The organism is Psychrobium sp. 1_MG-2023 (genome assembly GCF_030689115.1).
GTDB lineage: Bacteria > Pseudomonadota > Gammaproteobacteria > Enterobacterales > Psychrobiaceae > Psychrobium.
Map to the genome: position 1 here is coordinate 1 of NZ_JAUYVJ010000036.1, position 40736 is coordinate 40736.

A 40736-nucleotide genomic window follows, 5' to 3' on the forward strand; every position below is an offset into this window, starting at 1 on the left:
TGGAGCGACTTACGAGGTTCGAACTCGTGACCTCGACCTTGGCAAGGTCGCGCTCTACCAGCTGAGCTAAAGTCGCACTTTGTATTTACTTATCGGTTAACTCCGTTGAACTACATTTTTTGTGGTTCGTTGTTGTCATCCGATGCAGCGCATTCTAATGATTTATTAAAAGGAGTCAACAATGTTTTTTAACTTTTTGTTTCACTTGACCAAATAACCTACGAAAAGAACAACTTTAGTTCAATGTGAGTTAAATTCAATCAGATTTCTTGGTCTTGCTCCTTAATACTTGCACTCGCAGCCCATAAATAGCTAATCATTGATGAAATAGTTAATGCGGTTGCTATGTACAATAAACCAAAACCAATATTAATGACGGTTTCATTATAGCGTGATAGAAGTGCAATTATTGCGAGCATCTGTGCAGCCGTTTTAATTTTCCCCCAAATAGACACAGCAACAATACCTCGCTTGCCTAATTCAGCCATCCACTCTCTGAGCGCACTGATAATGATTTCTCGAGAGATCATTACAATCGCAGGGACGGTTACCCAAACGGATTGATAATCATGACTTAGCAGTACTAGTGCACCACATACCATCACCTTATCAGCTACAGGGTCAAGGAAAGCACCAAATTTAGTACTCTGGTTGAGTTTTCTAGCTAAATAACCATCTAATATGTCTGTACCAGCGGCAAACCAGAAGATAAATGCGGCGATTAAATATCGATGCTCAGTCGGTGCGAAGAAAGAAGCAAGAAAAACAGGGATTAATACGACCCGTAATAAGGTCAATAGATTTGGAATAGTTAACGGCATTACAATATTTAACTTGATGAATGTGCCCTTATGTTGCCCTAAAGACACGAGTAATACAAACACCTAACCACATCAAATTAATAACTGCTTATAAAACACCCACTAGTGATTTAAGCTATCAAAAATAATTGCGGCAAGTTCGGCACTAACCCCCGGCACTTTCGCAATTTCTTCGCGACTGGCTTTTTTAAGCTCTTGCATCCCACCTAAATATTTAATTAAGGCTTGGCGACGTTTCGGGCCAACACCAGGAATACTTTCTAGCGTCGAGGTATTTTTAACTTTAGCACGACGCGCACGATGTCCTGTAATCGCAAAACGATGCGACTCATCACGAATATGTTGAATCAAGTGAAGAGCAGCATTATCATTTTCTAAATCGATGATCTCACGCGTGCTCCCCACAATCAGCGTCTCTAAACCTGGCTTACGCCCTTCCCCTTTAGCGACACCAAGTAGCAAAGGTATTTTAGGCAAATGCTCTTGATATTGGGCTATCACCTCTTCGGCTTCGGTGAGTTGCCCTTTACCACCATCAATAAAGAGTACATCTGGAATCAACTGCGCATCGTTAGCCTTTGCAAATCGGCGTGACAATGCTTGACGCATCGCGGCATAATCATCACCGGGGGTAATGCCTTCAATATTAAACTTACGATATTGTGCTTTTGCTGGTCCTTCACGATCAAACACTACACACGAAGCCACCGTTTGTTGGCCAGAGGTATGAGAAATATCAAAACACTCCATCCGAGTGATTTTTTTATCACTATCTAATGCTTGCTCTAGCGCTGTAATACGTTGTAACTGAGTGCCCTTTTGTGCCAGCTTGCTTTCTAAGCCAATACGCGCATTACGCTGCGCCATATCAACTAACTTAGCACGCTCGCCTCGCGTATTGTGATGAAGCTGTACTTTATAGCCCGCTTCACTCGACAGGGCTTCGCCAATGCCTTGTTGATCAAGGGTGTCACAATTATGTAGAACTTGTCTTGGAATTTGACGACCTGCGCTACTATTTAAATAGAACTGTAAGATAAAGGCACTGTATAGTTCTGCACTCTCCGTACCTTTAGGGATTTTAGGGTAATAACTCCGTGACCCCAACACCTTACCATTACGAATAAACAATAAATGAAAACAGGCAATGCCGTGTTCATAATTAAAGCCAACCACATCGACATCCGTTTGATCGGAGTTAATCCACTGCTGCTCTTGTACTTTGCGCAGTGCCGTTAATTGATCGCGATAACGCGCTGCGGCTTCAAAGTTAAGCGCATGACTCGCCGCTTCCATCTTCTCCACCAGCTGTCCCAAGACCTTTTGACTATCACCAGCTAAAAAGAGCCCAGCTAGCTTCACTTCATTGGCATAGTCTTCATCGCTCACTTTGCCTGCAACACATGGCGCTAAGCAACGTTTGAGTTGATACTGTAAGCAGGGGCGTGAACGATTGCGATAATAAGCATCTTCACATTGGCGGATAGGAAAGATTTTTTGCATGAGATGCAGGCTTTCACGTACCGCACCGCTGTTAGGGTATGGGCCAAAATATTTACCTTTGGCTTTTTTGGCACCGCGATGGCTGGTAATACGAGGGTGACGATGTTCAGAGATAAAAATAAACGGATAAGACTTATCATCACGAAGCAACACATTATATTTAGGCATGTGATGCTTGATAAGGTCATTTTCTAAAATAAGGGCTTCGGTTTCAGTGTTTGTAACAATCACCTTGATATTGACAATTTTACTGACTAAAACCCGAGTTTTTCCGTTAGTAATATTAGAACGGAAATAGCTAGCAAGGCGCTTTTTTAAATTTTTCGCCTTGCCAACATAGATGACGACATCATTGACGTCGAGCATTTGATATACACCAGCTGCGGTGGTGACATTTTTTAAAAATGCAGCAGAATCAAATAACAGAGCAGTAAACGCCTACAGCTTTTCAGTATCTAAGAAACCGTGTCGAATAGCTAAATGGGTTAATTCAACATCACCACTCACTTCTAACTTACTAAACAAACGGTATCGATACGAGTTTACTGTTTTAGGGCTTAGACTGAGTTGCTCTGAGATGTCATTAACCTTTTGCCCGGTGGTGATCATCATCATGATCTGCAACTCACGGTCAGAAAGTGCTTGGAATGGATTATCTTCAGCAGGTCTAAACTGGCTTAACGCCATCTGTTGAGCAATCTCAGGAGATAAATAACGTTGGCCCGTTTTTACTTGGCGAATCGCATTAATCATTTCATTCGGTGCAGCACCTTTGGTTAAGTAACCCGCCGCACCCGCTTGCATAACTTTAGTAGGGTAAGGCTCTTCGCTGTGAATGCTGATAACAATAATTTTAATATCTGGGTTTAGACGTAAAATACGACGTGTTGCTTCTATTCCACCGATCCCTGGCATATTCATATCCATTAAGACAATATCCGTATCGTTATTGCGACACCATTGTACTGCCGTTTCTCCAGAATCAGCTTCGCCAACGACCTTCATGCCACGAACATCCTCAAGCAAACGCTTGATCCCAGTTCGTACAAGTTCATGATCATCAACTAAAAAAACATTAATCACTTCGCTCTCCTCATATCGCAATCATGTTAAACAACGATAAAAGATTTTTCTAAAATAAGTGGGTAATATTACAATGCTTTCACTAGCAAGTGAAAGTCTTATTTTAACATATTGAATTTATGAATATTTTTTGCACTTGTTGTGCTTCTCTTTTTCTTACTTCCCCATCAAAAGCATTCCGCACAACGATTTGACAAAAAAGAAAAAATATCAGAAAAAATATGACGCATTAATGATGTTGTTCTACACTTAAAATTAATCAATAAAAAACAAACAAAGTCCTAACAACCATAAACTTAGGCTCTCTGGATATAATAATAATCACGGTATTGAATCGTAGGATAATTATCTTAAAGATAAAATAATAACAACCTACTTTGTAGTTTTTCCAAGGAAATATATAGCAGCGTATTACTGGCACGAGAGACTCTTGCTCTAACTGTTGTCGTTTAACGTAAATATATTCAGAGGATCAATTATGTTAGCCCATCGAAACTCCACACTTTACCTTTTCAGCCTGTTGGTTTATTGGGCAGCGTTACCAACCATTGCTGTAACCCCTTCTGACGTTGATAGCAACAATACAGCCAAACGAGCACAGCAGAAGTCTATTGAATATTACCAAACAAAAATCAGCCAACTTGAGTTGCAAGGCGGTGCTTATAGTAATGAGTTAGGTCAAGAAGTATTAAGCCTCGGTACTGCTTACCAAACGATCAACCAACACGAACTTGCCGTAAAACAATTTGAACGTGCACTTCACTTAAATCGAGTTGATGAAGGTTTATATTCTAAAAATCAATTGCCTATTTTAAAAAAGCTTATCACTAGCTTAAAAGCACAAAAGCGCTGGAAACTAGTGAATAATTGGTATCACTACCAATATTGGCTACACACGCTCAACTATAACGTTGACGACGATAAAATGCTTAAAAACATGATGGATTTTGCGAATTGGAATCTAAAGTCATATTCGCAAGGCTATAGTGATATGCCTATCGACCACCTGATCACCGCATACAAAACACTCGAAAAACTGACAGAGTTAATCAGTACAAAATACGGAGAAACGCATATTGAAAATATCGGGGCACTTCATGGACTAATGATAGCCAACTACTTTGTGGCAATTAGTTCTGAGACTAGAGCGATTCAAACTGGCCAAGAGAATCAACCTATGATTGGTCCTTCAACGATTGGAGTGCTAAAAAGAAAGAGCTTTAGAGTGGGCAAAGAAATTGTAAACAAAGAAATTAAGATTCTAACTAATCAACCAGTTAAAGATCACTTACGCATTGTCAATGCGATGCTCAAACTTGCTGATTGGGAATTAATGTATGGTAAAACTCAATCCGCAACAAAGGATTATCACATCGCTTACCAATATGCTAAGGAACACGATACCAATAATAATTTCCGTCAACAGCTCTTTTCAAAGCCCATTGCGTTACCAAATTTCCCACAATTAACATTAAATAGCAGTGAGCACCTGCCGCAACAAAGCACATCTACTCACCAACAATATGTCCATGCCTCATTTAATGTCACCCCTAATGGACGCGCAAGAGCCATTAAAGTGCTTAGTGCTAAGCCAAAAAGTACCAGCTCTATTCGGGCTAAAGCGGTTAAATTTCTTCGAGCTTCACGTTTTCGCCCACGGATCAATAATGGACTATTAGCGGCTACAGAACACACTAAATTACATATTTTTGTCGATTAACGTCGGGGACTCTTTATGAATACGTCAACGAAAATTGCACTAGCGTTAACATTGCTTGCATTAATTAGTTGTAAAACTACGCAGCAATCATCGCCGCCAACACCGCAGCAGACCCCTCCTACTCCACCTTCACAAAGTGCGAGTAGCCCAAGTCAGCCCTCGTCAGCTCAATCTCAAAGCAACTCAACAGCGACCAATAAGAGGAAACAGCAGCGTCAATCACAAAGTGCGGCAGCCTCACAACAGCAACAAAGCCAGCAAGCAGCAACAACTGACACGAGCCAACAAACTGCTACATCCGGGCAGCACTCACCGCAAAGTAGTGAGCAAGCTAGCACACAAGAAAATGACGGCCAAGAACAAGCCTCTGATAACTCGAATGAAGCTAACGGCAGTGAATCGGCAGAACAAACTGAAGTGATGGAAAGTGGTAGCGGCGAGAGCACGCCATCTGATGAAATAGACTTTTCAGAAGAAGAGCAAACTAACGCAGCAGCCAGTTCAACAAATAATAATGCAAGCCAATCATCAAGTGCCACGGCCAATGACAATGCAAATGCAAATGCAACAATGAGTCAACAGTCTAGCTCTTCTGTGGCTAGTAACGAAAACTCAGCGACTCAAATACCAACCGCGGCAGCAATTCAGACTACAGCTGAGCGGGCAGCACAACTTGAAGAACAGCTCGCGCGTTCGATGGGCGACTATGACGCGATGATTTTAAAAGAGCGTGAATATATCGAAGGCAAAGGGAATGAGCAAGGGAGTGAAGCTGAAGTCGAAGTCGCTGATATAGGGTCACTCTACGACGATGTACTCAATGGTCAGTCTGAAAGCAAAGCTCCTGTAGCCCAGAAAAATGGTGTTGGAAATCAAACAATGCCAGCAGGTTCTGGCAACGCTAATGTCCCAGGGAAATCTAAACAGCAACAAACGTATACACCCCCTGCTGACATTCCGACAGGTGTTGATGATGATGTAGTCGCTCGCCAGATCCGTGAAGCGGCATTAAAAGAGCCTGATCCTGCACTGCGTGAAAAGTTGTGGCAAGAATATAGAAAATACAAAAAGAATCAGTAAGTCAAATAACTGCGTGAGGTTGAGTAACAAAAGTTACTTAAGATCTAAACATAATGATAAGAGAGTTCATGATGAGATATTTACTATACTCCTTCATTTTATTGACGTTAGCCCTTAACATCGGGTGTAGTACAGTTGATGTTCGCTCTGCCGCTGTCGTTGAGCTAACGCGTGAGGCAAGTGACATTCCAGAGGCAGAACTATTAGATATTGGGATCAGAGTATTCAATGGCGGTTTAGCCGACCTTGATCAGTCTGATGAAGATACTATTGTTTTTCCTGAAATACGCTTAGCGGAAGCAAGTTACTTTCCACAACTTTTAATGCAAACTTTGCAAGACAGCAGTGCATGGGGAGCTGTACGCGTTATTCCGTCTCAGCACCAATTTGTTGATGTGGTTGTCGACGGTACAATCATTGAGTCGGACGGCGAAACACTCACTCTAGCCATTAGTGTCAATGATGCCCAAGGTAAACAATGGTTCAAAAAAACCTATACTCACCGTACCAGTAGTTATTCCTATAAAGATAAAGCACAACGTCACAGTGATCCTTTTCGAACAATCTATAATCAAATCGCTAATGATTTAAATAATCACCGCCAAAGCCTTACCTCAGCAGAATTAGTCAACCTGCGTAAAATTACTCAACTAAAGTTTGCGCAGTCCCTTGCACCGATTATTTACCAACAGCATTTAGGTAAAAATGCTCAAGGTCATTACACCGTAAAACGTCTCCCAGCAGAAAACGACCCTATGCTAGCCCGAGTCCAGCAAATAAAAGATCGTGACAATTTATTCATCGATACATTGCAGCAATATTATGAAAGTTATGCCAAAGAAATGAGTAAACCTTACCAACAATGGCGTAGTGAGAGTTATCGAGAAGTTATTGCAGTAAATAAATTAAAACAACGGGCATCACAAGAGAAAGTACTCGGAATAGCCACCATTATCGCAGGTATCTTAGGGGTTCGAAGCTCAGATGCTTCAGCTCGTGCAGCCAGTACACTAGCGGTATCAGGTGGTGCATACGTTATAAAGAGTGGCTATGATCGTGACTCTGACGCTCAAATACATATTGATACGTTACAAGAGCTTGGAGACTCCCTTGAAGCCAGTATTGCCCCGAGTGTGATTGAACTTGAAGATCGAACCGTCACCTTGACTGGCACCGTATCTAATCAATATCAACAATGGCGTGAGATTTTACAACAAATCTATCAACTTGATACGGGAATAGTCACACCTAACCAAGTCTTGCCAAATGAATGAACGTAACGGTGAATTAGCTATTTTTCCTGTAATAAGGAGGAAGTAATGAACGATTCAGAGACAACGAACCAAAGTCAGAGTGCGTCTAATCAACAGACGCCGGTGAGCTTTGCTTTTGATGAGCAAAAACAACCGCTAAGTTTGTTAACCCTACAATGGTTAAAACGCTCTTATTTGCTCCTCGTCGCCCTGTTGTGTTTACTTTTAGCCTTATACTGGGTGTTATTTTATTTACCAACCAGTGACCTGATCCCAGCCCAACAAGCAATTCACACTCAGCCTAGTCAACCAACTGGTGCCCTACCAGCAAAACGCATCGAACAGTCACCATGGCAAGACGCCCAACAAGCAAAACTTCGTCGTCAAGCCCAAGACATTCTATCGGTGATTTTAACCCAGCAAACCAAGCTTGAAGCCATGGGGGTGACAAAATGGGCCAATCTTGAGTATCTTGAAGCAATCAATAAGGCGCACGCTGGCGATGAGCACTACCAACAACAGCAATTTTCTATCGCAATTGATACCTACCAACAGGTATTAACCCTATTTACAGCAATTGAAGCAAGCAGCGACGAACACTTTACACGTTACTTAGCCGCTGGTGAACAAGCACTAGCGCAAAACAACGCCTCACTAGCTAAACAGAAGTTAACTGTCGCTTTACAAATCAATCCGAACCATCAGGCAGCCACACAAGCTTATGATCGATCGCTAGTACTCGATCAAGTCAATACATTAATCAACCAAGGAAAAGTATTAGTCTCTGAACAAAAACTTATTGAAGCTAAGACTCAATTTTCCAAGGCAATCGCTCTAGATTCTCACTCTCAGGCAGCTCGTGAACAACTACAATCCACTGACCTTGCGATAACTCAGCGCGATTTCTCAGCTGAGATGTCAAAAGGTTACAAACAAATGCATCAACACCGCTACCACACCGCGATAAAACACTTTAAACAAGCAAAGCAACTGTATGCAACTTCGGCAAACGGTGTGGAACAACGTACAATGGCACAACAAGCGATAACGCAAAGTAGCAACCTACTAACACAAGGGCGTATCGACACCTTTATTGCGCAAGCTAAAGTACTGGAGCAACAAGAAGCTTGGCAACTAGTTATTGAACAGTATCAACAAGCGCTGAGCCTTGATAGTAGCTTGATCACAGCTAAAGTTGGTCAACTGAGTGCACAAGCGAGGCTTCAACAGCAGAAACAGCTAAACCAAATCATCAATAAACCATTACGCCTCAACAACGAACGTATCTACCAACAATCCTTGAGCCACTATCAACAAGCACTGAAGACCCTACAGCCTGGCCCCAAACTAGCGGAACAACTAGTCCAAGTAAAATACACACTGACACAAGCTAAAACACCTGTATCAGTGAAGATTGACTCTGATAATTACACCGATGTCACATTATATAAAGTCGGTAATTTAGGGAATTTTTCGACAAAAACACTCACGTTAACACCGGGGCTTTACACAATCGTCGGCTCGCGTGATGGCTTCCAAGATGTCAGGCACCAATTTTCAATCAACGCTAACGAAAAAAACAAAACCATCTTAGTTCAATGCGATAAAAGGGTGACTAACGGATGAATAGCCTAGATGAACACCGCGCACAAGGTGGCGTGACAACCATTACACCACAACCTTTTGCTCCAGCCGCTACTGAGCAAGCCGATCAACACTTTCGTCATAAACCAGTTGTCTACTTCATTGCTAGCTTACTGTTTTTTGGAATTGCATCATTATGGTATTTATTTAGTGCAAAATCCGTTGTGATAAAAACTTACCCACTAACCAGCGATATCACAATCACAGGAACGCCCCACCTTGCCCTAGCGGATCATTTATTAATGCTTCCTGGTCAGTACCATTTAAATGCAACATCACCACTTCATTTCCCACTAACGCAAACCTTTGATGTAACAGATGAACAAAACCAGCAGTTGAGCTTTAATTTCACCAAGTTACCGGGACATTTGAAATTACAGCTAACTCAAGATATCACCCCAACAGTTAAAGTTGATGGAGAGCGTGTTACATTAAACAAGACAACTATCAATGATATCAGCGCAGGAAAACACCGTCTTCATATCTCTTCACCGCGTTATTTTCCACTAGAGACTGACATAAATATAGCAGGCAAACAACAAACCCAAACATTAGCCGTCAGCTTAACACCCGCTTGGGCAAATATTAGCGTCAACTCCAGTCCTATCGGTGCTAAGGTATTTTCCGGCCAACAGCTACTTGGGATCACGCCGCTCAGCACGCAGCTCCTTAATGGAGAACATACCCTAACGATTGAAAAGCAAGGCTATCAATCAACCCAGCGGCTCATTACTGTTGTTGCGGGACAAGATCATGCACTAGCACACATTCCACTCTTTAAACTCGAGGGACAGTTAATCATCAACACTCAGCCACAAGGTGTTAGTGTTACTTATGGAGATAAATACCTAGGGGTCACTCCGTTAAATATTGCTGTGTTACCGAATCAAACACAATCGTTATTATTGTTTAAAGAAGGTTTTAAGCAACAGTCTCATCAATTAAGTGTTGCTTCAGGTACCACATTAACGCAACAGTTCAAACTGAAGCCACTAATAGGCAAAGTCAAATTCTCTGTGACACCTGCTGACGCCACGTTATATGTGGCAGGAAAACTCATGGGGTTAGCTAACCAAACACTTCCGTTAACAGCAAAGAAGCAACATATTACTATCAAGCGGGATGGTTATGTGGATCACAACACAACACTCGTGCCTAACCCACAACGCCAACAAGTTTTCTCTATTTCATTAATGACTCTTGAACAAAGTCGTTGGCAAAATATCCAATCGATAATCACCACAGCCTCTGGCTCAGCACTCAAACTATTTAAAATTAACGAGAGTTTTACTATGGGTGCTTCTCGCCGAGAACAAGGCCGACGCGCCAATGAAACACAACGCACAGTGATCCTAAATCGCGCTTTTTACCTTGGCCTAAAGGAAGTAACCAATAAAGAGTATCAACAATTCAAGCGCCAACACTCGTCAGGTCACGTCAAGGGGAATAGCCTAAACGGCCCAATGCAGCCTGTTGTTAACGTCACGTGGCTCCAAGCTGCACAATATTGCAATTGGTTATCACAACAAGAAAATCTACCACTGGTTTATCACATAGAACAAGAGAAGTTAGTGCGTATAAATAAAGTTGCTACAGGCTATCGATTACCAACAGAAGCCGAGTGGGCATGGGCTGCACGTTTACAACAAGGAAAAATGATCAAATACCCTTGGGGTCAATCATTACCGCCTAAGCAAAATTCTGGTAACTATGCCGATATCTCAGGCGCACCAATTTTGGGATCCATTCAGGCTCGTTATAAAGACGGTTATATCGTCTCAGCCCCTGTCGGTCGTTTTGCAGCAAACCACCACGGCTTATTCGATCTTGGAGGGAATGTCGCAGAATGGGTGAACGATTATTATCAAACCACCTTCATAACCAAAGAGACCAATCCTATGGGGCCTATCACAGGCAGTCATCATGTGATTCGAGGGGCTAGTTGGGCTCACGGGACACGTACTCAATTAAGATTATCGTTTAGAGATTACGATAACCGCCCTCGCAATGATGTTGGCTTTAGAGTCGCACGCTATGCGCAATAAACAAAAAGGAGCAAAGCAATGAATAGATTAATGATATCAGCGGCTCTCATTTCACTGTCATTGATAAGTGTTGCTGACGCTTTTAATAATCAAAAAAAACAGTTGTTAGAGCCCTCTGCTAAAACACAAAGTTTTAGCTTGGCCGCAACCACGGACACCGAAAAGGCCACAGATAAAGTTAAGGTTACAGGCACTAATACAAAAAAAACGACCAAAGCAAATAACGCCGCTAAAAAAGCAACGACATTTAAACCCAGTGAAACCATTTCTGAGGATTTGTCAGTTTCGTTTCCCGTGGATATTTAAGGGCGATAGCGTTTAAAAATAAACAATCAGCAGTACAAGAGCAGTTATTCATCGAGTTACTTTGATAAGGAAACACTCCAATGAAAAAAGGCACAGGTTCTGAATTTATATTTCAATTATTCTCATTGTTGCTATCGATAATTATCGTCCATGCAGTCTATGTCACGGTCATTCGTCCCAACGCACAAGCCATCAGCCAACAACAGCAAATGGCCCATCAAACGAATCAGTCGAGTCAAACAGAACGTTCCATCTATGTTGTCTTAAAAGATTTCGAACAAGAAACCTGTTTTGTGTTAATGCTTTGGGCACTCCTCATCATGGCTTACAAAGCACGTATTACCCAACAAGAACGCTATATGTTGAATCAATCGATGCTTAATGTGCAACCTGGTGTGAGTATACTGCCCCAAGATGCACGGGAGTTGTGCCGTCCGTTACAAAACTTACCTCAAAATCAACGAGAAATGTTAGCACCACGCACTTTACTCATTGCACTTCAACGCTTTAATGCCACAGCCAATGTTGACGCAGTGGCCAGTGCCGTTAAAAACAATTGTGATAGCGAAACCGACAAGCTCGATAGTGAGCTAGCAATGGTGCGCTACATTGTGTGGGCTATCCCTTCAATTGGCTTTATTGGTACCGTTCGCGGTATCGGTGAGGCCTTAGGTCTTGCTCATGAGGCGGTACAGGGAAATATCATTGGAGTTACCAACAGCCTAGGCACAGCGTTTAATTCAACCTTTATCGCTCTGGTGATTAGCATCGTGATTATGTTTTTCAGCCACCAGCTACAGCTTATGCAAGAACGCCTAGTTCAAAGCACTCAAGATTATTGTGATAACAATTTGCTCAATCATTTATTAATTGCCGATGTTAATAAGGAGGAGTCATGAATAGCATTGTAATCGCTCTTAACGACTATCAGCTCACATTAACAGAACTTGCAAGCGGTCACTCGGTTTCAGAGCTTAGTCATGCTATCGCAACCGAGAAAAACATTGAGTTTGGTGTCTCTGCATTTGAACAATCTAAGGCAACACCAGAACACCATTTTTGCAACTATTGGCAGCATATTGGACTAGACCCTATTAACTGCCCTCACCCCGAAGTTAGGCATTTCGCCGATATTGCCTACTTACAGCTCAAACACTTATTAAATCCGCTAAATCCAGATGATAACGTCATACTATTAGTGCCTAGTCATTTTAGCCAACAGCAATTAGCCCTTGTCATCGGCATTGTACAGAGTTGCCAATTTACGGTGTTGGCAGTGCTAAACTCCACATTGTTAGCCCTCAACTCTCTTGAACCGCATCAAATAAACAATCATCAATCATACTATGCCGATATCACACTAACCCATTGCTCACTTGACTGCGTAACACTTGATGCACACATTAGCATCAATCACAGTCAACAGTTCTCTGATTGCGGTATCAATCAACTTTATCGCGACATTGCTCGCTGGCTCAATCAACGGTTTATAGAAGAATGTCGTTTTGATGCTTTTTATCAGGCCGATACTGAACAAGCACTCTACAACCAGTTACCAGTATTATTAAAAAAACAATCAACACAATATCGAATCAATGCAGGTGACAAAATGATTACCGTCAAGCTTGCTGACCTTAATCATCAGATAGAACAGTGTTTTTCCCCGTTTATCAAACACCTTAATAACTTAATTAATCATGACCACCAAACCGTATTTATTAGTCAACGACTCACACAACTATTAGCAGGGCTCTCGATCTCAACACTGATAACGCCTATAACAGAACAATCGCATTTAAATGGACTCAACTCGCTCATTAGCGATTTTTCTACCCAAGCCTCATCAGATCAGCAAGTTCAATTGATAAACCAACTGCCACTGAATCAGGCAATAAGTAATTCGTTAAACAACCAGTTACAAAGCAAACAGCAAAAAAAAATCATTACCCATGTACTCTATTGTGGGCACGCTTTACCATTATTCTCAAAGCAAGACCCGCTACAAACAAATAAACCGCTGTATATCCATACCGATAAGCAACAACTATTAGGTTACAACCAAAAAAAGAGCACCGTCGCCTGCCTGAGCCCAACTGGAAACAACTGGCGTTTAATTCCCCTATCCCAGCAGCCTATCTCGATTAATCAACACGTTGTCATGGACTCTCAATGCCTGTCAGTTGGTGATGTAATACATATCAGAGGCGTCGCTGAACCACTGATAGTCATTCAAGTGGAACAGGAGTTGTAACGATCATGGCCAACAAGCGGAAGTTTTCAACATTCAGCTTATCGTTTCTCGATATCATGTCTTGCGGCTTTGGTGCGGTGATCCTAGTTTTTTTAATTATTCGTCACGACGTGAATACTCAAGTCGAGTCACCGCAAGTACCTTTGGACGCTGAAGTTAATTTATTACAACAAGAAATCACCGAAGGTAAAGATAACCTAGTCGCGATTAAGAATACCTTATCATTACTCAATCAAGAATTTGTTGAAACCAACGGGCTTGCTCGACGTATCAATGACGAGATAGATGCCATTGAGAATATGCTAAAAGTTCTAGAACGAGAAAACGACGACCAACAAATTAAGCAGCTACAGAAAGAGCTTAAAAAGCTAGCCAGTGAAAAAAAAGAACTTGAACAACAAATTAAGCAAGGTAATGACGCTAGACGATTCCAAGGTCAAGGCCAGCGCCAATACCTCACAGGGTTGAAGCTTGATGGTTCTCGAACACTTATTTTACTCGACGCATCAGCCAGTATGCTTGATAACACGATCGTTAACATTATTAGGCGGCGTAATATGTCAGAGCAACACCAAAAACAAAGCGATAAATGGCGCCGTGCCATTCGTGCCGTTGAATGGTTAACCGCTAAATTCCCCTTAGAAAGTCAATTTCAAGTGTACAGTTTTAATACCGATGTCTCTGCGGCATCAAGCCATACTCTTGATCAATGGCTAGCGGTTGATAACCCTGAGCAATTAAAACAAACCTTTGATGGCCTTTATCAGCTTATTCCTAAGGGTGGCACCAACCTAGAATTGGCGTTTAGCGCAATTCACCGACTTAACCCAATGCCAGATAACATTATTTTAATTACTGACAGCTTACCAACCCAAGGACAACGAAAAAATAACACTCACACCATAAGTTCGAAAGAACGTGAAGCGCTCTTTGAGCAGGCGGTCAATGCGCTGCCACAAGGGATCCCCGTTAATGTATTGCTATGGCCAATGGAGGGCGATCCCGTTGCTGCCTCTGCATTTTGGAAGCTAGCGCAATACACCAGTGGCTCTTTTATGAGTCCCTCACGTGATTGGCCATAAGGAGGAGGGAAAATGACGGCAATAAAACGACGTGACTCACAAGAATTCTCCATTGCTTTTCTCGATGTCATTTGTTGCGGCTTTGGCGCAATCATTCTGTTATTGATGATCACTAAATCGATGTCTCCTGAGGTTATCGAACAGGCCGAAATCAATAACCAAGCTCAAGTTGCCGATTTACAGAAGAAATTGTTTGAGATTCGCGGGGAAACAACCATTTTCAATCGGGACTTAAATGCAACACATCAACAAATTGCAGATGAAGAAAAACGTTTAGCCATTTTAAGAACTCGCCTAGCCACCCTCACTGCGCTTCATGCGCAAACAGCTAAACAAGCAATCACAAGTGGTGAAACGAAAGGTAAATTAGCCCTTGCTGTACAGAGCCTTTCTGATGAGATGACACGGCTACTGGGTCAAAACTATCAAAGTAAAAATGATTTAATTGGCGGCATTCCCGTCGATAGCGAATACCTTGTATTCATTATTGACACGTCCGGCAGTATGTTTACTTACGCTTGGCCACGCTTACTTGAAGAGATCATCAACACCCTCAACATATACCCACAAGTCAAAGGTATCCAAATCATGAATGACATGGGTAGCTATATGTTTACCACCTATCGTAATCAATGGATCCCGGACTCACCCGCTCGTCGTAGTGCCATTATAAAACGGTTACGCAAATGGAACCCGTTTAGTAACAGTAGTCCAGTCGAAGGAATTCAAAAAGCAATTCGCACTTTCTTTAGTCAAGACAAAAAAATCAGCCTATATGTCATGGGGGATGAATTTTCAGGACGTTCAATTCAACAAGTTTTAGCAACGATCGAACGCATAAACAAAGTCAATGATAATGATGAACGCTTAGTCCGCATTCATGCTGTTGGCTTTCCAGTGCAGTTTGCTCGCCCTAGCCGCCAACAGCATACAGGAATTCGATTTGCCACGTTAATGAGAGAACTAACCTATCGAAATGGCGGTACTTTTATTGGATTAAATGATTTTCAACCTTAACCAAACAAATTGGAGAAGCAGATGATAATTAACAATCAAGCTCTACCTAGGTTAAATAGCAGCAGAATTTACTGTTTAATACTGTGTTTTTTATGTGGCGCACTCAGTGGTTGTACAAGCACAATTAATGTATCGGGTCATTTCCCAAGCCCAATTGTTGACCCGCTGCCGTTAACTATGGGCGTAGTCTACAAACCCGCATTTAAACAATACAACTATGTCGAGAACAATGAAAAACGTCAGCAATGGCAGATAGAGATTGGTGATGCACAGCAAGCGCTTTTTAACACGGTACTCCCTGCTATGTTTAAAGAGGTTGTAACTTTAGCTGATCAGGCCGACGAAGCCAGCAAAAAAACCGATCTAGTTTTTGAGCCAACCCTTGAAGAATTCCAATACAACATGCCGCGCGAAACCAACGTTAACATGTTCGAAGTTTGGATGAAATATAACATGAAGGTCTATAACAAAGAAGGTCGACTCATTGCTGACTGGATTTTAACCGCGTATGGCAAAACACCAACGGCATTTATGAAGTCGGAAGAAAGTGCACTTAATGAAGCATTGATTATTGCCCTCAGGGATGCCGGCGCTGGCTTTTCACTCAGGTTTGGTCACGTTCCAGAGATCAATTCATGGCTCTCACAACAAAAGTTTGCCAATAGGAGTAAGTAACCATGAAAGCTCAAGACCTCAACTATTCTATCTATATTGCACTAACATTGCTGTTTCTGACTGGATGTACCTCTGTCACAGTCGATCAGATTAAGCACCACGCCACTAATTTAAAAGAAGGTGAATCAATCGTAGTCATTGGACGCCGAAGTGGCAGTAATTATGAAACGGAACCAGAATTAGTGTCATGTATAGGCACAAAGCTCTCTCAAGGGGAAACTGGCTTAAATGTGATTGATGAAAAAACCTTTGTCGATCGTCTCTATCCGTGGTTTGAGGCTCGGACAGCCCCAACACAAGTGCAGGGACTACAACGATTATTATCGTATGATCAAATCTCACAAGTCTTCGATGAATTTAATGTGCATTACATTGTTTGGGTAGACGGGAATACTGAAAAGACGCGTGCGAGTGGGTCTATCAGTTGTGGTATTTCCGCTGGTGGTGCAGCCTGTTTCGGCTTTGGCTCTTGGGATAATGAAGCCGAATATGAAGCGTCTATTTGGGATTATCAAAGCCAGAAACTCATCGGCAAAGTCAGTAGTATTGCTGACGGCACTTCCTATATGCCAGCGGTTGTCGTACCAATACCATTAATTGCACAGGTTCAAACCAAAGCCTGTCAGGGCATGGCACAACAACTCAAACAATTCTTACAGTCGAAATAATGATAAAAATCGGAGGTCGTCATGTTTGTTTTGATTAAACCTTATCACTGGTTGATCGTGGTCACTTTCCTCATACTCAGTGGCTGCTCTGTCAATCCTGCGACAGGCTCAATTGACTTAGTAATGATGTCAGAGAGTGAAGAAATAAAACTCGGCAAGGAAATGCACCAAAAACTAATTAAATCTGTTCCTATATATCAAGATGAAAAACTCGCCACATACATCGATAATATAGGCCAAAAGGTCGCAAAATCCAGTCATCGGCCTAACATAAAATATCATTTTACGATTATTGACAAACCTGACATTAACGCCTTTGCTCTACCCGGAGGCTACATTTATATTAATCGAGGCTTACTTGCCTACCTAGACTCTGAAGCCCAATTAGCAGCTGTTTTAGCTCATGAAATCGGTCATATTACAGCGAGACATGTAGTGCGCCAAGACACTGCACGTAAAGGGGCAAACGTATTGTCCGTTTTATCCGTTTTTACTACTGGTAATGCACATATCAGTGATGTCACTCGTCTATGGAGCAGTGCAGCGGTTAAAGGCTACGGTCGAGAAATGGAGTTAGAAGCTGATGGCTTTGGTGCTGAGTATTTATTTAACAGTGGCTACGATCCCCACGCAATGGTGGAAACCATCGGTGTACTAAAAGATCATGAACGCTTTGCTCGCTATCGTGCTAAAAGTGAAGGCAAGCAATCAAGAAGCTATCATGGCGTGTTCTCAACTCACCCGCGTAATGATGTCCGCCTTAAAGAAGTCATTTCCAAAGCAGGTACACTCGATAATAAAGATGATTTTATTCAAAACCAGCAGCAATACAGAGAACACATCGAAGGTCTAGTCTACGGCGTGAATTATGAAGCGATTATCAAACAACAAAAACACAGCGATGAAAACCGTTATAGCCATAAGAACCTCGGTTTTACCCTTGTCTTTCCCAAGGAGTGGCAAGTGAAAAATACTCGTCAAGCGATCTTGTCACAACCGTCAGATCAATCAGCACAATTAACTATTCAAGTCGCTAAACACCAAAATAAACTTTCCCCAAGTAACTATTTACGCAAGATAGCTAAAACCGAAGTGTTGCACCGGTCTGAAGATTTTAGTCAATATGGCTTGAACGGCCATACAGGAATCATCACCAGTAATTCTGGCGAAGAAGATCAACGGATCGCAGTATTATTCCAAGGCCGCCGAGCGTATGTTTTAACAGGTAGTGTTTTCAAACCACAGGCTGACACTGACTATGACAAACTTTTTTTAGAAAGTATTCATAGTTTTAGACCACAACGGAGTCAACGAAGTAAACCGAAATCGAAAAAGATCCATTATGTAAAAGCTAACGCTCACACCAGCATCGACGCCTTAGCTAAACACTTAAAGATTGGCGCTTACCCTGCACAGAAAATAAGATTGATAAATGGTCTCTACCCAAGAGGCGAACCCAAGTTAGGCGAATGGATAAAAATTATCGAATAGATATCAATTACTTGAACTTACCCTGAAGGGTTTACCTTCAGGGTAAGCTTCATCTTTAAAACAAAAATTCCGGCTTAAAAGACTACCGAAACAACGGGGATGTAAGTACGACACGCTACACCCCACCACACGTCATCCTGAAAGTGGTTTATTCAGGATCTCGCTTTGCTGTTAACACAAAGATTTTGGCTTAAAAGACTACCGAAACAACGGGGATGTAAGTGCGACACGCTACACACCACCACGCGTCATCCTGAAAGTGGTTTATTCAGGACCTCGCTTTGTTGTTAACACAAAAACTCTGGTTTAAAAGACTTCCGTAGTAACGTGATTGAGAATGTGCTGACGTTCAATTCGAAACAAAAAGGCCGTTGATATTATATCAACGGCCTTTCAATATGTACTACTCTGAGATATTTCTCATCAACTAATAACAGCGCCTAAAGCGCCTATTAATTAGAAGTTAATTTGAGAAATTAAATCAGGGTTAACAACTAAGTTACGTACACCATGTGCATGGTCTTCTTTGAAAGTATTACCTTTACACCACTGACCAACAGATTTTGCATTAACTTTTGCTACTTTAGGGCGAACGCTCCAAGATACTTGTAATGGAGAACCTTGTTCGTTGTAGCTAGGACCAGTTGTTGAACCAGCGTACTGAACTGGAACACCTGTATTCTCAGGAATGTTAAGTGCTTGGTGTAGCCCATCACGCTTACCGTGTTTAGCTAGCTTGTTAAAGTCTAGTGCATTTTTATCATTTACAAGAACGTAAACTTGCGTTTCTACACGTAATTGTGGGTTCTTGATAGAATCACTTAAACACGCACCTAAAGTTGGTCCTGGTTTAATTTTTGCTGTTGAATGAACGTAGTGAACTTCAATTGTGTCACCTGAATTAAGACCACCGTGTTTACTTGGACAAACGTCACCACGAAGCGGCTTCATTTCTTTAGCTGTTAATGTACCAGAGTATTTGTAACCTGTTTGGAAACCTTTACCGTCGCCGTTACCAGCATAAGTGGCGAACTCACCGCCTTTATGCTCAGCATTTTTGTGGAAGTGAATGTTACATAGGTTCATGTCAGTGTAAGAAGGTGCAGTGCTAAATAAACGTTTGTTAGCGCCATTGATTGCATCAATATCACGTGGAGATTGAGGACCAAAGCCTTTACCAGCGGTATTTTTAGCTAACGCAGCACGTTGTTTCTCAATAACGCTATCAGAAACTGTATTGCCACTGCCTGCGATTGCGTGTGCAGGAACTAAGCTCGCTGCAAATAACGCTAAGATAACTTCTTTTTTCATGATTTTACTCCAAATTAAGGATAATAGTAGAACTGGGTTAAGCTGAACTGAGATATTTATATTTTTTTGTTGGCTCAGAACACCTAAAACTTCTTTGGCTGCCTTTACTAAATCTAATTGACTTTGTTCAATAATCAACTTTTCAGCCATGATAATTTAGCCTTTCGACTAGGAGTAGCAGCAATACATTAGTATTTTACAATAAGCTACTTTTACCCCTTTGATTTGCAAGAAGAATAATTGAAATGGCTATTTTTAGCAATTCTTTACCACAGTAATTAAAACATTTTTGTTAACTTTGTCACATTTTTGAACATAAATCGTAACTACTACTGTACTTAAATCACTAAAGCAGGACTTATTTGGTTAAATATCAATCTATTAATGAAATGGAGAGCATGAGCGCTAATCTCAAACTAGTGAGGAGGTAGATAAACGTATTGTTAAAATTTAAAAGACACCGACCGACCACATACCTACATTCATCATCAGTTAAAGACGCGAACACTGGTAATACCAACCTTGATGATTAAGTGACAGATTTGGTTTAGCTAAGTATCAAGAGAGGAGCAGAGTAGCCCTTGAGCAACAAGGGCTACGTCGGCGTAGTTATTTAGCGGCTCTCTGAGCACGAGCGCTATGTAGTTTTTTATAGCTCTCAATTAAGCGTAAGTGCTTATCTAAGCCTTCCAATTGCATATTAGTTGGCGTTAAACCAAAGAAGCGCACTTCACCTGCAACCGAACCCACTACGTTCGCCATTGTCTCTTGGCCAAACATGCGGTTAAAGTTGTTCATAAAGTCTTCCAACTCGAGCTCTTCGTCTAATGTCACTTCAAGTACCGCATGCACGGCTTGATAGAATAAACCACGTTCAACGGTGTTATCGTTAAACTGTAAGAAGGTTTCAACTAACTCAATAGCCTCTTCTAATTCCCCTAACGCTAGGAAAATAAGCAGTTTAAGCTCAAGGATTGTTAGTTGTCCCCATTCGGTATTTTCATCAAATTCAATACCTATTAAGGTGGTAATATCAGTGTAGTTATCTAACTGACTTTCTTCGAGACGCTCAACCAACGCCACAAGCTCATCATCAGTTAAACGATGTAGGTTTAAAATATCTTCACGATAAGCTAGTGCTTTATTGGTATTATCCCAAATTAAATCTTCCACTGGGTACACTTCTGAGTAATCAGGAACCAAAATACGACAAGCAGTACCAATATCAGAAAATTCAGCGACATAAGCTTCTTTACCTAAGTCCTGTAAAATGCCGAACAAGCCAGCTGTCTCTTCTTCATTTGTTCCAGAGAAATCCCACTCGCAGAACGGGTAATCATGATTATCGCTAAAGAAACGCCATGAAATCACGCCTGTTGAATCAATGAAATGCTCAACAAAGTTTTCAGGTTCAGCAACGGCTTCACTATTAAAGGTTGGCTTTTGCACATCATTGAGACCTTCAAAGCTACGACCTTGCAGTAGTTCCGTTAAGCTACGCTCTAAAGCAACCTCAAAGCTTGGGTGTGCGCCAAATGAAGCGAATACCCCACCTGTTTTCGGATTCATCAAGGTGACACACATTACTGGGAATTGGCCACCTAGCGAAGCATCTTTCACCACAACAGGGAACCCTTGAGCTTCCAACCCTTGAATACCTTCTAAGATCGCAGGATATTTTGCAATGACCTCACTTGGTACATCAGGCAGTACAATTTCTTGCTCAATGATTTGACGTTTAACCGCGCGCTCAAAAATTTCTGATAAACACTGCACTTTAGCTTCGGCAAAGTTGTTACCCGCACTCATGCCATTACTTAAGAATAAGTTCTCAATCAGGTTCGATGGGAAATAGACCGTCTCGCCATCTGATTGACGAACATAAGGGATAGAACACAAACCACGTTCAACATTACCAGAGTTGGTATCGATTAAGTGAGAACCACGCAGCTCACCTTCAGGATCGTAAATCTTTCGACAGTAAGTATCTAAGATGCCTTCAGGCAGTGCATCATCAGCGCCAGGTTTAAACCACTTTTCGTTGGGATAATGAACAAAATCACTGTTAGCAATATCCTGACCAAGAAATTGATCGTTATAGAAGAAGTTACAGTTTAAACGTTCAATAAACTCGCCTAATGCAGAACATAACGCGCTTTCTTTAGTTGAGCCTTTACCGTTAGTAAAACACATCGGTGACGCAGCGTCACGAATATGTAACGACCATACGTTTGGCACAATGTTACGCCATGATGAAATCTCAATCTTCATTCCTAAATCCGTTAAGATTGAAGTCATATCAGCGATCGTTTGCTCTAGCGGTAAATCTTTACCCAAGATGAAGGTGTTATCCCCCTCACTAGGTTGTGCCATCAACATCGCCTGCGCATCTTCTTCAAGATTTTCAACGGTGTCGACTTTAAATTCTGGACCGGTCTGAATAACTTTTTTTACCGTACAACGGTCAATTGAGCGTAAAATACCTTGACGGTCTTTTTCGGAAATACTTTCCGGCAGCTCTACTTGAATTTGAAAGATTTGATTGTAACGATCTTCAGGGTCAACAATATTATTTTGAGATAATCGAATGCCATCAGTAGAAATATCACGAGCCGCACAATAAACTTTAACAAAATATGCGGCACACAACGCCGAAGATGCTAAGAAGTAGTCAAACGGGCTCGGCGCTGAGCCATCGCCCTTATAACGAATTGGTTGGTCGGCGATAACTGAGAAGTCATCAAACTTAGCTTCAATTCTAAGGTTATCGAGATAATTTACTTTAATTTCCATCGGAGAATTCCACAATCAAGCGTACAAAAAGCCAACTAATGACCCTTTGACGGCGTATTTAACTAATTGTGGCTAATTATCTGCTTTTTCTTGGCAATAGTCTTGGCTTTATTCCACAAATTAACAAATTAGTCGTAAACAATTTCTCAATTATGATGTTGATGCAGCTATAGGCAGTGATAAAGTAGCCACTACCCCCTTCCCCGCTCTGTTACTAAGTTTAATCATGCCATTATGATTAAACATAATTTGTCGGCACAACGCTAACCCAATACCACTCCCTTGAGCCTTCGTAGTGAAAAACGGTACAAAAATATTATCTAAATTAGCCAAGCCAACTCCCGTATCTTTAATATTGATATGTAGCCAATTGGCTCTAGACTCGGTATCGACAATAATTAATGGCTGCGCTTGTCCATGCATCGCCTCCGCTGCATTTTTAAATAAGTTAATAATCACTTGCTCAAATTGGCCTTTATCCGCTTCAATGATTAATTCAACGTCAATGTTATGTTTTAATTCAGCCTCAGGAAACAACAGAGCTAATCGCTCAATAACATTGGCTAAGCCAAAGCTCGAGAAATTAGGTTCGGGCAAATGAGATAGCTGACTATAACTGCCGATAAAACCAGACAATGATGCGGCGCGTTCATTAATGATCCCAACCCCAGTAAGTAAAGACTCAGCTTTAAGCTCGGTATCCACTTGATCAAGCTTCTTTTTCATTGATTGGCTAATGGCAATGATTGGCGCTAATGAATTGTTCATTTCATGACTTAAAACCCGCAACAAGCTTTGCCATGCTTGACGCTCTTTTTCCATCAATAAGCGCTCAGCATTTGTTAGCATGTATAGGTGGTGTTTGTTACCTGAACTTAGGAAATCATCTTTAAATAAAAAATACTCACCAGATAACTCGGGTTGGTTAAATGAAATGACTCCCGCAGGTGCTGACACAATTTCCAGCCCCAATGACGTGTCATCTAGCTTAACCCCGTCCAGACTGTCTAACTGAGGAAAAAGAATCGTATGTGCCGAGGTGTTCGTCATTACAACAACGCCCTGCTCATCAGTCGCTAACACCATTGCATCCATTTGCTGCATGATCCGTTCAAGCAGCAAACGTGACTCTTTTGCTTCAACCTTATGCGCAGCTAAATGATCGGCAAGCTCATTAATCAAAGTCAGTAGCTCTTGTAATGCCTGATTATTTTGTGCATGCCCACGCAATGAATAATCACCATCAATCATCGACTCGATTAAATTAGAAAAGGTTCGTATTTGATGTTCAGCATGGTATTTACTGGTAATAGCAACATAACTACACAGTAAAGTGAGTAAAATCAGTATAAATGCAATCAAATAACCTGAAACGCCAGAAAAAAACAACGAAAAAGCGGTCAACGTAAAACAAGGAACACATACCAACAAAATCAGTTTTAGTTGGATATCTATTTCGTTTACTTTGTGAGTGATAGCGTTTAAAAGTCCAAACACGACTTTAATCCAAACCATATTTACTTAATCGGCGATAATAACCACTACGGCTAAGCCCCAGAGATTTAGCGGTTTCTGTCGCATTACCTTGGCATTGTTTAAGGCGATTAATTAAAGCCTGCTTTTCAATTTCATCCAGTGTCAACTCTGGAGAGTCTAACGAATCTCTATGAAGCTCAACGACGGGGGCCAACATCAAATCAGATGATTCAATAACACCGCTTTTACAGGTAAAAAGCACGCGCTCCATTAAATGGCTGAGTTCACGAATATTACCCGGCCATGAGTGTTGCTCCAAACTCTGAGCAGCTGAACGTGACAGTGCGGGACAGGTACGGTGATATTTATTACTAAAGCTCTGTAAGAAATATTGTGCTAATGGCACGATGTCCTCCTTACGCTCATTGAGTGAAGGTACTCTTAACTCAATCGTATTTAAGCGATAATATAGGTCTTGTCTAAACTCTTTGTCCGCTATCGCCGTCAATAAGTCACAATTTGTAGCAGAAATAACCCGAACGTCAGCATCAATAGACTTACTAGCCCCCACCACTTCAAATTGTTTCTCTTCCAGCACTCTAAGTAACTTCGCCTGCTGAGCTAGTGGAATATTGGCTAGTTCATCTAAAAACAGAGTCCCTTGTTCTGCCATTTCAAATCGGCCAATGCGATTTTCTTTAGCGTCAGTAAACGCCCCTTTGCGATGACCAAACATTTCACTTTCAAATAAAGACTCAGGTATAGCTCCCATATTCACCGCTACAAACGCATTATCGGCTCGCTTTGAGACACTATGAACATAAGCAGCGAGCATGCTCTTTCCTGTGCCATTATCACCGGTGAGTAAAATGCTCATATCACTTTGCGCTAACTCATCAAGGGAGGCTAACAGTTGTTGCATGACGGGGGAGTTGGCAATAACTCCATCCCGCTTTGACGGTAACACTTGTGATGTTAATAATTTATTTTGCTGTACTAAACGCTGGTTTTTCTTCGCTGACGTCGCTAAATCGATTTGTAAAGCAATAGCACTAATCAAACGTTCGTTATGCCAAGGCTTTTGGATAAAATCTCTTGCCCCAGCTTGCATTGCTTCAACGGCAATATCGACGGTTGCCCAGCCGGTCATGACGATGATAGGCAAAGACAACTCCAGTGCCGTGATATCTTTAACGAGTGCTAACCCTTCCCGCCCAGACGTTGTGTCTTGGACGAAATTCATATCAAGTAATACTAAGTCAAAGTTTTGTTGCTTCACATTATCAATAGCGGCTTCAGGTGTGGTAACAGCCGTAATATCAAAACCTTCTTCGCTTAATACATACTGTAAGCTTGCAAGGATATTAATATCATCATCCGCGACTAAAATTTTTTTCTGCTGCAAAAACACTTACTCCCTCTGTGATCTTTCACTATACCTAATAAACACTAAACACCTTCAATTAGAAAACAATAATAGCGCATAAGCGATTCATTTTATGCGCTATTTTGTTACTTTGTTTAAACTAATTACAATCACACCTTATTATTCATAACGGAGTGCAATGCTCGGTTCCATAATCACAGCACGTTTGGTTGGAATTAAAATGGCAATCATCACTACAAACGCTAGACCCAAAGTTACGCCACCCGCTAATACAAAGTAAAATGTCATTGGGAACAACCCTTCAGTCAGGCTATGAAAACCGTAAGCTAACATAACAAACACCGCTAATGCCGAGCCAATACCGATGATAAGTTGTTTGGCCCCTTGGCGTAAAAACATCTCGATAATTTGTCGATCGGTTGCTCCCACAGCTCGCCTAATGCCCACTTCGTGTGTGCGCTGCGCCACCGTATTGGCCGTTAAACCATAGATCCCGACAAGCGCTAACATTAATGCAAAGAATCCGGTGCCAAAAGTAATATTTGACATCAGTTGCATTGATTCCCGCATTTTGTTGCGGTTGTACTTCGCAGGTGCTACAGAATAGGTGAGTTTAATATTCTGATCAGTTTTAAACATCGCCTGATAAAAAATTTCTTCACCATGGGCGGTATTCGATGCTAAACGATAATGTAACGTTTGATAAATAGTAGGAAATTGATAGCCTGAAACATACACTTCATCGCCACTATCTAAACGGCCAAACAATGTACTTGGGTTCATTCTGTTGCTAACAACCCCGACAATACGCAGTCGTTGTTCTTGCTCATTGACGGTCAGCTTAATAAACTTATCTAGCGGTGACTGGGCAGGCCAAAACCGCTTGGCCATTGACTGACTAATAATAGCTGTATGCTGGTTACCTTCGCTATCTACATTAGAAAATACACGCCCCGCTACCAACTTTACGCCGATTGTTTCAGGGTTACCGACCAAACTGAGGACATCAACACTTGGTAAATCTGTCCCAGTTTCATACTCAACCCCCTCAATGGCCACCTTTTCGGTGCTCAGCCAGTTATTGCTCATCACATCAGCCACCTGCGAGTGTTGACTAATCCGATCGCTCAACGATTGCATTAGCGCAACTTGTTGTTGCGATTGCTCATACTTATGTTCAGGGATCTGCCAACGGGCGACCATGACATCGGTAAAGTCATCACCCATATCGATATTAATGAACTTATGAGCAATAAAGCCTGAAATTGAGCCTATCAGCATTAATAATGCGACTAAGAAGACCTGAGTCGTTACTAAGATACGAGATAGTTTCCCCGCCTGTTTACTTTGAGCGCCGCGCGTACCGTCACGTAAAGTCATATTGATATCTTGCTTTGCACTTCGCCATGCAGGCAAGAATGATGACAAGAAAATAGTCATTACAGTGAAAACAACCGCCATCAATAAGGTCTCAGTGTCCATGCCATAGTGCCACCAAAATGAACCTCCGCTTGGGATCCAGCCCTGTAAAACTAATTCGGTGTAATCAAGTGCAGCGCCAACCAATAATACTGATAACAGGCCACCCAGTGTTGAAATGATTACCCCTTCCCACATTAATTGGCTAACTAATCGCGACGTCTTTGCACCTAACGCTGCGCGAATCGCGGTCTCTTTCTGACGCTCGATGGCACGGGCCAGTAATAAATTACCAACGTTAATACATGCCAGCAATAAAATGAGCCAGACAACCGTATTGAGGAATATAAAAGCCATGGTTCCTTCCCCGCCGGTTTGCGCCATTTGGAAGGTTAAGAGCTTAGATGTCACGGTCACATCATCACGAGAGCTCGCTTTAATAGTGTGCTGGTAAATCTGGTTAAGTCGATTACCCAATGCCGCTTGTGCTTGTTCAATGCTCACTCCTTCCTTCAAGCGCGCATACGCTTTTAAACTCATGGCAAACTTAACGTTATCAATGAGTTTGTCATCTAGTAACGGTAACCAAATTTTAGAGAAGTTCGGAAAGTAATAAGCCTCAGGCATCACACCAATCACAGTGGTTGCCTGATTATTAATAATAATTTGACGACCAACAACCTCAGGATCTGCCGCCAATTCATTTTGCCACATCTGATAGCTAATAACTGCAACAGCACTTGCCCCGGTTTCGGTATCTGAAGCTTGTACCACGCGTCCCATAATGGGCTGGGTACGACTAAATTCAAAAAATCCCGCGCGTACATAACTCCCTTCAATATTCTTACCCGATTGTTCTATGGAATAGCGAAAGTCAGTGTCATCATAAACACCAAACTCTGAAAAATCGGACAACTCTGACTGTATCGCTAAATACTCATTAGACATTAGTGGCCGCTGATCACCATTGTTAAATACGGTCACCGCTAACACACTTTCCCCCTCAGGGAGTGGCAAGTCTTTATAAATGGATGAATATAAAAACGAAAAAGTAAACAAACTGATCGACAGTCCGCCCACGAGCACCCCTAAAGTCAGCAGGGTAAATTTAGGCGCTTTAAACAATAAACGTAGCGCGTACTGTATATCTATCAAAATCGACATCGGTGTTCCCTTGTATTAACTAGCGGCTAACTCTGCTTTATGGCTAGGAGCAGTATTATTGACGTTTCGTTGATCTTTAATTAAACAGCCATCAAACATTTCCAGGCAGCGACTCGCTCGTTTTGCTGAGGCAGGATCATGGGTCACCATACAAATAGTTGCGCCTTCTTGATGCAATTTATCAAATAGGGCTAACACCGCTTGAGCATTTTTTGAGTCCAAATTACCCGTAGGTTCATCGGCAAGAATAATCGCTGGGTCATTAACCAATGCACGAGCCACAGCAACACGCTGTTGCTGTCCGCCTGACAGCTGTGACGGGAAGTGGTTTTTACGGTGGCTCATCTCGACTTTTTCTAATACCACGTCAACCCGCTTAGTAATCTCGGCTTTGTTTAAGCCTGATTGATACGTTAATGGTAGCATCACGTTTTCAAAAACCGATAAGTCAGAAATTAAATTAAACGACTGAAATACAAAACCAATCTTCTCACTACGAATAGTCGCTCGTTGATCACGACTCAGCTGCGATACATCACTTCCTGCCAGCATATATTGCCCTTGAGTGGGAGCATCTAATAAGCCTAATAGTGATAACAAGGTTGATTTACCACAACCAGACTGCCCACTTAGAGAGACATATTCACCTTGCTCGATGGTTAAATTAATGCCGTTTAAGGCTCTGGTTTCAATTTCTTCGGTTAGAAAAGCTTTACTAATATTGGTTAAATTGATTAATGCGCTCATTGTTCTTCCATTTTTATTGTCGCCGAACACGCTCAAGTGGCATCATCACACACAGAGGCATTAGACGGCGAGGTCATTACATTGATTAGATTAATTGATCATAATTTGCTGATGTTGCTGCCAATCGCTGGTGTCAGAAATGATAATTTCATCACCGACAAACAAACCGGACACGACTTGAATTTTATTAACAGAACTAATGCCTAAGGTCACCGCGGACTTATCTGCAAATCCTCGGTCTTTGCTCAACTTGTATAGCGATACTTGACTGTTTTTCGGTGCAAAAACCGGACGTTTAACATATAGCGTATCTTCAATATGATTAATGGTGATCAAGCCATCGACAGTCAATTCAGGCCTAGCTTCATTCGCGAGCTCACTGGTTAGTTCAACATCAACCATCACCATGTCAGCATTAACCGCCGGGTCAATACGGCTCACTCGACCACTCATTACGCTATTGCGCGTATCAATTGCTACATGCTGACCAATTTGAATATCGCGGGCACGTACAGCCTGCACTTGCAATTCAGCAAACAGTTGCTGCTGATTCGCAATTAGCGCTACACTCTGGCCAATCTGAGCTTGCTCTCCTGATGTTACTGACACTTGTTGCACCACTCCGGCGGTCAACGCACGTACTTGTAAAGCGGCAACTTGGTCTTTCATTCGCTGATAGTTATTGTCGACAAGCCCCGTTCGTGCCTGCTGCGCCGCTTTTGTTGCGACCAAATTTTCACGCATTTTTTGCGCTTTTTGTTGTTGGGCCTGCCAAAACTGTTGTTGTTGTTTTACCGCTAATTGGCTTTTTTGATAGTCCAAGGCAGACACTGTGGCATTACCTTGTTTCATCAAGCGGGTTTCTGCGTCTAATTTTAATTTGGCCGAGTCATAGCTAAATTTAGCCCCAAGCACTAAATTGTCTAAATCAACGAGCTGTGACTCTAATAACACATAAGCGGCGTGGCTTTCCGCTTTATTCGCTGCAAGCTCCCATTTTGCGGTGGTTAACTCACGGTGGAGCTGTGGATTTGAAAGCGTTACTAATACATCACCCTCCTTAACCACACTGCCTGGTTTAATCAATACCTGCTCAACGCGACCAGACACTTGTGCCGCTTCCCACCGAATATGTAATGGCTTTAATACGCCGGTCCCACGCACATTGACCTTAAAACTACCTCGCTCAACAGTAGCAGTCACCAGTTTATGTTTATCGGCAAGATACGAAGCATCACCAACCATCGATTTAAAAAACCAGCCCGCGGCGATTAACAAAGAAAGCGGCAAAATATACCAATATTTCTGCCACGGTTTTTTCGGCGTTACCTTACGTTGTATGTCCATTATGCGCTATCACTTACAATTATTGATAAACCAATAAATACAAGGACTGTGCCAATACAAGAAACACATTATACCGTTGATTTTAAAGAGTTTAAAGTTAACAAGCTGATAAAAGCGATTGCAACTGTCTCATTATCGACACAGTTAATTTATTCAGCTGTTGCAATAGTGAGACAGTTTAAATGAGAAGGGATTTTGGAATCAGTGTAGGAGGAGCGGGGCTATGCGTCTGCTTCCTGCCATTGTTTCGCCTGAGCTATCGCCCGTTGTAATAAATCCCACTCAAGCAAGCTGGATTGATAGGCACCGGCTTTGCCATCAAATTGAATGCCGTAATGATTAAGACGAAACGCCAAAATGGCATAAAACGCATCAACAGCACTAGCAGACTCAAACATAAAAGGTAGTTTAGCATTAGCAAAGATCGCTTCAATACGGACTAATTCGTTGCTAAGAGGTGCGGCAGTGAGCTCAGTAACATCAATGGTCGCCACCGTTGATAAGGTAAAAGGACAACGCCCACGCACCGCTATAAAACCAGCATGCATCTCTGCGCAAAGACTACGAGCAATGGCGCGTTCTGTACTTTGTTCTGGGTACAACACACCATCAGCGCGCTCATTAATATATTCGGTTATGGCTAATGAATCATGCACTGTGAGTGCACCATCCACTAGCGCAGGTACTAATCCCGTTGGCGATAACGCTAATAGCTTAACTTTATAATCGGCAGCGCCTAAATCAACAACCGTCTCTGAGACCTCAAGCTTAGCTAACTCAAGACACATCCACACACGAAGTGACCATGTTGAATCTGTCCCAACAATAATTTCCATCATGACTCCCTTATAGGGCCCGTTTCTGCCCAATAATACGTATTCGTTACCCTTTCGGCCTAGACATAGAACCGTAAACAACACCTGTCCCAGCTCCAATAACTAACCCCAGAGACACGCTACCGAACAATGCCTCACCAAAGACAAGACCTATACCCGCTCCCATAGCGATAGCCAAGCCCATCGAATTACTTTTAGGCTTACTAGCACATTGCTGCTTTTTATTCGTTGCTTGCTCGTTATCCATGTCCCCTCCAATGCTGAATCAATCATCCGTTCTAGCTTAACAATTATCAAACTGAAACAAACGCGTTTGAAAGTATTAGTATCACAACACCCAAGCGAACACCCGTTAAAATCACTTGAGAAGTGTTACAAAATTAAACGGCCGACCATTTCATTAGAGTAATGTGATTGCCAAACTAGCCATCACACACCATAAAACCACGCCAAGAGCAGAAAGACGCCCAGTGGTTAACAGGACAAAACCACTCACTGCCGTCACTACGTCTACCCAAGAGTTAATCGCCGATGTAATGATAGGATCGTATAAAGCCGCGGCTAACAAGCCTACCACTGCGGCATTAACGCCCGCAATGGCTCGAAGAGCCGTTGTATTTTGACTGATTGCTTGCCATAACGGCAGCACAGCACTGATCAATAAAAAACCGGGTAAAAACATAAAAAGTAGTGCGACGATGGCCCCAAGCAAAGCACTGTCAGTGCCCGGGATAATCGCTCCAAGGTAAGCTGCAAACGCAAACATTGGCCCTGGAATCGCTTGCGACGCGCCATAACCCGCTAAGAACTCTGGTTGCGATACCCAGCCAGAACTCACTACAGATTCTTCCAGTAGTGGTAACACAACATGACCGCCACCAAAAACCAATGCGCCCGCACTATAAAACGCTTGTGCGATACCGTATAGTCCTGCCTCACTTTGCGACATACCGAAGAAGAGTAATAATGCGAAGAAGCTTGCTAATAAAATTAAGCCAACGCGACGACTATAAGCCACTTGCAGTTGAGGCTGCTTATCACTGATAGCCGTACGGCATAGCAGTACGCCAGCGACTGCACCAGCAAAGACGACTAGCAATTGCGACCAAGTAGTGCCTAGAGTCAAAATGGTTACTGCTGCGGCCACCGCAATACATCGCCTAATGGCATCTGAGCACAGATTTTTAGACATACCCCAAACCGCATCAGCGACCACGACGCACGCGACTAATTTTAAGCCATGAATAAACGCAGCTCCTACGTCTCCTGATAGATAAGGCAATAATGCAGCAAACGCGACGAGTAAGAATGCCGAAGGTAAAGTAAACGCTAAAAACGCGGTTAATGCCCCGAGCCAGCCAGCCCGAAATAAGCCAAGTGCAAAGCCTAACTGACTACTTGCAGGCCCAGGTAAGAATTGACAAATTGCGAGCAATTGAGCGAACTGACCTTCGCTGACCCAGCCTTGGCGTTCTACGAGCTCTTTTCTGAAATAACCGATATGAGCAGCAGGGCCACCAAATGAAGTAAAACCAAGCTTAAGAAATGTGATTAACACATCAAGGACAGAGCCTGAATGTTGAGGTTTATTGTGATGTTTAGACATTCGTCAATTTCCCATGAAACGCAAGAGTATCAAATATAACCTCCGATTATATTTCAAAAATATGACAGAAATACGACAATCACCACCCTGTTTACACGAGTAAATAGCTAGGCCGATGTTAGTACCTAAGAAAAGCTGGTTAAACTTATAACGCAGACTTTATCTTAGCGATAAACCTATCAATTTTGCGTTGGGTCAACTTCTCACTGTTATACAGCGACAGCATCTTAAATCGGCAGTTCTTGGCACATGCACCGAGTAAGGCAAGTTTTAGCACCTTCTTTACTGGTTTACGTAAAATGAAGGTATCGACCCACCAAGGTGAGCCTAAAGTCGTGATAACCTGCATTTCTTTTAAGTTGGATAAACGCTGTTTAATCGGGCCAAAATCAGAGGCATGATCATAAGCATGACCCGGTGCCCACACCCGATCAAACCACCCCTTTAAAATAGCCGGAAAGCTAAACCACCACGTTGGAAAGATAAGCACCAAAAATTCCGCTTGCTTTAATTGCGCAATGTCATCTTTAACCTGTTGTTGATCAAAGTCACTTTGGTAATAACTTTGTCTTTCATCATTGCTCAACACCGGATTAAAGCCTTCAGCATACAAGTCTTTCACCGTCACTTGATAGCCTTTACATTTAAGATGCTTTATCGTGTTTTCAGCTAAATGCTTACACAGGCTATTAGCTAATGGGTGAGCGACAATAACTAGACAATTCATGTTTTTCCCAATATAAACAAGCTAAGCGCTCTAAAGACTTCCATATTTAACCACTCTATTCTTTATTTTGTTTTGTTTCTTGTGATTGGTTGTTTTTATCTTTTTTCTCAAAGCTTGATTTTTTATAAATCCAAACACCACTTGCGATCATAATAATCAGCGGGATAGCAAACTCCATAAACAACTCCATTAAACTTATTTAAACAATGACACTTTACCCTAATTGATCAACCAATGAAAAGGGATTAATTATCAGCTTGATAGCTGACCAGATTCATAATTGCGGCTTGCTTGCGAATAGGAATTAACGCTTGATAATCCGCTGAGTTAAACCAATTGCTCAATGACTCGCTATTAGGGAAGCGAATAATGACATTATCCGTATGCTGATGATCCCCGCTTAACACATCCAAGGTATTACCACGAAAAACCAACTCCCCGCCCCATGGAACCAGTGTTGACGGTACCTTATTGCGATATTCTGACCATTTCTCCTCATCAATGACCGTAATATTACCAACGACATAAGCGGCTTTCATTGTTACTCCCTTTTAAAAGCTAATCAATATTATCATATCAATAACATATTATTTTTCATTGCGTTAGTTAACAATTAGTCGAGCAAAAATGTAACAATTATTGTTTACTCACGATTAGCGCTTCTCCTTTCATTTCAAAGCAGGTTGTCGAAGCGATATAATTCGTCTTTCATAAATGCTTTTACTAAAGACTCTCTCACCACCTATCCCTAATAAGAATTAAACACTTACACATAACGTTTTCTTTTTTTATCACTCTCGATTATTCTTACCCGTTAATAATGTGTCTAACTATCTGACGTAGAAATAAAAGGAAAGTATAAAAATGTACTCTGGACAGTGCTTATGTGGCGATGTAACAATTAAAATCAGTGGCGAAATAACCGATATTATCCATTGTCATTGCTCATTGTGTCGAAAAAATAGCGGAACTGCGTTTGCCACTAATGGCTTTATTAACGCAAACGAATTTGAGATTACTTCAGGTAAAGAACAGTTAAGTACATTTTCATTTAAACCGGGTCGTGAACGGCATTTTTGTCGTCATTGTGGCTCACCCGTTTATAGCTCGAATGCTCAAGACCCAGCAAGATATAGAATCAGATTGGGTATTCTAGACTCTGACATTGATGAACGACCAATCTCCCATAACTTTGTGTCATCAAAAGCCAATTGGGAAAATTTAGACGCACAACTACCACGTTATGACGCATTCGAACCAAGTCGTTGAACGTCATATTTATGTGTAGTTATCCCCAGTAATTCAGCAAGTTAATTAAAATGAGAGCAAAATGAAAATATTAATCACTGGTTCAGCAGGCCGCATTGGTCGTGCCATTTACATTAAGCTAATGCGCTCTTTTGATGTTGTTGGCTTAGATAAAGTCCCCTGCTCAACCGCTGATTTTGTGGGCGACCTTCGTGATAAAGAGTTGATTCGAGAGGCTCTCAACGGTGTAGATGTGGTTATTCATGCGGCTGCTTTACACGCCCCTCATGTCGGACTGTTCAGCGATAGCGATTTTCAAAGCATCAATGTTGATGCAACAGAGCAGTTGGCCCTTGAAGCAATCAAAAGCGGCATCAAACAGTTTATTTTTACCAGCACCACCGCATTATATGGCTATGCATCAACACCTCACGGCACTGCTGGCTGGATAGATGAAACGACTAAACCACAACCAAAGTCAATTTATCATCACACTAAAATTGAAGCGGAAGGCAAACTCGAACAACTATCCAACCTTTTTAACCTCCCTGTCACCGTGTTACAAATCTCACGGTGTTTTCCAGAGCCAGCAGATTTAATGGCGGTATATCGTTTGACACGAGGCATTGACTCTCGTGACGTCGCCAGCGCTCACTTATGCGCAGTTCAAAAACGTTTAAGGGGATTTAACCGCTTTATCATTTCAGGCCGCACTCCGTTTAACTCAGCTCACTGTCAGCAGTTATACCAAGCAGCAGATCACGTTCTTCGAACACATGCACCGCTTCTCGCCAATCGTTTTGAAGAGCGGGGTTGGCCACTACCTCATTGTTTAGACCGAGTCTATGACTCTTCACTGGCTCAATCAACCTTAGACTGGCAACCTAACCACGGTGTTGACAGTGTATTGACCTTGCTTGATAGCGAGCTCGCCGAAGTTTTACCCGTTAAACCACAACCGCCGCTTGCCAATAAACGTTAGGTATCACACATCATGCGATTTGAAGTTTTATCGAAAAAACATACCGAACAGTTATTAGCATTTGAACAACACAACAGGCAGTGGTTCGAGTCATTAATTAGTCCAAGAGCAGATACGTTTTATTCAGTGGCAGGGGTAAGTGAGCATATTCATTCATTAACTCAGGCCATGGCATATGGGCAGGGTTTTAGCGGCGTTATTTTAAAAGACGATACCATCGTCGCCCGAGGCAACTTAACCGATATCTCACATCAAACAGCGTCGGTCGGTTACCGAGTTGCACAAAACCACACCGGACAAGGTATAGCCAGCTTTTGCTTATCACAACTAATTTCGGTAGCCAAAACAAAGTTAGCACTCAATAGCCTCGAAGCGAAAGTATTAGATAATAATGCCGTTTCCGCGCATGTATTATTAAAACAAGGTTTTACAAAAAGAGGTTATAGCGAGAATTTTATGACACTTAATAAGCAAGAGTTTGGCTGTTCACACTTTAAGTTAGAGTTTACTAAGTGAATATAACGAGTTAGTTTTTACGTTACTCTCTCAAGTTTCTCGGACTTTGGTACTTGCTCATTTAATTTAGCCAATGTTGATAGTGTTATTTGATTCCGAGACCGTCTTGTATAACTCTTTTACCAAGCACCTAAACTTTTCTTGATCCAATTTACCCCCTAAGCGACACTCCGATAAAACGACCTTGCCAAGTCAGAAATAGAGGACAGGCTAAGTAAATAGATGGCATGCCTAACCTGTTTTTTATTGCTTATCTTTTCGAGCTGACGACATCAGCCACCATCATACATTCGCAATACATTGCCACATAATGGCAAATGAACAACCAATGGCCACAGTCCATGAAATTGAACGCAACACACCTATATTTAATAAATAAAGTGCATTGTATGCCACCCTAAAACCAATATGAATCATCGCCAGCAATTGCACTGTATCAGTAATAGTATTGGTCGCCAACGCCAACAATATCGCTATTGAAAAAATAATGAGCGACTCAAATGCATTTTGATGAGCAGCCAAAGCACGCGCACCAAAGCCCTGTAAATTGGCCTGTTGTTCTCGAGGGTGATTATTATCATAACCACCCGCTTTGTTCATCGCTATAGCCAGTGGGACCTTAGCAATAAACGGTAATAACGCAGCAATAACCAAGCACCAAATTAAAGTGATCATTGTCTTTCCTCTCGTTTAGTTTGTAACAACAGCACCAGACACTATAGTGATAATGGTGACTTTAACACCAACTCCACACGCCGATTCTGCTGTCTATTTGATTCAGTATCGTTCGCCGCTTTCGGTGCGACAGGACCAACCCCTACAGCAGCTAAACGCTTACTATCAATCTGATATTGTGACACTAAGGTGTTCACTACCTCGGCGGCACGGCGTTTTGATAAATTCTGATTATATTCAAACTGGCCTTTATTATCTGTGTGCCCAACGACATAGAGTGATACTTTATTCGATTTTTTCAAAAAATCTGCAATTTCAGCGAGCTGTTTATTCGAGCTTGCCTTCAAAGTGTGTTTATCAAAATCAAACTCAATACCATATAATGAAACACTCCCTGTGGCTTGAATTTGCTTGCCAAGCGTATCGCTATCAATATTCAGCGCGACCTTGCTCACCGCCCGTTCTTCAATGACATCGACAACCATTTCTACAGCGTATTTACCACTGTTTTGATAGCTATACATGGTCGCATAAACCTTACCAGCAGGAGTCACTTTTTCAGCACTGAACAGATAATAATGACGTTTGCGATTCATATTGTAGATATCGGATTTATGGTTTTTAGCATGAATCGTATTTTTTAAGTTATCACGCAAAATATAGTTACCACAGGTTGGCGCACTACACTCAAAAATAATAGTAAACCCGGCTTGTTGTAAGGCGTTAATATAATTTTTGTGAACCGCATATGGACCAACCTTTGCGTCAATACGATAATTCACCGTGGTGATCTTACCGCTGACTTGTTTAGTCGGAATCGACTTTTTATATTGGCCGATAATTAACGGATAGGACTCAAAATCATTAACCGCTGTTGCAGCAATATAACTGCCCGGGAAGCGTTCAATCATTGGATGATCAGAAGCGCCTTTAACATCACGTTTTGGTGCCTTAAGACTAGAGAAATCAAGCGGCTTCACGGCAAAATCATTTTTCACCACCACACCACTATCAGGCATGGGCGTTTCAACAATCTGCTCATACGCAAATTTTAGTGTATTACGATGACCATTTTGAGCAAAGACCTGAATTGCTTGTTGCTGACCATCAACCCCTTTAGTCGCCGCCAGATAGCCAAAACTATTTTTTCTCGCATTAGTATAGTTCACTTGATAAATGTTGTTATAACGAAAGCTGTTAGCGATTTTTTTACTATACGGTTTAGTGCTACAGTTAGTAATACACTGAGCAGCAATCGTAAAACCCTGTGTTTTTAACTGAGTGGCCAGATCTTCAATATAGTGTGAGTAGCTTAGTGCCGATTGATTACTTAACTCCTGCACATAAGATTTGTATTGCCCAGCCAGGGTTTTAAATTGCGACCCTTTACTATCCATTAACACTTCCATGGGCACATAAGCGTATTGCGTACTAGCAACCGTTTTTGCTGTTGGGTGCTTAGCTACAATTAGGTTGTCAGAATCAGCCAATACCGCATACGGCATCAACGCGAATACACACGTAATTAGTCTTTTTATCATTTACTTTCCTTAACGGATTTCGACTAAACACAGTCGAACAATAACGATTTAATTTCCTTTATCAACAATATCTTACCAACCTTTATTGGCAAGGTAAACGTCAATCAACCATCGAAAGTTCCATTCTTACCTTACGTCGAACTTAGGTCTGTTTGACCTCGCCCCCGGACTACTTAGTATCCTCAATCTACAATTCTCAGCACACGAAGAATGGGACATATATGGACGCTCCGTTCATTTCACTAGTTGTTCATAATTCTAGTTTGGCGCATTGACGCCGTTTTGTGGGAGCGGCCATCTCATCAGGCATTAATTTAAGGGGATACGACGACTCGTTCACCATGACTTGGTGGGATTGATGTAACGGTAAAAATTAAATCAGTTTGACACTGATTACTTAAGCCGTGTGAAAGACCGACCTGTATGTGAATGCCTTTATGAACAAGAATAGTAAAGATATCCTCAGCTAAGTCCAAAGTAGCAATGTTCGACTATATTTGTGACTTGCTTATCACCAGTTACGATTTGACTGGTTAACCCTTTGCATAAAAGGATTCATGATAAGCAACAATACCTTGAGGCAAACCTTCTCGAAGGACTAAAGCTTGAAAATACTCTTGTGGCACATCAGGCAGTACCAACCCTTCTCTTGGTTTGAAGCCAAAACGATTATAATAGTTAGGGTCTCCGAGCAATACACAACCTTTCGCTTTGATATTCTTTAACTCTTGAATGGCAGCATTCATAAGTTTTGAACCAATACCTTGACCCTGATTGTTGGGAAGTACTGAAATTGGACCCAAGCCATACCAACTATCCGTGCCATCAGAAATACTAACAGGAGAAAGTGCGATATGCCCAACAACATTTCCACCATCCACGGCAACAAGTGAAACCGATAATGCGCTTAATTCACGAAGCTTGTTAATAATAAACTGCTCCGTATGATCAGTATGCGGCGCTTCAAGAAACGCGGCAACAGTCACGTCATGAATACTTTGAATATCACTGGGTTGCTCTTTTCGGATAATAATACTCAATCGGCTATCTCCTTGTAAAAATGGTAAAAAATTAATAAAAATAGGCGCTAAAAATTTAAGCCAGTCCTACTATTCCTCTATTCTTGACTGTTATATTTCAATTACCCGACCAGACCAATAATCATCGTCTTTCTCAGCGACAACCAGAGCATTTTTATTCTCAGGTGCACAAGCTAATAACCCTGTATTTGACCAAATTGCACTTTTTCCAATAGGTGTCCAGTTACCTGTTGGTTGACTATGGTTAGCCATTGCTACAAGCATATTGAATTTATTAGCATAGCCAGCCATTACTGCTGTATCTGAATCATAGCCACCTTCTGTAATTAATACTCCAGCAATATAAACAGAAGCTCCTAATTCAGAACAAGCACGAGCATGGTTTGTATTATTGGTATCAGCACAAATAGCATTAGCAATTTTTGAGCTCCCAATGGTTACGCAATTATAATTAGTCCCATGTTCAAAATATGCCTCTTCGCCAGAATGCAGGTGCATTTTTTCATAAGCATCTACGATACCTAATTGAGAAATGATAATGAGTCCAATCTTGGGCAAACCATCTGACTTCAAAGGGGCACCAACACCGATTTTTATATTATTTTCAATTGCAGAGTCAATTAACGGTTTTAACCGAATATCATCAGTCGAAAAAGCAAGCTTAACGGCTAATTCTGGCTCATAACCTGTAAGAGATAATTCAGGAAAGACAATATATGAAACTCCAAGCTGACTTGCTTTTTCTATAGCAACTAAATGAGTTTTGATGTTTTCATCAATATCACCTTTTATTGATGAAACTTGAGCTACTGCAACCTTAAAATTTGACACAAAACCTACCTTGAAATATAGACATAATGACTCCCCACGAAGCTAGTATGCATAACAATAGCATAGTTTTTATTAGGTTAAATACCCTAAGCAAACATGACATTTTCTTTATTAAGAAAACAGGAGCGTCCATATATGTCCTTTATTTTATTGTGTGATAAGCGGTTATCACGCCATTGTGGCTTTGATGGTTGGTTCATTTGAGGTTTAGAAAGGCGGTATGAGATCCCGCATAAAACACTTGCGGGATGACAGGGGGGTGTTATTGCAGAACACTTTAGAAGAGTCTGGCTAAAAGACTGCAAGAATCACGATTCCAGAAAGCAAAAAGCCCGCCAACACTTTCATGTTAACGGGCTTTTCTAAATTAGTGGCGGAGAGATAGGGATTTGAATCTCCTGAATTGAGCTATTAACCCACTGAGCACACATAAGCTTGCTCAGCTCTTTGG

36 protein-coding genes and 1 tRNA gene are annotated in these 40736 nt (G+C 41.7%); 16 read left to right on the plus strand and 21 right to left on the minus strand.

What is annotated here, in order from left to right:
- From Q8W26_RS15620 to uvrY, 4 genes are all read right to left on the minus strand, one after another.
- Positions 1 to 76: transfer RNA gene (locus Q8W26_RS15620), tRNA-Gly, on the minus strand.
- 184 nt (positions 77 to 260) lie between these two features.
- Complete coding sequence (gene pgsA, locus Q8W26_RS15625; RefSeq protein WP_101212547.1) at positions 261 to 821, minus strand: CDP-diacylglycerol--glycerol-3-phosphate 3-phosphatidyltransferase; 561 nt, start codon at positions 819 to 821, stop codon at positions 261 to 263.
- Positions 822 to 923: 102 nt separating this feature from the next.
- Positions 924 to 2750, minus strand: coding sequence for an excinuclease ABC subunit UvrC (gene uvrC / locus Q8W26_RS15630; RefSeq protein ID WP_101212300.1), 1827 nt, complete (start codon positions 2748 to 2750; stop codon positions 924 to 926).
- Positions 2751 to 2762: 12 nt separating this feature from the next.
- Positions 2763 to 3407, minus strand: coding sequence for a UvrY/SirA/GacA family response regulator transcription factor (gene uvrY / locus Q8W26_RS15635; RefSeq protein WP_101212298.1), 645 nt, complete (start codon positions 3405 to 3407; stop codon positions 2763 to 2765).
- A 478-nt stretch (positions 3408 to 3885) separates the two neighbouring features.
- On the opposite strand from uvrY, the gene Q8W26_RS15640 reads away from it, so the two are divergent.
- The 13 genes from Q8W26_RS15640 (at position 3886) to Q8W26_RS15700 (ending at position 18639) form a co-directional block, all read left to right on the plus strand.
- Complete coding sequence (locus tag Q8W26_RS15640; RefSeq protein WP_101212296.1) at positions 3886 to 5127, plus strand: hypothetical protein; 1242 nt, start codon at positions 3886 to 3888, stop codon at positions 5125 to 5127.
- Between the two features lie 15 nt (positions 5128 to 5142).
- Positions 5143 to 6207 (plus strand): hypothetical protein, encoded by a 1065-nt coding sequence (locus tag Q8W26_RS15645; RefSeq protein WP_101212294.1) that lies wholly within the window; start codon positions 5143 to 5145, stop codon positions 6205 to 6207.
- Between the two features lie 68 nt (positions 6208 to 6275).
- Positions 6276 to 7481: a hypothetical protein gene (locus Q8W26_RS15650; protein ID WP_101212292.1), complete on the plus strand. Its 1206-nt coding sequence runs from the start codon at positions 6276 to 6278 to the stop codon at positions 7479 to 7481.
- A 45-nt stretch (positions 7482 to 7526) separates the two neighbouring features.
- Positions 7527 to 9086: a hypothetical protein gene (locus Q8W26_RS15655; RefSeq protein ID WP_101212290.1), complete on the plus strand. Its 1560-nt coding sequence runs from the start codon at positions 7527 to 7529 to the stop codon at positions 9084 to 9086.
- Entirely contained in the window at positions 9083 to 11149 is a 2067-nt protein-coding gene (locus tag Q8W26_RS15660; protein WP_101212288.1) for an SUMF1/EgtB/PvdO family nonheme iron enzyme, read from the plus strand. Before Q8W26_RS15655 ends, Q8W26_RS15660 begins: the two co-directional genes overlap by 4 nt.
- Positions 11150 to 11167: 18 nt before the next feature.
- On the plus strand, positions 11168 to 11455 hold the full coding sequence (locus Q8W26_RS15665) for a hypothetical protein (RefSeq protein ID WP_101212287.1): 288 nt from the start codon (positions 11168 to 11170) through the stop codon (positions 11453 to 11455).
- Between the two features lie 80 nt (positions 11456 to 11535).
- Positions 11536 to 12354 carry a MotA/TolQ/ExbB proton channel family protein gene (locus Q8W26_RS15670; protein WP_101212285.1) on the plus strand — a complete coding sequence of 273 codons (819 nt, stop codon included), beginning with the start codon at positions 11536 to 11538 and terminating at the stop codon, positions 12352 to 12354.
- Positions 12351 to 13706, plus strand: coding sequence for a hypothetical protein (locus Q8W26_RS15675; protein ID WP_101212283.1), 1356 nt, complete (start codon positions 12351 to 12353; stop codon positions 13704 to 13706). The genes Q8W26_RS15670 and Q8W26_RS15675 overlap by 4 nt, the downstream gene beginning before the upstream one ends.
- A 5-nt stretch (positions 13707 to 13711) precedes the next feature.
- Entirely contained in the window at positions 13712 to 14788 is a 1077-nt protein-coding gene (locus Q8W26_RS15680; RefSeq protein ID WP_305473746.1) for a VWA domain-containing protein, read from the plus strand.
- Positions 14789 to 14800: 12 nt separating this feature from the next.
- Positions 14801 to 15805: a VWA domain-containing protein gene (locus Q8W26_RS15685; RefSeq protein ID WP_101212279.1), complete on the plus strand. Its 1005-nt coding sequence runs from the start codon at positions 14801 to 14803 to the stop codon at positions 15803 to 15805.
- 21 nt (positions 15806 to 15826) lie between these two features.
- On the plus strand, positions 15827 to 16480 hold the full coding sequence (locus Q8W26_RS15690) for a hypothetical protein (protein WP_101212277.1): 654 nt from the start codon (positions 15827 to 15829) through the stop codon (positions 16478 to 16480).
- Positions 16481 to 16482: 2 nt separating this feature from the next.
- Positions 16483 to 17148 (plus strand): hypothetical protein, encoded by a 666-nt coding sequence (locus Q8W26_RS15695; RefSeq protein WP_101212276.1) that lies wholly within the window; start codon positions 16483 to 16485, stop codon positions 17146 to 17148.
- A gap of 21 nt (positions 17149 to 17169) precedes the next feature.
- Positions 17170 to 18639, plus strand: a complete 1470-nt coding sequence (locus Q8W26_RS15700) for a M48 family metalloprotease (RefSeq protein WP_101212274.1) — start codon at positions 17170 to 17172, stop codon at positions 18637 to 18639.
- A 456-nt stretch (positions 18640 to 19095) separates the two neighbouring features.
- Here Q8W26_RS15700 and Q8W26_RS15705 read toward each other — a convergent pair whose 3' ends face one another.
- The 13 genes from Q8W26_RS15705 to Q8W26_RS15765 form a co-directional block, all read right to left on the minus strand.
- Complete coding sequence (locus tag Q8W26_RS15705) at positions 19096 to 19950, minus strand: delta-class carbonic anhydrase (protein WP_101212544.1); 855 nt, start codon at positions 19948 to 19950, stop codon at positions 19096 to 19098.
- A 609-nt stretch (positions 19951 to 20559) separates the two neighbouring features.
- Positions 20560 to 22743 (minus strand): OsmC domain/YcaO domain-containing protein, encoded by a 2184-nt coding sequence (locus Q8W26_RS15710; protein ID WP_101212272.1) that lies wholly within the window; start codon positions 22741 to 22743, stop codon positions 20560 to 20562.
- A gap of 150 nt (positions 22744 to 22893) precedes the next feature.
- The gene (locus tag Q8W26_RS15715; protein WP_305473749.1) at positions 22894 to 24240 is read right to left on the minus strand and encodes a PAS domain-containing sensor histidine kinase; all 1347 of its coding nucleotides are present in this window, start codon (positions 24238 to 24240) and stop codon (positions 22894 to 22896) included.
- 4 nt (positions 24241 to 24244) lie between these two features.
- A complete protein-coding gene (locus Q8W26_RS15720) occupies positions 24245 to 25624 on the minus strand; it encodes a sigma-54 dependent transcriptional regulator (RefSeq protein WP_101212542.1) in 1380 nt (459 codons plus the stop codon).
- 141 nt (positions 25625 to 25765) lie between these two features.
- Complete coding sequence (locus Q8W26_RS15725; RefSeq protein ID WP_101212269.1) at positions 25766 to 28189, minus strand: FtsX-like permease family protein; 2424 nt, start codon at positions 28187 to 28189, stop codon at positions 25766 to 25768.
- A gap of 15 nt (positions 28190 to 28204) precedes the next feature.
- Positions 28205 to 28936: an ABC transporter ATP-binding protein gene (locus tag Q8W26_RS15730; RefSeq protein ID WP_101212267.1), complete on the minus strand. Its 732-nt coding sequence runs from the start codon at positions 28934 to 28936 to the stop codon at positions 28205 to 28207.
- Between the two features lie 90 nt (positions 28937 to 29026).
- A complete protein-coding gene (locus Q8W26_RS15735; RefSeq protein ID WP_101212265.1) occupies positions 29027 to 30283 on the minus strand; it encodes an efflux RND transporter periplasmic adaptor subunit in 1257 nt (418 codons plus the stop codon).
- A 221-nt stretch (positions 30284 to 30504) separates the two neighbouring features.
- Complete coding sequence (locus Q8W26_RS15740; RefSeq protein WP_101212263.1) at positions 30505 to 31119, minus strand: glutathione S-transferase N-terminal domain-containing protein; 615 nt, start codon at positions 31117 to 31119, stop codon at positions 30505 to 30507.
- A gap of 46 nt (positions 31120 to 31165) precedes the next feature.
- Positions 31166 to 31366, minus strand: a complete 201-nt coding sequence (locus Q8W26_RS15745; protein WP_101212261.1) for a hypothetical protein — start codon at positions 31364 to 31366, stop codon at positions 31166 to 31168.
- 153 nt (positions 31367 to 31519) lie between these two features.
- Positions 31520 to 32725 (minus strand): chromate efflux transporter, encoded by a 1206-nt coding sequence (gene chrA, locus Q8W26_RS15750; protein ID WP_101212259.1) that lies wholly within the window; start codon positions 32723 to 32725, stop codon positions 31520 to 31522.
- A gap of 145 nt (positions 32726 to 32870) precedes the next feature.
- Positions 32871 to 33452: an NAD(P)H-dependent oxidoreductase gene (locus Q8W26_RS15755; RefSeq protein ID WP_101212257.1), complete on the minus strand. Its 582-nt coding sequence runs from the start codon at positions 33450 to 33452 to the stop codon at positions 32871 to 32873.
- A gap of 55 nt (positions 33453 to 33507) precedes the next feature.
- On the minus strand, positions 33508 to 33630 hold the full coding sequence (locus Q8W26_RS15760; protein WP_305473755.1) for a hypothetical protein: 123 nt from the start codon (positions 33628 to 33630) through the stop codon (positions 33508 to 33510).
- Positions 33631 to 33697: 67 nt separating this feature from the next.
- Complete coding sequence (locus tag Q8W26_RS15765) at positions 33698 to 33991, minus strand: DUF1330 domain-containing protein (protein WP_101212255.1); 294 nt, start codon at positions 33989 to 33991, stop codon at positions 33698 to 33700.
- 325 nt (positions 33992 to 34316) lie between these two features.
- Between Q8W26_RS15765 and Q8W26_RS15770 the strand changes: the two genes are divergently transcribed.
- The 3 genes from Q8W26_RS15770 (at position 34317) to Q8W26_RS15780 (ending at position 36198) form a co-directional block, all read left to right on the plus strand.
- Positions 34317 to 34721 (plus strand): GFA family protein, encoded by a 405-nt coding sequence (locus Q8W26_RS15770; RefSeq protein WP_101212253.1) that lies wholly within the window; start codon positions 34317 to 34319, stop codon positions 34719 to 34721.
- A gap of 61 nt (positions 34722 to 34782) precedes the next feature.
- Positions 34783 to 35682: an NAD(P)-dependent oxidoreductase gene (locus tag Q8W26_RS15775; RefSeq protein WP_101212251.1), complete on the plus strand. Its 900-nt coding sequence runs from the start codon at positions 34783 to 34785 to the stop codon at positions 35680 to 35682.
- A 12-nt stretch (positions 35683 to 35694) separates the two neighbouring features.
- Entirely contained in the window at positions 35695 to 36198 is a 504-nt protein-coding gene (locus Q8W26_RS15780) for a GNAT family N-acetyltransferase (RefSeq protein WP_101212249.1), read from the plus strand.
- Positions 36199 to 36480: 282 nt separating this feature from the next.
- Here the strand turns inward: Q8W26_RS15780 and Q8W26_RS15785 are convergent, their stop codons facing one another.
- From Q8W26_RS15785 to Q8W26_RS15800, 4 genes are all read right to left on the minus strand, one after another.
- Complete coding sequence (locus tag Q8W26_RS15785; protein ID WP_101212246.1) at positions 36481 to 36873, minus strand: MAPEG family protein; 393 nt, start codon at positions 36871 to 36873, stop codon at positions 36481 to 36483.
- A gap of 41 nt (positions 36874 to 36914) precedes the next feature.
- The gene (locus tag Q8W26_RS15790) at positions 36915 to 38414 is read right to left on the minus strand and encodes an OmpA family protein (protein ID WP_101212244.1); all 1500 of its coding nucleotides are present in this window, start codon (positions 38412 to 38414) and stop codon (positions 36915 to 36917) included.
- A 533-nt stretch (positions 38415 to 38947) separates the two neighbouring features.
- Positions 38948 to 39454: a GNAT family N-acetyltransferase gene (locus Q8W26_RS15795; protein ID WP_101212242.1), complete on the minus strand. Its 507-nt coding sequence runs from the start codon at positions 39452 to 39454 to the stop codon at positions 38948 to 38950.
- A gap of 90 nt (positions 39455 to 39544) precedes the next feature.
- Positions 39545 to 40285 carry a carbon-nitrogen hydrolase family protein gene (locus Q8W26_RS15800; RefSeq protein WP_101212240.1) on the minus strand — a complete coding sequence of 247 codons (741 nt, stop codon included), beginning with the start codon at positions 40283 to 40285 and terminating at the stop codon, positions 39545 to 39547.
- Positions 40286 to 40736 lie beyond the last annotated feature (451 nt).

Coding starts and splice junctions, on each gene's coding strand:
- pgsA (WP_101212547.1), bottom strand. CDS start 821: ATGCCGTTAACTATTCCAAATCTATTGACCTTATTACGGGTCGTATTA.
- Q8W26_RS15640 (WP_101212296.1), top strand. CDS start 3,886: ATGTTAGCCCATCGAAACTCCACACTTTACCTTTTCAGCCTGTTGGTT.
- Q8W26_RS15645 (WP_101212294.1), top strand. CDS start 5,143: ATGAATACGTCAACGAAAATTGCACTAGCGTTAACATTGCTTGCATTA.
- Q8W26_RS15650 (WP_101212292.1), top strand. CDS start 6,276: ATGATGAGATATTTACTATACTCCTTCATTTTATTGACGTTAGCCCTT.
- Q8W26_RS15655 (WP_101212290.1), top strand. CDS start 7,527: ATGAACGATTCAGAGACAACGAACCAAAGTCAGAGTGCGTCTAATCAA.
- Q8W26_RS15660 (WP_101212288.1), top strand. CDS start 9,083: ATGAATAGCCTAGATGAACACCGCGCACAAGGTGGCGTGACAACCATT.
- Q8W26_RS15665 (WP_101212287.1), top strand. CDS start 11,168: ATGAATAGATTAATGATATCAGCGGCTCTCATTTCACTGTCATTGATA.
- Q8W26_RS15670 (WP_101212285.1), top strand. CDS start 11,536: ATGAAAAAAGGCACAGGTTCTGAATTTATATTTCAATTATTCTCATTG.
- Q8W26_RS15675 (WP_101212283.1), top strand. CDS start 12,351: ATGAATAGCATTGTAATCGCTCTTAACGACTATCAGCTCACATTAACA.
- Q8W26_RS15680 (WP_305473746.1), top strand. CDS start 13,712: ATGGCCAACAAGCGGAAGTTTTCAACATTCAGCTTATCGTTTCTCGAT.
- Q8W26_RS15685 (WP_101212279.1), top strand. CDS start 14,801: ATGACGGCAATAAAACGACGTGACTCACAAGAATTCTCCATTGCTTTT.
- Q8W26_RS15690 (WP_101212277.1), top strand. CDS start 15,827: ATGATAATTAACAATCAAGCTCTACCTAGGTTAAATAGCAGCAGAATT.
- Q8W26_RS15695 (WP_101212276.1), top strand. CDS start 16,483: ATGAAAGCTCAAGACCTCAACTATTCTATCTATATTGCACTAACATTG.
- Q8W26_RS15700 (WP_101212274.1), top strand. CDS start 17,170: ATGTTTGTTTTGATTAAACCTTATCACTGGTTGATCGTGGTCACTTTC.
- Q8W26_RS15705 (WP_101212544.1), bottom strand. CDS start 19,950: ATGAAAAAAGAAGTTATCTTAGCGTTATTTGCAGCGAGCTTAGTTCCT.
- Q8W26_RS15710 (WP_101212272.1), bottom strand. CDS start 22,743: ATGGAAATTAAAGTAAATTATCTCGATAACCTTAGAATTGAAGCTAAG.
- Q8W26_RS15725 (WP_101212269.1), bottom strand. CDS start 28,189: ATGTCGATTTTGATAGATATACAGTACGCGCTACGTTTATTGTTTAAA.
- Q8W26_RS15730 (WP_101212267.1), bottom strand. CDS start 28,936: ATGAGCGCATTAATCAATTTAACCAATATTAGTAAAGCTTTTCTAACC.
- Q8W26_RS15735 (WP_101212265.1), bottom strand. CDS start 30,283: ATGGACATACAACGTAAGGTAACGCCGAAAAAACCGTGGCAGAAATAT.
- Q8W26_RS15740 (WP_101212263.1), bottom strand. CDS start 31,119: ATGGAAATTATTGTTGGGACAGATTCAACATGGTCACTTCGTGTGTGG.
- Q8W26_RS15745 (WP_101212261.1), bottom strand. CDS start 31,366: ATGGATAACGAGCAAGCAACGAATAAAAAGCAGCAATGTGCTAGTAAG.
- chrA (WP_101212259.1), bottom strand. CDS start 32,725: ATGTCTAAACATCACAATAAACCTCAACATTCAGGCTCTGTCCTTGAT.
- Q8W26_RS15755 (WP_101212257.1), bottom strand. CDS start 33,452: ATGAATTGTCTAGTTATTGTCGCTCACCCATTAGCTAATAGCCTGTGT.
- Q8W26_RS15760 (WP_305473755.1), bottom strand. CDS start 33,630: ATGGAGTTTGCTATCCCGCTGATTATTATGATCGCAAGTGGTGTTTGG.
- Q8W26_RS15765 (WP_101212255.1), bottom strand. CDS start 33,991: ATGAAAGCCGCTTATGTCGTTGGTAATATTACGGTCATTGATGAGGAG.
- Q8W26_RS15770 (WP_101212253.1), top strand. CDS start 34,317: ATGTACTCTGGACAGTGCTTATGTGGCGATGTAACAATTAAAATCAGT.
- Q8W26_RS15775 (WP_101212251.1), top strand. CDS start 34,783: ATGAAAATATTAATCACTGGTTCAGCAGGCCGCATTGGTCGTGCCATT.
- Q8W26_RS15780 (WP_101212249.1), top strand. CDS start 35,695: ATGCGATTTGAAGTTTTATCGAAAAAACATACCGAACAGTTATTAGCA.
- Q8W26_RS15785 (WP_101212246.1), bottom strand. CDS start 36,873: ATGATCACTTTAATTTGGTGCTTGGTTATTGCTGCGTTATTACCGTTT.
- Q8W26_RS15790 (WP_101212244.1), bottom strand. CDS start 38,414: ATGATAAAAAGACTAATTACGTGTGTATTCGCGTTGATGCCGTATGCG.